A 56,508-nucleotide genomic window follows, 5' to 3' on the forward strand; every position below is an offset into this window, starting at 1 on the left:
AGCCGCACGCAGGCAGTCATCCAGCTCGGCAAGATCAACATGGCGATGGTCGCCTAAAGGCGCTCGATAACAGGATTTTATTCCTCCTTTAGCTTTACTCAGACGGCACGGTCGGTTAATATTCGACCTGGTTTAGGCGCGGCATGACGAGCCGCACGGAATCGGGCGCATATGCTGTCACACGACCAGATCTGGGGAGCGATCGACAAGCTTGCCGAACGGCACGACCTGACGCCCTCCGGTCTTGCGCGCCGCGCCGGGCTCGACCCCACCTCCTTCAACAAGTCGAAACGGCTTTCCGCCGACGGGCGGCTGCGCTGGCCCTCGACGGAATCGATCGCCAAGGTGCTCGGCGCGACCGGCGCGAGCATGGAGCAGTTTCTTGTCTTCCTGCGGCCGGATCCCGGTCTTTCCGGACAGCTGGCCAAGCAGTTGGCCGACCAGCCTGCCGGGGAGCCTGACGACGCCTTTCCGCCGCAGGGAAGCTCGATTCCGCTGCTCGGCTTCGCCCAGGCCGGCGCCGGCGGTTTTTTCGACGATGGCGGTTTTCCGGCCGGCCATGGCTGGGACGTGGTGGAATTTCCGGCGGCTCCGGCACAGAAATCCGGCGTCTATGCGCTGGAGGTACAGGGGGAGAGCATGATGCCGCTCTACCGCGACGGCGACGTGCTGATCGTCGCGCCGGGGGCGCAGGTGCGCCGCAACGACCGCGTCGTGGTGCGCACAAACGAGGGCGAGGTGATGGCCAAAGTGCTGCTGCGCCAGAGCCCGCGGTCGATCGAGTTGATGTCGCTCAATCCCGAACATGCCAACCGCACTCTCGAGCTTTCCGACGTCGATTGGATCGCCCGCATCATCTGGGCCAGCCAGTAGGAAGATATTCCATGCGCCCTGCTGCCATCTTCACAGGTCTCGCGGGAATGGCGGTGGTGGTCGGCCTGCTAATGGCAGGCGAAGCAAGGCTGCGCGGCGGCACGGCCGGGGAAGAGACCGTGTCTGCCGAGGAGACGGCGACAGCGACTACGGTGGATCCGCCCACCGAGGCCGGCGAACCGGCGGCGATTTCGGACGACCGGGCCGAGGTGGTCGCCCGTTCGGCGGAACCGGCCGCGCAACCGCCGGCTCCACCCTCCCCTCTGCCAGCCGACGGCACGGCGCCCAAACCTGCCGATGTCGCGCAACATGCCGACACCGCCGCCGGGCAAGCAGCAGATCCGGCCGCGAAAAAACCGATGGAGCTGGCGCGGCCGGCGGTCGAAAATGCCGGCATGCTGTCGTTCGGCGAGCGCAGGCTTCAGCTTGCCGGCATCGTGCCGACGCCGGCCGACAGGATATGCGGGCCGGCGGGCCGACAATGGCCCTGCGGCATGATGGCGAAGACGGCGCTGCGCCAGCTTTTGCGCAATCGCAGCATTGCCTGCGATATCGATCCGGCCGAATGGAAGCAAATGGTAACGGCCGCCTGCCGGCTCGGCACGCAGGATCTCGGCGCCTGGCTTGCCGAAAACGGCTGGGCTGAAGTCGCCGCCGGTTCGCCGCTTGCATCAGCCGCCGAGACGGCCAGGCAGGCAGGAAAAGGCCTTTACGGCGATGACCCGCGCCGGAGATAACCGGCGGCCATGACAGGACCGATCCCTTGTAATGGCGGCTGCCAATTCCTAATCTCCGCTGATCGAAAAAGGAATCAGAGATGAACAAGCCGCTTTCCGCCCATGATGCCCTGATCTACGTGATGGTGATGGCCTCCGCCGTCGACAGCACGATGAACGACCGGGAGCTGGAAAGGATCGGCCAACTGATCGGATTCCTGCCGGTTTTCCGGGATTTCGACGACGACAAGCTGATTTCGGTGGCACGCGACTGCGCCTCGCTGCTTTCCGGGCCTGAGGGCCTCGACGTCGTTCTCGAAACCGTGCGCGACACCCTGCCCGTCAAGCTCTACGACACCGCCTATGCGCTGGCCGTGGAAGTGGCGTCCGCCGATCTCTCGGTCAAGGCCGAAGAACTGCGGCTGCTCAGCCTGCTGCGCGACCGGCTCAGCCTGGACAAGCTCACCTGCGCGGCGATCGAGCGCAGCGCGATTGCCCGTTTCCGCAAGGGCTGATCCTTACGTCTTTGTTTTTATGCATGTCGTTATCCCAAAACCGCTGCACAGTTTTGGGCGACTGCATGTCAATAGAGCCCGTAGGGAAAATAACGCAGATAGATTTCCTGCAGACGGCCGTTGCGCGACAGCGTGGCGAGCGCGTGGTCGATGGCTGATGTCAGCACGCTGTCCTTCTGCCGCAGCATGATCGTCATGCCCTCGCCGAGGAAATGCTCCGAAAGATAGGGGCCGTCGAACAGCCCGCAGCATTTGGCCGAGGCCGGCGAGGAAACCCAGAAGGAAAGCTGCAGCGCATCGGCGAAGGCGGCATCGACCTTGCGCTCCTTCAACGCAGCAAGCAGGGCGTCCTTGGTGTCGAAGGTTTGGGCCTTGATCGCGGGAAAGAAGGCGGCCAGCATCGCCTCGTGCACCGTGCCTCTAACCACACCGACCGGGTGAGCCGAAAGCGCGGCCGCCGTTTTGCCGTCGAGCGGCACGGCGAGATTGCGCACGAAGCGCGCCGGCAGCATCAGATAGGGCCGGGAGAAGACGAATTGCCGGCGCAGTTCCGGCGTCACCGCAAGACCGGCGATGACGGCATCGCCCTGCGAGGCGGCGAGCGCATCCCTAAGATCGGCGAAAGGGATCGCCTGGATCTGGCACTTGTCGGAGATCTCCAGCTCGCCGCAGATTTCGCGGGCGAGATCGACGTTGAACCCGGAAAGCTTGCCGTTCTGATCGGTGAAATTGAACGGCGGAAAATCCACCGAGGTCAGGAAGCGCAAACGGACCAGCGAGGAGAGATCGGGCCTCGCCAGACGTTCGCGCGCATCGAAAAGCAATGGCAGCGAAGGTGCGGCCTGCTGCGCGGAGGCGGGAAGGCCCGAGAAAAGTACTGCGAACGCGAGAAGAGCCCTCAGAACCGGAAATGCCTGTTTGGATTCGATCATCGTGGTCTCGGAGTTAAGCGCGAAGCGTTGCCGCGAGATGTAACAGAGTCATGCGGGACGGGGAATATCTATGCTTGGAACGGATGACCGTTGCCAATTCATCGGCCTCGCAGCCGCGCGGCACCCACCAACTTCCCTCATCCTGAGGCGTGGAAGCCGAAGGCTGAAGCCTCGAAGGACACGCCGCAACGCCGCTCCTTGCGTCCCTCCAACGCCTGAATGCCCGCCCCCGTCCTTCGAGGCCCCTGCGGGACGCCTCAGGATGAGGCTCTCGACTGCCGGGGCGAGGCGTGGTCTTGGTGCCCTCACCTCTCCGTCCCGCGCTCGCTTTCGCATGGCACGTGCCCTCCTTGTCCCCAAAAATCACCGCGACGCCGCCCTGCCGTTAGCGCGGAATTAAAGAATATCGCCTCTATTTGCGACGACGACACGGACCCGCCGGCCGATTACATGATGCATGCGTCAACCCCGCCATAATCCTGAGCTGCGACACTCGCGGCACTCTGTTTGCAACAATTGATTTCAAAGCACCGGGCGTGCGACGCCCGGTCAACCGGGTGACATTTCCATGTTGAAGCATCTGAAAATCCGCACGAAAATCATATCGGTCGTGGCGCTGTTGGGGCTGATCACGATGGCGGGGCTGATCTATGTCATTGCCGAGTTTCGCCGTGCGGATGCCGCCTACAGCGCCTTCATCGATCATGAAGCGCTGGCCTCGATGCAGAGCGCACGCGCCAGCGCCTCGGTGGTGGCCTCGGTGCTGCAGGTAACCCTGCTCGCCGACATGAAGCCCGATACGCCGGCTTTTGCCACAGCGCTCGCCGCGCCGAGCAGGCTGCCGCAGGCCCGTGACCGGATGAAGGATGCGCTGGCGCTGGTGCCGAGCCGCAAGCCGGCGATCGATGACATTCAGGCCGGAATCGATGAGATCGAAACCCTTGCGAACAAGATCATCGAGCAGAGCAAAGCCAAGGACAGCGCCGGAGCGCTGGCGAATGTTGCCCTGGTCAACGCCAAGCTCAATGCGCTGACGCCGAAAATGATCGCCAACAATGATGCGATGATGGCGATGCTCAACGACGGCGGCGAGGCGCTTTCGGCTTCGGTCAACGGGCGGATCGTCTTCTGCTTCGTTCTGATCGGCATCGCCGTACTCGCCGCCGTCGGCTTCGGCGTTGTCGTCGCGCAGATGGGCATTGCCGGCCCGATGACGCAGTTGCGCCTGCGCATGACGCGGCTTGCCGAGGGCGATACCACAGGCGAGGTCAGCGGCCTCGAGCGCGGCGACGAGGTCGGCCAGATGGCAAAGGCCGTGTCGATCTTCCGCGACAACGCGATCGAACGTGCGCGGATCGAGGCGCGCGCCGAAGCCGACCGCAACCTCAGTGACGGCGAGCGGCGCGAACGCGACGCGCAGAAAACCCGTGAAGCATCCGAACTCGAAGGTGCCGTGACGGCGCTCGGCGACGGCCTGCGCCGTCTTGCCGCCGGCGATCTTGCCTCGCATATCGACCAGCCCTTCGTCGCGCATCTCGATGCGCTGCGCGAAGATTTCAACAACTCGGTCGAGAAGCTCAACGAAACCCTGCATACGGTCGGCGCCAACGCCCGGGCGATCGGCGCCGGCGCCAACGAGATCCGGTCTTCCGCCGACGAGCTTTCCAGGCGGACGGAACAGCAGTCGGCCTCCGTCGAAGAGACGGCAGCGGCGCTGGAGGAGATTACCACGACGGTGCGCGACGCCGCCAAGCGTGCCGAGGAGGCGAGCCAGCTGGTCGCCCGCACCCGCCTCGGCGCCGAAAAATCCGGCGAAGTCGTCCGCAAGGCGGTCTCCGCCATGCAGCAGATCGAAAAATCCTCGGGCGAGATCTCCAACATCATCGGCGTCATCGACGACATCGCCTTTCAGACCAACCTCTTGGCCTTGAATGCCGGCGTCGAAGCCGCCCGCGCCGGCGATGCCGGCAAGGGTTTTGCGGTCGTTGCCCAGGAAGTGCGCGAACTCGCGCAGCGTTCCGCCAAGGCGGCAAAGGAAATCAAGGGCCTGATCACCAACTCCGGCACGCATGTGCAGACCGGCGTTTCGCTGGTCGGCGAAACCGGCAAGGCGCTCGACGCGATCGTCCAGGAGGTGCAGGAAATCAACCAGCACGTCCACGCGATCGCCGAAGCCTCGCGTGAACAGTCGATTGGACTGCAGGAGATCAACACCGCCGTCAACACCATGGACCAGGGCACGCAGCAGAATGCGGCGATGGTCGAGCAGTCGACGGCCGCCAGCCACAGCCTCGCCACGGAAGCGACGGCACTGAACAACCTGCTCGGCCAATTCAGGCTGACGGGCACCGGCGGCTTTGCTGCCGCCGCACCGATTGCCTCGACCCGGCCCTCGGCCGCAGCCCCGCGCGCCGCCGCGCGCCCGGTGGCCAAGGCACCCACGATCCGCGTCGCCCGGGAAGGTGCTGCCCGCCCGGCCGCCTCGCCAGCCCGCGCCCTCGGCCAGTCGCTTGCTAACGCCTTCGGTGCAGGCAGCACGCCGAAAAGCCAGGATGGCGACTGGACGGAATTCTGAGGCGATTGAGGTAAGGACTATCTCACTCCAGGAATTCGCCGCCCCCCCTCATCCGCCTACCGGCACCGACCGGGGTCGAGCCACGGGTCTCGACCCGTCCTTCGGACCCCCGTAAACGGGGCGAAGGGGGTGTGTCGCAACCTCTCCGTTCCCCACTAATGTCTCGCAGGGCACGTCCCCTCTCCCCGTTTTTTACGGGGAGAGGGCTAGGGTGAGGGGCGGCCTTCGGATCCGAACCGGAAGCCGTCCGGCTACTCTAACCCGGCCGCCAGCCGACCTCGACAAGGATATTCCCCGGCGCCGTGCAGTAAAACAGCCAGCCGCCGCGCATGGCGGCCGGCGGACCGGAGAGCGCCGCGCCGGCGGCAGCAAGCCCGGCATGCACCCTATCGACATCCGCCCTTTCGGGGAGGATGAAGCCGAGATGATAGGTCTGGCGCTGCAGTTCGACCTGGTCGGCGGTGCCGAATTTGGCGATCGCGTGGCTGAGGACGATTTCGAGGCCGGCATCGTCGCTGAGGATCGCGAGGCCGTTGCTGCCGCGCATATCCGTCAGTGTCAGGCCGAAATGGCGGATAAAGAAATCCGCCGTCGCAGCGATATCGGGTACGTGAAAATCGAGGTGGTTCAGGCGCATGACAGTCTCCGTTCAAAAAAATCCCGGGACTGCCTTTTGCCGTCTCCGCATGCCGCCGGGATCCCGCATCTGATGCGGATCACGTCGCGGGTTCTCGTGCCATGGGCCACGGAGCAGAGCTTCGCCAGAACGCTCTTGCGTTCCAACGGAAGGAATCGGGCTTACCTCAACCGATCCTGCCTTTTTCGACGCTGCCGATTTAGCAGACCGCCGCGGTTTCGGCAATGGAAGTGCTGACGCGATCACGCCATTCCAAGCGGTGCTTCTCGAAGGATTGAAACTGGCCGTGCCGTTTGCGTGATGCGCCAGCGCCAATAGAGAGTAAGATCGCGTCGTCGGCGGCATCGGAAGGGATGGACATGAAACCCGCACTCATCGGCCTTATCGCCATCCTCGTTCTTGCCGGTTGCAACACCGTTAGCTACAGCGGCCCGGGCCTTGAGCCGATCCCGGGCAGCATCACCTATAACGGCCAGCCACGCAGCAAGCTCACCAAATCACCTGCTGGCTCCGCTTTCCCGCATAATTTCATCGACCAATACGGCCGGCAGGTAGAAGAAACCTACATCATCCAGCCCGACCGGAGCCTGATCATCGCGCATCGGCAGTACAAGCCGATCCGGTTTTTTGGGGATTAGTCGGACATCGCTGGAAAGGCAGCTGGAGCGGGTGAAGGGAATCGAACCCTCGTATTCAGCTTGGGAAGCTGCTGCTCTACCATTGAGCTACACCCGCGATGCGCTGAGATTTCCAACAGATGGGGGCCGCTGTCAAGTCGCGTCGAGTGCTACCTGTCAGATGCGGAAGTGCTTCGAGAGTTTGAGGCCCTGGGCCTGGTAGTTGGAGCCGAGGCCGGAGCCGTAGAGGCTCACCGGTTTTTCCTGCATGTGCTCGTAGACGAGGCGGCCGACGATCTGGCCGTCTTCGAGGATGAAGGGCACTTCGTGGCTGCGCACTTCGAGCACGGCGCGGCTGCCGCGGCCGCCGGCCGGCGCATGGCCGAAGCCCGGGTCGAAGAAGCCGGCATAATGGACGCGGAATTCGCCGACCAGCGGATCGAACGGGGTCATTTCGGCGGCATAATCCGGCGGCACATGCACGGCCTCGCGCGAGACGAGGATATAGAACTCATCCGGATCGAGGATCAGCTCGTTGCGGCCGCGGCTATAGAGCGGTTCCCAGAAATCATAGATGTCGTGCTGGGCTTTCTTGTCGACATCGACGACGGCGGTGTGGTGCTTGCCGCGATAGCCGATCAGGCCGTCTTCATCTCCGGCAAGGTCGATCGACAACGCGATGCCGCTGCCGGACACATTCGGCTGTTTGCTGGCGACCAGCGTCTCGCTTTCATGCAGCTTCAACAGTTCCGGCTCGCTGAGCAAAGCATGGCCGACGCGGAAGCGGATCTGCGACAGGCGCGAGCCGCGGCGTACGACGATCGGGAAGGTGCGCGGGCTGATTTCCAGATAGAGCGGGCCGGAATAACCGGCCGGGATCTTGTCGAATTCCTGGGCGTAGTCGGTGATGACGCGGGTGAAGATATCCAGCCTTCCGGTCGAGCTCTTCGGGTTGGCCGAGGCCGACATGTCGGCCGGCAGCGCCAAGCTCTCCATCAGCGGCACGATATAGACGCAGCCGGTTTCGAGCACCGCGCCTTCGGAAAGGTCGACCACATGCAGGCTCAGACGGTCGAGCTTGTCGGCCACCAGATGCGAGGGGCCGGGCATGAAGCTGGCGCGCACGCGAATTGCTTTGGCGCCCAGGCGCAGGTCGAGGCTTGCCGGCTGGATCTGGTCGCGGTCCAGATCCCGTTCGGAGATCAGACGACCCGTCTCGAACAGCGCTGCGATCGCGCGGTCCGCCAGAATTCCCGTTTCACGAGCCATCATGCCTCATCCATCATTTGCCGCCGACAAAACCAAATACGGGGAATTGACGCAAGCAGCTAACAGCAGTATTGCAGAATTATCCCGTGGTGATTTGGCCGGTCGGCTTGCAGCCACGTTAAACAAGTGGCTAAAAAGACCGGGTTGAAACCGGTCTGCTTTTGCGACCGGTTTTTTTGTTATGTGAAGGTGATGGCATGAGCAAGACCTGGCGCCCGGCAACCCAACTCGTCCACGGCGGAACGTTGCGTTCGCAATATGGCGAGACGTCCGAAGCAATCTATCTCACGCAGGGTTTCGTCTATGAGACCTCGGAGGCGGCCGAAGCCCGCTTCAAGGGCGAGACGGAAGGCTTTATCTACGCCCGTTACGGCAGCCCGACCAACGACATGTTCGAAAAGCGCATGTGCATGCTCGAAGGCGCGGAAGACGCCCGTGCCACGGCCTCCGGCATGGCGGCCGTCACCGCGGCGGTGCTCTGCCAGGTAAAGGCCGGCGACCATATCGTCGCGGCGCGCGCGCTGTTCGGTTCCTGCCGCTGGGTGGTCGAGACTTTGGCGCCGAAATACGGCATCGAGTGCACGCTGGTCGACGGCCGGGATCTCGCCAACTGGGAAAAGGCCATCCGGCCGAACACCAAGGTGTTCTTCCTTGAAAGCCCAACCAACCCGACGCTCGAAGTGGTCGATATCGCAGGCGTTGCCAAGCTCGCCAACCAGGTCGGCGCCAAGGTCATCGTCGACAACGTCTTTGCCACGCCGCTCTTCCAGAAGCCGCTGGATCTCGGCGCCCACATCGTCGTCTATTCCGCCACCAAGCATATCGACGGCCAGGGCCGCTGCCTCGGCGGCGTGGTGCTGGCCGACAAGGACTGGATCGACGAGAACCTGCACGACTATTTCCGTCATACCGGCCCGGCCATGTCGCCGTTCAACGCCTGGACGCTGCTGAAGGGCATCGAGACGCTGCCGCTGCGCGTGAAGCAGCAGACTGAGAATGCGGCAAAGATCGCCGATTTCCTGGCCGAGCAAAGCAAGGTTGCCACGGTGATCTATCCCGGCCGCAAGGACCATCCGCAGGCCGATATCATCGCCAAGCAGATGACCGGCGGCTCGACCCTCGTCGCCTTCGAGCTGAAGGGCGGCAAGGATGCGGCCTTCGCGCTGCAGAACGCGCTCGATATCATCAAGATTTCCAACAATCTCGGCGACAGCAAGAGCCTGATCACCCATCCGGCGACCACCACCCACAAGAACCTGTCGGAAGAGGCGCGCGCCGAACTCGGCATTTCCCCGGGTACGGTCCGCCTTTCGGCCGGCATCGAGGATACCGACGACCTGATCGAGGATTTCGCCAAGGCGCTTGCCAAGGTCTCGGCCTGATCCAAGGATAAAGGAGGGCCGAACTTCAAAGGTTCGGCTCGCCAGACCTCACCAAGCCGAGGGCCGGGCCGGACCTCGACGGCGAGGCCGGGGGAACAAGTTCAGTCGCGCCGGCGTTCGGAAGTGGAATTAACACTGCCAATTAGGCTTAACGATCGAAACACCTTCGATCACGACCGTTTTAGTGACGATCAACGTTCCGTTTCTTGACGGACAGGGCCTCTTATAAGATACGGGTAACATATCTTGACTAAGGTGCAAGGCATGTATCGCGCCCTCACAAAAGATATCGAAGTCGTCGTCGAACCATTCTATCTGGAGGAGCAATCCGATCCGGATGACGACCGCTATGTCTGGGGTTATCGGATTGTCATCAGCAACAATTCCGGCATCGCCGTTCGCCTGGTCAATCGCTACTGGAATATCACCGACCAGAACGGACAGGTGGACGAGGTCACCGGCCCCGGCGTCGTCGGCGAACAGCCGCGGCTCAGCCCCGGCGACACCTACGAATATTCCTCCGGCTGCCCGCTCGACACCCCCTCCGGGCTGATGTTCGGCCATTATCAGATGGAAACGGACGAAGGCGATACCTTCGATGTCGACATCCCCGCCTTCTCGCTGGATTCACCGGGCTTGCTGCGCGTGCTGAACTGACGGGCAAACGCCCGACCCAGGAGATTGCGGAGGCCCGCCCCTCATCCGGCTGCCGCCACCTTCTCCCCGCAGGCGGGGCGAAGGGGATATGCCGCAACGTCTCCGCTCCTCGCCCACCTCTCGCAAGGCACGTCCCCGTTTACGGGGAGAGGGTTAGGGTCATACGCGCTAGGTTAGGCACCCGGACGACCGGGAGCAGCGCTTCAACCTTCGGCCAGGAGTCCAAAATAGCGGGTCAAAACGACATCTTGAGTTTGATTCGCATCCATAGCCTTGGTTGTCTACGCCCTAACCTAGCGCCTATGAGGGTTAGGGTGAGGGGCAGCCATCAATGCGAACTACTCAGCCGGCTGAAGTTCGGCCGGCTCGAAGCGGTAGGTGGTCGAGCAGAATTCGCAGGTGACGGCGATTTCGCCGTCTTCCTGGCTGGCCTCGATCTCCTCGGCAGTGAAGCCTGTCAGCACGCCCTTGATCTTGTCGCGCGAGCAGCTGCAGCGGTCGAAGACCGCGCGCGGTTCGTAGACGCGGACGCCGCGCTCGTGGAACAGGCGGAACAGCAGCCGCTCGGTTCCGACCAGCGGATCGGTGAGTTCATCGGCATCGATGGTCGCGACCAGCGAACGCGCTTCGGTCCAGGAATCGTCCTCGCCGTGCGGGCGGCTGGCGGTGTCGCCGTCGCCGCCGTGGAGATCGGGCTGGCGCATGCGCTCCGGCGCTTCCGGCAGGAACTGGGCGACAACGCCGCCGGCCCGCCAGCGATGGCGCGGCTTGCCGGCATCGTCGCGATCGAGGAGTTCGGCCGCAGCCAGGCGCACGAGCGTGGGGATCTGCTCCGACTGGCGGAAATAGACGCCGGCAATATCTTCCAGCGAGGTGCCGTCGAGCGCGACGATGCCCTGGTAGGGTTGGCCGAACTTGCCCTGGTCGATGGTGAAGGCGAGCATGCCATGGCCGAGCAATTGCTCCGGCTCGGTTTGCCCAGCTTCAATGGCCTTGTCGAGCCGCGCCTGATCGAACCGGGCATAGGCACGGACATTTTCCGGCGTCGAAAAATCGGCGACGAGAAGATCGACCGGGCCATCGCCCTTGGTCTGCACCGTGAACTTGCCGTCGAACTTCAGCGAGGTGCCGAGCAGCACCGTCAGCACGACGACTTCGGCGAGCAGCCGGGCGACAGGGGCCGGATAATGATGACGCTCGAGGATGGCGTCGAGCATCGGGCCGAGCTGGACGGCGCGGCCGCGCACATCCAGCCCGTCCACCTGGAAGGGGACGACATGATCATCGCCGGCGAAATCGAACTGGCCGAGGGCGGCTGCAGCTTCTGCCATGGATTCACTCCTAGTTTGTAGAGCGAGGGGACAGCGTGCCCTTCGCTCGCGCGGCCGCGCGTTTTCACACGCGGCGTCCGATTATGGTTCAGATCGCGCCCAGGCACCAAGCAAGAATCGACTTCTGCGCATGAAGGCGGTTTTCCGCTTCATCGAAGACCACGGATTGCGGACCGTCGATCACGTCGTCCGTCACCTCCTCACCGCGATGAGCGGGCAGGCAATGCATGAACAATGCATCATTGCCGGCCTTCGCCATCAAGGCCGCGTTGACCTGGTAAGGCTGGAAGACATTGTGACCCCGGGCCCGATGTTCCTGATTCATGGAGACCCAGGTATCGGTCACCACGCAATCGACGCCTTCGACCGCACGGTCGGCATCATGGCAAAGCATGATTTCGGCGCCCTCATTGCGGGCCCAGTTCAGATAGTGATCCTTGGGCTCCGAGCCAAGGGGCACGGCCATGTTCATGCGGTAGCCGAAACGGGCAGCGCCTTCGACCAGCGAATGCAGCACATTGTTGCCGTCGCCGGTCCAGGCGATGGTCTTGCCCTTGATCGGGCCGCGATGCTCTTCGAAGGTCATGATATCGGCCATGATCTGGCAGGGATGGGTGTCATCCGTCAGCGCATTGATGACAGGCACGGTCGCATGCTCGGCAAGCTCCACCAGGCGCGAATGCTCGGTGGTGCGGATCATGATCGCGTCGACATAACGCGACAGCACCTTGGCGGTGTCGCCGATCGTCTCGGCGCGGCCGAGCTGCATTTCGGTGCCGGACAGGAACAGCGTTTCACCGCCGAGCTGGCGCATGCCGACGTCGAAGGAAACGCGGGTGCGCGTCGACGGCTTCTCGAAGATCATCGCCAGCATCTTGCCGGCGAGCGGCTTGTCGCCCGTGCCGGCCTTGAAGGCCTGCTTGCGGGCGAGCGCATCGTTCATGATGGTTCTGAGATCGGCTGAGGTGACGGCCGAAAGATCGAGGAAATGTTTAGGAGCCATGTTCTTACCTGTGCTGCGCCCGAAGGCGGCAATCTCTTCAAGCCGTCTTCTTGACCTTCGCGGCGCGAATGCTCTCGGCAGCGCGCTCGATGCGGGCAAGGCCCTCGCGGGCTTCCTCGGCGGTGACCACGAGAGGCGGAAGAAGGCGGATGACGTTGTCGCCGGCGGGGATGCCGAGCAGATGGGCGGCGCGGATCGCCTGCAGCAGCTCGGCTGCGGGAACCGCAGCCTTGATGCCGAGCAGCAGGCCCTCGCCTCTGATATCCTCGATCACGTCGGGATAACGATCCTTCAGCGAGGCGAGGCCCTGGCGGAAGACCAGTGCCACGTCGCGCACCTGCTGGAGGAAGCCATCGGCAAGGATGATGTCGAGCACGGCGCTGCCGACGGCCATGGCGAGCGGATTGCCGCCATAGGTCGAGCCATGCGTGCCGGCCTTCATGCCGGAGGCAGCTTCTGAAGTGGCAAGGCAGGCGCCGAGCGGGAAACCGCCGCCGATGCCCTTAGCGACCGCCATGATGTCGGGTGTGACGCCCGACCATTCATGGGCAAAGAGCTTGCCGGTGCGGCCGACGCCGGTCTGGACCTCGTCGAGGATCAACAGCAGGCCGTTTTCGTCGCAGATCTGGCGAAGCGCCTTCATGAACTCGGGGGTGGCAGGGCGCACACCGCCCTCGCCCTGCACCGGCTCGATGAGGATTGCCGCCGTCGCATCGGTGATGGCGGCGCGGACCGCTTCGATGTCGCCGAAGGCCACCTGGTCGAAGCCCGGCGCCTTGGGGCCGAAGCCTTCGAGATATTTCTCCTGGCCGCCGGCGGCGATCGTCGCCAGCGTCCGGCCATGGAAGGCGCCTTCGAAGGTGATGATATGGAAGCGCTCGGGATGACCGTTGGAAAACTGGTAGCGGCGCGCCGTCTTGATCGCGCATTCGAGCGCTTCGGCACCCGAATTGGTGAAGAACACCTTGTCGGCGAAGGTGGCGTCGGTCAGCCGTTTGGCCAGGCGCTCCTGGCCGGGGATCTCATAGATGTTGGAGAGGTGCCAGACCTTGTCGGCCTGCTCCTTCAGGGCGCCGACCACATGGGGGTTGCCGTGGCCGACCGAGGTGACGGCAACGCCGGCGCCGAAATCGAGATAACGTTCGCCGCTTTCGGTGATCAGCCACACGCCCTCGCCTCGCTCGAACCGCAGCGGGGCACGAGAATAGGTGTCATAAAGCGGCGCGGCTTCAGCCATGGCGCGGTCTCCCGATCAGAGTTATCAAGCAACGGACCCCGGCTAAGAAAACCAGGCCCGAAAAATTAAAAATGCCGCCTTGCGGCGGCCAGCGGTACTATTTCCTTTTCGCGCTGCAATGTCAACAAAACTGCGCCCTTAGCGTATGCAGCAAGCTTGTACAGCGGCATTTTCGACCTTCAACAGGCATTATTGCAGAAATGACACGCAGGGGCAGCAAGTTGGGGAAAACTCCGAATTCGATTCATCCGGATTCATGCGACTCTTGTCACGGAGTCACGCTCACACTAGGTTAAAGATCAATTACTAGACTGCATGCGGCGGAACTAGTCACCAAAATTGATCAAGCGTTTCTTGTTTCGGAGCTTCCGAGGCAACGGTGAGGGATTCTGCCATCACCAACGCAGAAGGTGGAGACAGGGCATGAACTGGACAGACGAGCGGGTCGAGAAACTCACGAAGCTTTGGGCCGAAGGACTGAGCGCCAGCCAGATCGCGGCACAACTTGGCGGCGTCAGCAGAAACGCCGTTATCGGCAAGGTGCATCGGCTGAACCTTCCGGGCCGCGCCAAGGCCGGCGGCACGGCCAACGCGGCGCGAACGCCGAAACGCAATATATCGGCGCCGCGCGCGCCGAACTTCGCCTCTCGGATCACCACCCGCACCGTTACCCGCCAGCAGGGCGCAACGATGCTGAAGGAAGAGATCGAGATCGAAACGGTCGAGGAAACGACATACGTGCCGAGAGGCAACGTGGTCGTGCCGATCTCCCGCCGCCTCGGCCTAACGGAACTGACCGAACGCACCTGCAAGTGGCCGGTCGGCGATCCGCTGAAGGATGACTTCCACTTCTGCGGCTGCGAGTCCCCCGACAACTCGCCCTATTGCGGCTATCACCAGAAACTCGCCTATCAGCCGGTCAACGAACGCCGCCGGGCGGCGGCGCGGGCGAGCTGAGCGCGGGTAAGGTATTTCCGACATGCAAAAACGGGCTGGAAGGCCCGTTTTTTTGTGTGAGTGGGGTTGGGTGTGCCTGCCCCTCATCCGGCTGCCGCCACCTTCTCCCCGTAAACGGGGCGAAGGCGATATGCCGCGACGTCTCCGTCCCTCGCTAGCCCCTAGCGGGCACGTCCCCTCTCCCCGTTTCGCCCCGTTTACGGGGAGAGGGTTAGGGTGAGGGGCCGACGCGGGCACAAAAAATAGGAAACCCTCAGGCTTCCATCGAATAACCGGCGCCGCGGACGGTGCGGATGACGTCCTGCATGTTGGAGAAATTCAATGCCTTGCGCAGGCGGCCGACATGGACGTCGACGGTGCGCTCGTCGACGTAGATATCGTGGCCCCAGACGCCGTCGAGAAGCTGCGAGCGGGAGAAGACCCGGCTTGGCGACGACATCAGGAATTCCAGCAGGCGGAATTCGGTGGGGCCGAGGCGGACTTCGCGGCTTTTGCGATGGACACGATGGGTTTCACGGTCGAGCTCGATATCGCCGCATTTCAGCACCGTCGACAGCACCTCGGGACGGGCGCGGCGCAGCATCGCCTTGACGCGGGCAACGAGCTCGGGGGTCGAGAAAGGTTTGACGACGTAATCGTCGGCCCCGGTCGAAAGCCCGCGGACGCGCTCGCTCTCTTCGCCGCGCGCCGTCAGCATGATGATCGGCAGCCGTTCGGTTTCCGGCCGCATGCGCAGGCGCCGGCAGAGCTCGATGCCGGACACGCCGGGCAGCATCCAATCGAGGATGAGAAGGTCGGGCGTGCGTTCCTGAAGCCTGATTTCGGCTTCGTCGCCACGAAGGATGGTATCGACTTCGAAGCCTTCGGCTTCGAGATTGTAGCGAAGAAGCACGCTCAAGGCTTCCTCGTCTTCAACAACTGCAACTCTCGGGATCATGCCTGTCGGTCTCCTCGCGCATGTTCCTTAAACCGGGGTGATTCAAGAATGCATCCTGCGCAAATTCAGAAAGGTGGCTGCGACCTCTTTGCGCGCCCGAATGGGCGCGCGCGCAATCGGCTGGTATTATGGGCGGTTATTCCGTGACCGCGCCGACGGTGTTGGCGCTGTCGTCCTTCGGACGATCACCTTCCGGCTGTGCGCCGGTCGCCATGTAATAGATCGTCTCGGCGATGTTGGTGGCGTGGTCGCCGATGCGCTCGATGTTCTTGGCGCAGAAGAGCAGATGCGTGCAGCTGGTGATGTTGCGCGGATCTTCCATCATGTAGGTCAGCAGCTCGCGGAACAGCGAGGTGTACATCGCGTCGATCTCGTTGTCGCGTTCACGGATCGCATGGGCCTTGTCGGCGGCGCGCGTCGTGTAGACGTCGAGCACTTCCTTGAGCTGGACGAGCGCCAGTTCGGACAGATGCTCGAGGCCGCGGGCGAGCTTGCGCGGAACGCCGGTGCTCTGCACGGCGATGACGCGCTTGGCGGTGTTCTTGCCGAGGTCGCCGACGCGTTCGAGATCGGCGGCGATGCGGATCGAACCCATGATTTCGCGCAGGTCCGAGGCCATCGGCTGACGGCGGGCGATGGTGACGATCGCCTTGTCGCCGATTTCGCGCTCGGCGTGATCGAGGATCACATCGTCGGAGATGACCTTCTGGGCCAGTGCCGTATCGCCGTTGACCAGCGCCCGGACGGCCTCGGCAACCATCTGCTCGGCCAGGCCGCCCATTTCGGAAATCCGTCGGGACAGGAACTTCAAATCATCATCATAGGCAGAATAAATATGTGTCGATGCCATGGGGCTTTATCCTCGAATAACGGGAAGGCTTGGTGTCGCCAAAATCAACCGAAGCGACCCATGATGTAATCCTGGGTGCGCGGATCGTCGGGATTGGTGAACATCTTGTCGGTGTCGTTCTCCTCGACGAGGTTGCCGAGGTGGAACATGGCGGTGCGCTGCGAGACGCGCGCTGCCTGCTGCATGGAGTGGGTGACGATGACGATCGTGTAGTTCTCGCGCAGCTCGTGGATCAGTTCCTCGACCTTGGCGGTGGCGATCGGGTCGAGCGCCGAGCAGGGCTCGTCCATCAGGATGACTTCAGGGCTGACGGCGACGGCACGGGCAATGCAGAGACGCTGCTGCTGACCGCCGGACAGGCCGGTGCCGGATTCATGCACGCGATCCTTGACCTCGTTCCACAGGCCGGCGCGCTGCAGACTGGTCTCGACGATCTGGTCGAGATCGGCCTTCGACTTGGCCAGGCCATGGATGCGCGGGCCGTAGGAGACGTTTTCATAAATCGTCTTCGGGAACGGGTTCGGCTTCTGGAAGACCATGCCGACGCGGGCGCGAAGTTCGACGACGTCAATATCGGGATCGTAGATATCGTCGGTATCAAGCGTGATCTTGCCGGTGACCCGGCAGCCGTCGATCGTGTCGTTCATGCGGTTGAGGCTCCGCAGGAAGGTCGACTTGCCGCAGCCGGACGGGCCGATCAGCGCGGTTACGGTGTTTTCGCGGATGTTCAGGTTCACATCGAAAAGCGCGCGCTTCTCGCCGTAGTAAACCGAGACATCCTTGCCGATCATCTTATAAGGGACGTTGCTCATCTTCTGATCCAGCGCTTTTTCAACTGCAGCTTCCGTCAACATGTTCATGATCTTGTACTCCGTTTACCAGCGGCGCTCGAAGCGACGACGCAAGAGGATGGCGCCCATGTTCATGACGATCAGGAACAGGAGCAGGACGATGATGGCACCCGAAGTCCGCTCGACGAAGGCACGTTCGGCCTCGTTGGCCCACATATAGACCTGCACGGGCAGAGCCGTCGAGGGATCGAGCGGCGTGGTCGGCGCGTTGGCGACGAAGGCGACCATGCCGATCAGGAGCAGCGGCGCGGTTTCGCCGAGCGCGTGCGCCAGACCGATGATCGTGCCGGTGAGGATGCCGGGCATGGCGAGCGGCAGAACGTGGTGGAACACCATCTGCATCTTCGAAGCGCCGAGGCCGAGGGCTGCGGCGCGGATCGACGGCGGCACAGCGCGGAGCGCCGCACGGGTGGCGATGATGATCGTCGGCAGGGTCATCAGCGTCAGCACCAGGCCGCCGACCAGCGAAGCCGAACGCGGCAGGCCGACGAAGTTGATGAAGACGGAAAGGCCGAGCAGACCGTAGACGATCGAGGGCACGGCGGCGAGGTTGTTGATGTTGACCTCGATCAGATCGGTCAGCTTGTTCTTCGGCGCAAACTCCTCGAGATAGATCGAGGCGGCAACGCCGATCGGCAGCGCCAGCACCAGCACGATCAGCATCAGGTAGAGCGAGCCGATCAGGGCGACGCCAAGGCCTGCGGCTTCCGGGCGGCTGGAATTGCCGTTGACGAAGAGGCCGGTGTTGAACTGCTTGTGGAGAGCGCCGCTCGCCTTTAGCTCGTTCATCCAGCCCACCTGCTTGTCGTTGACCTTGCGGTTCTTCTCATCGACCGAAAGGTCGATCTGGCCTTTGTTGGCGCTGTCGACATTGGCATCCGCGAGCACCGTAACATTGACCGTCTTGCCGATGATCGACGGGTCGGCGACGACCATGTCGCGCAGCTGGACCGGCGCGCCCTTGGAGAGCATGGCGGATGCATCGCGCACATCAGGCTTGCTCGAGGCGTTGACGTTCAGCTGCTTGACGATCGCGTCGCGCAGGAGAACCGGATAGTTGGCGGCGATCAGCACCGAAGGATCGGTCGCACGCTTGTTGCCCGGGTCGATCGTCTTCTCGGAAAATTCGATCGGCAGGGTGATCGCCGTCTGCTGGAAGGCGGTGTAGCCTTTGCCGATCACCGTCCACAGCAGGATGAACAGGAAGACGAGGCCGAAGGAGATGGCGGCGATGCCATAGGCCTGGAACCGGCGTTCGGCGGCGTAGCGGCGCTTGATGCCGATATCGCGGCGCGTGGGCGCCTTAGAAACGGTTATCCCGGCGGGAGAAACAATATCCGTCATTCGTACTGCTCCCGGTATTTGCGCACGATGTAGAGCGCATAGATGTTGAGGCAAAGCGTGATGCAGAACAGCGTGATGCCAAGGGCAAAGGCAACCAGCGTCTGCGGCGAGGTGAACTCGAGGTCGCCGGTGAGCTGATTGACGATCTTGACGGTCACCGTCGTCATCGGCTCGAAGGGGTTGATCTGGATGCGGGCGGCAACACCGGCGGCCAGCACCACGATCATGGTTTCGCCGATGGCGCGCGAGGCAGTCATCAGAAGCGCGCCGACGATGCCCGGAAGGGCGGCCGGCAAGACCACTTTCTTGATGGTTTCGGAGCGGGTGGCGCCAAGACCGAGCGAACCGTCACGCAGCGTCCGCGGCACGGCAGTGATGATATCGTCCGACAGCGAGGAGACGTAGGGGATCAGCATGATGCCCATGACGATGCCGGCGGTCAGAACGCTCTGCGCCTGAATGAAGTTGGTGTAGTTGCCGGAGAGCAGGCCGCTGATCTGAGCGGAGAAATCGCGCAGGAACGGGCCGACGGTGACGAGCGCGAAGAAGCCGTAGACGATCGTCGGAATGCCGGCGAGCACTTCTAGCAGCGGCTTGGCGATCCCGCGCAGCTTCGGCGAGGCGTATTCGGCCATGTAGATCGCGGCAAAAAGGCCGACCGGGACGGCGACCAGCATGGCGACCATGCCGATATAAAGCGTACCGAGCAGCAGCGGGATCAGGCCGAACTGACCGAATGACGAGCTGCCGGCACCGGCAAAACGCGGATCCCAGACGGTGCCGAAGAAGAAGTCGGCGGCAGGAACGGCGGCAAAGAAGCGGGCAGCTTCCGACAGCATGGAGAACACGATTCCGATCGTCGTCAGGATGGCGATCGACGAGGCGAGCAGCAGGCCCCAGAGCATGACGCGCTCGACCCGATTACGGGCGCGGAAGCGCGGCGCGATGGCGCGCAGCGCATAGAAAGCGCCGGCAACGGCGAGAATGAAGACCACCACCGTCATGGCAAGGCGGCTCGTCATGCTCTCGGCGTTGAGCGTCTTGGCGGCATCGAGCATGTAAGGTAGCGGCTGGCCGGCAAGCGGCACACCCTTTTCGAGGAGCTTGGCCTGGAGTGCCGCCGGAGCGCCGGCGACCGCGGCGGTTTCATCGGCAGTCAGCATCGTCAGGCCGCGGGCGACCGTCGCCACCATGGAATAACCCAGATCCTGCTGGACTGCGGCTTGCGCCTTGACATCCTCAGGGAAGCTGCTGCGGACCGAGGACTGGATGATGCCGGGGCTGACCGAGAGCCAGACGCAGAGGACGAGGAGGGCCGGAAGAACCGCCCAGATCGCCGCATAGGCGCCGTAATAGGCCGGCCGTGAATGCAATGCGGAGGACCGGCCCCCGGCAAGTGCTGTGGCCCGGCTGCGCGCGACCAGATAGGCGGCGGCACCGATCACCACAAGGCACAGAAGTATGACGGATGTGCTCATTCGTTACGTCCCCAGGCCATAGCCCCAAAAAGCCCAATCATGCGGAATGAATTCAACCCTGCAGCGGAAATGCTGGCGCGTCAGGGTTCAAGGCAATGCCGGCGCGGGCCTTTCGAGCACCGCGCCGGCAAAGTCGTTACATAGCCTTGCCGGCTTCGACTTCCTTGCGGATCGCGTCGCGCTCGGCATCCGGAGCGGCAACCAAGCCGTATTCGACGAGCGGGCTGTCAGGGCCGATCATCTGGTCGGATACGAAGAAGTTGACGTATTCCTTCAGGCCCGGAACGGCGCCGAGATGTGCCTTCTTGACGTAGAAGAACAGCGGGCGGGAAACCGGGTAGGTGCCGTTGGCGATCGTTTCGGTCGACGGAACGATGCCGTTTACGCTGGCAACCTTGAGCTTGTCGGCGTTGTTTTCATAGAAGGAAAGGCCGAATACGCCGACGCCGGTCTTGTTGGCTGCGATGCGTGCCAGGGTTTCTGGATAGTCGCCGTCGATGTCGACAGCAGCGCCATCCTTGCGGACTGCGACGCAGGCTTTGCCCTGCGCAGCCTTGTCGGCGATTTCCTTGGCGATGACGTCGACAGCACCTGAAGCCTTGCAGCCGGCGGCGAGAACGTTCTGTTCGAAGACTTCGCGGGTGCCGTGCTTTTCGCCCGGGATATAGGCAGCGATATCAACAGCAGGAAGCTTCGGGTTAACTTCCGACCACTTCTTGTAAGGGTTGGCGACGAGCTTGCCGTCGACGACGACCTGGGCTGCGAGGGCCTTGTAGATGTCTGCGGGAACGTAGGCGACATCCGGGTTGGAAGCGTCGGTTGCGAAGACGATGCCGTCATAGCCGATCTTGACTTCCTGAATGTCCGTCACGCCGGCAGCCTTGCAGGCTTCGGCTTCGTTCTTGTTGATCGGACGCGAAGCGTTAGCAACGTCGATGGTGTCTTCGCCAACGCCCTTGCAGAATTCCTTCAGACCAGCGCCCGTGCCGCCGGATTCAACGACCGGCGTCTTGAAGTTGGTGAAGGTTTCGCCGAAGGACTCGGCAACGATCTTTGCGTAAGGCAGGACGGTGGACGAACCAGCAACCTGAATCTGGTCGCGGGCGACGGCAGCGCCAGCGAAAGCGGCGGTTGCAGCGAGCGCGGCAACGGTGAGCTTGAAGGTGTTCATTAGAAATCTCCCGCATTGGGCTTGTGTGAGTGCGGCCTTTAGAGAGGCCCTCGCAGTGCCTTTTTTCATCGGCGAGACTCTCTTAGCGCTGTAAGCACCGTCCTTTTATGTCAAATCGGTGAAACATTTGTGACAGGTTATGTCATTGATATTGAATGTGAATTTAAATCTTCCTCGAAGCGGATGTGTCAGCAAGGATCTGAATTTCGGCCGCACATCCACCTTGCATTGCAAACCTAGGCAGCACACCAATGAGTGAAGGCCCTTTGGATGCTCCTTGCATCTTTCATTGAGATCGTACCGCGTGAGCCCCTCATCCGCGCCGGCACCTTCTCCCCGCTTGCGGGGCGAAGGGGATATGCCGCGACCTCTGCGTCCCTCGCACACATCTCGTCGGGCACGTCCCCTCTCCCCGTTTCACGTCCCCTCTCCCCGTTCTTTACGGGGAGAGGGCTAGGGTGAGGGGCAGTCGCTATTCGCCCGCAGCCGGAAAGAACCGCAAATCCGTCGCCTCGACACGTTCGACCAGCCGTCCCTCGCAGATCGCAACGATCGTCTCCAGCACGGATGACAGCTCTCTCAGAACATCCACATTCCAAAAGCGAGCCACCGACCAGCCATTGCCGGTTATGAAGACATCCCGAACTGCGTCGCGTCGATTGCCTGCGTGTTGGCTGCCGTCGATTTCGATCACCAGCCGCATTTCACGGCAGGCGAAATCCGCAAAATAGGGACCGATCGGCAATTGCCGGACGAATTTATGTCCGTTGAGCCGCCGATCGCGCAGTTCATTCCATAGTTTGCCTTCCGCGTCGTTGTCCGACTGACGCAATGAGCGCGCCCGGGCGGTGGTTTTCGGCTTGCGGCCTCTCATTGACGTTGTTCCGTGTGTGAACGACCGGGTTGATAGTCGACACTTTGGACCGGGATGATACCTGACAGTTTTCATTCTGTCGTGTGTGCTGCTTCGGGCCTCATCGGCCTGGGCGGGCGCGGCGGAGCGAAGCGACGGAAGCGGCCGTCCGGGCCGATGAGGCCGATGTCGCGATTGCAGAAGCGCACGACGTGATCGCCGTTTTCCAGCTCGCTCAGTCCGACGAGTTCGCCGGCAAGGGCTTCGCTGACGAACAGCCGGCCTCCCTTCCATTTGATCTCGCCGCTGTCACGTACACGGCGCACCTGGTGGTCGGCATCATACCAGGGATCGTCGAGACGGTCAGGCATCGCACGCGGCTGGCTGGGCCGATAGAGGTCGGCGGGCGGGCGTTGGCCCAACGCTTCATGCGGGCGCTCCTCGTTGTAGTGCTGGCGGAAGGCATCGAAACGGACCTGCTGCTGGCCGGCATTGTCGGCCGGCGGTTTGGATGTCTGGGCCTTCAGAGTGCGATGCATGCGTTCGTGCCTGCCGTTCTCCTGGGGCGATGCCGGCGCGATGAAGTGCGCCTCGATGCCGAGCTTGATCCACCAGGTCGACAATCGGGTCAGGCCGCCGGCTCCATGGCTGCCGAAGGGCGAACCATTGTCACAGCGGATCGCAAACGGCAGGCCATGGGTGCGGAAGGCCTCTTCGAACACCGGCCGCACGCCCTCGATGGTCTGCGGAGCAATGCGCACATCGATCAGAAACCGGCTGTAGCTGTCGCTGATCGTCAGCGGATCGATGCGCTGCTGGTCGCGGGTGCGGAACCAGCCCTTGAAGTCCACGCTCCATTCATCATTGGCTTGCCTTGCCTCGCTGAACGGGCGACCCTGATCCAGGGCCCTGCGGCGGCGCCTGGAAGTCTCCACAAGACCTGCCTGTTTGAGGATGTCGCCGATCGTCGAGGCCGCCGGCCAAGATGTCTGCGCCGACTGGCGCTGCAACAAAGCCAAAAGCTTGCGCGGCCCCATATGCGGAAACCGCTGACGCAGCGCAATCACCTGATCGACAAGGGCTGCCGGCGTGCGATGCGGGCACGAAACCGTACCGTGCGAGCGGTCGACAAACCAGTCGTCCGCACCGCTCATCTGCCGCTTGCGCCAGGCGTAAAATGTCTCCCGGCTCACACCGTAACGACGGCAAAGATCACTCACACTCCAATGCCCCGAAACATAGTCCGACAGCATCCGAACACGTTCTTCCATGCGACAAGTCTCCACAAATGGCATCGGAAGCCCTCCCTCCGACGCACTATGACTTGTCAACCATCAACCCGGTTCATTCTGTCAGGGATCTGCCCGGGCTGTACCTGTGATTTGCCCCTCACCCTAACCCTCTCCCCGTTTTACGGGGAGAGGGGACAGGCAGCGCATCTGGTCAGAAGCGCACGGTAAAATCGGTGCCCTTGCCGACTTCTGACTTGACGATCAGTCGTGCCCGGTGGCGGGTGAGGATGTGTTTGACGATGGCAAGGCCGAGGCCGGTGCCTTTTTTCGAGCGGCTGTCCTCGATGCTGACGCGATAGAAACGCTCGGTCAGGCGCGGCACATGCTCGGCCGGAATGCCCGGCCCCTTGTCGACGATGCTGACTTCGACCGGCTGGCCAGCGCCCTTCTTCAGCCAGACATCGACGATCTCGCCCTCCTGGCCATATTTGCAGGCGTTTTCCATCAGGTTTTCGAAGACCTGGACGAGCTCGTCGCGGTCTCCCAGCACTTCGACTTTGCCGTCGGGCAGATGCAGGTTGATGTCGACGCCGACATCCCTTGCCAGCGGCACCAGCGCGTCTCTGACATGGCCGAGCAGCGGCACCAGGTCGATCTTCTCATCCGGGGCGATGTGCGATTTCAGCTCCAGGCGAGAGAGCGACAGCAGGTCGTCGACCAGCCGGCTCATGCGTGTCGTCTGATCGAACATGATAGCGAGGAACCGCGCCTGCGCCTTCAGATCATTCTTCGCCGGCCCCTGAATAGTCTCGATGAAGCCGCGCAGCGACGCCAGCGGCGTGCGCAGCTCATGGCTGGCATTGGCGACGAAATCCGACCGCATGCGGTCGATGCGGCGAACCTCAGAAATATCGCGGAAGGAGAGGATGAAATAACGCTCATGCGGCCCACCTTCGGCCGAAAATTCAATGGGGGCGCTGCGGACGATATAGACACGCTCGGAGGGCAGCCGCTCGGCATGTTCTATCTGGTTCGGCGCGTTGGTGGCGATGGTTTCGCGCACCATATCGAGCACGCCGGGCGACCGCATGCGGCCCGATATATGGGCGCCGAGCGCCACCTCGCCGAAGGCCTTTTCGGCAGCCCGGTTCTGGAAGAGCACCGAAGCATCGGCCGACAGCACCATGACCGGGATATCGAGGCCGGCGAGCGTGGCGGACACTTCCGGCAGGCGGCTTGGCAGCACCTCCGGCTTGATCTCGACCGGCTCGACCAGTTCTGCCTTGATATCGGGCGGCCCGTTGAAAAGCGCGGTGATGACCATGACAAGCAGGAGGATGAGCACCAGCCACTTGTTCATTCCGGCGGCAAGGGCGACGAGCGCGCAGAGGATCGTCGCCAGCAGCACCGGCCGTTCGCGCCGGATGCGCGCCGACAGGCTTTTTCTCCACGGAATTTCGTCTTGCAAGTGCCCTCGCGGCGTCGATTCGTTGTTGTTAATATTGAACTCTGCCTGATAGCGGCAATTCATGACAGAATTTTTCGACTGGCCTCTCCAATTCGAAAGCCCGCGGGCGAAACCCACAAAAAATACCGGCCGAACGCGAAAGATTTGATTTTCAACGGTAACTATGCTCGCCTGCAAGAAAGAAACGAACGCTGAGGAGGAGCATATGGCCGAGACCGCCGAAAACAGGGCCGTGGAGCTGGAGATCCGCGGCAAGAAGCGCAGCTTCGATGTCGACGATCCTATCCTGCCGGACTGGGTGGAGGAACACGCATTGGAATCCGGCGACTTTCCCCACAAGAAGAAGTTGAAGGAAGAGGACTATGTGGAGCAGCTGGAAAAGCTGCAGATAGAACTCGTCAAGGTGCAGTTCTGGCTGCAGGCGACCGGCAAGCGGGTGATGGCGCTATTCGAAGGGCGCGATGCGGCCGGCAAGGGCGGCGCGATCTCGGCCTCGTCGGAGAATATGAACCCACGCCTTGCGCGCGTCGTAGCGCTGACCAAGCCGACCGAGCGCGAACAGGGACAATGGTATTTCCAGCGTTATGTCGCGCAGTTTCCAACGGCTGGCGAATTCGTGCTGTTCGACCGCTCTTGGTACAACCGCGCCGGCGTCGAGCCGGTCATGGGTTTCTGTACGCCGCAGCAATATGAGGATTTTCTCAAGCAGGCGCCGCAGCTCGAAAAGATCATTGCCCATGAGGGCATCTTCTTCTTCAAATTCTATCTCGATATCGGCCGCGAAATGCAGCTGAAGCGCTTCCATGACCGCAGGCACGATCCGCTGAAAGTCTGGAAACTGTCGTCGATGGACATCGCGGCGCTGACGAAGTGGGGCGACTACAGCGAAAAGCGCGACCGGATGCTAAAGGAAACCCATACGGATTTCGCGCCCTGGACGGTGATCCGCGCCAATGACAAGCGGCGGACGCGCCTCGAACTGATCCGCCACATGCTGAACAGGATGGATTATGACGGCAAGGACAAAAAGGCGCTCGGCACGGTCGATGAGGAGATCATCGGCTCAGGGTCTGGATTCTTGAAATAGGGCTTTCTCACGGAGGTGGCTGGGGCTACCCGCTTCGCCGAGGCTGGCGCCACCGGCTTCGCCGGGGCTGAGTTATTGCCCCGGCAGGATGCGGATGGCGAAGAGGTTGATGCCGCGCGCCTTGCCGTCGAGATCGCTGTTGATCGTCAGCGTGCCCGGTGCATTCGGCGCCAGCGAGCGGTCGAATTTCACCTGCAGCAGCGCATCCGACTTTTCGCGGGTGACGTTGAAGCGATGGCGGGCGCAATTGCCGAGCGATTGGAAATTGCATTCGACGGTAACCTGCGTCGGCTCGTCGGTGGTGGATTGCAGCGTCAGCGCGATGGTCGAGGATTTGCCGGCAAGCTGCTGCAGCACCGAGGGGGGAACGCTGATCGAGATATTGCCGTCGGCTGCACCGCTCTCGGAAATCAGGCGGATGGCGGGGCCGTCATTCTCGGCAATCTTTTCGGTGCGCGCCCGCGGCCCGCTCTGGATCTTGTCGGCCTCCTCGGGCTTGAACAGCGGGATCCAATCGGCCGAAAAGCTGTTCTGCGGATCGATGGTCACCGGCTCGTCGGTGTGAGGGGCGGCATTGCCGGCGCCACTATCATTGCCGGTGAAATCCTCGGGCTGGGTGCTGGCCGGTGGATTGGCGACGCTGGTGTCGCGCTCGGCCGCCGTCTTAAGCAGGCCAGATGTATGCGCCCACCAGGCGCCGATGCCGATGAAGGCAAGCAGGACGCACCAGACGAGCAGCCTGGAAAAGAACTTGCGCGGCTTGCGGCGGCCCGCCGCCCGCTCCGGGCGGAAATCCATGGTGGTGGCGCGCTGGCCGCGGGCAAGCCGCTCCTCGCCGACGGGGGCGGCCGAGAGATGGTCGGCACTGCCGGCATGCACGTCGTCGAGGCTGAAATCGTCGCCGCGGCTATGAGCCACCTCGGGAGCGCGGGTATCACCCGACACAGCGGGGCTGTCGACGGGACCGTCGATATCGGCCACATCGGTCCGATGAACCGGCGGCGCCGGCATTTCCACCACAGGCGGCACGGGAACCTCCGGCGGCCGCTGGCGCGGGTGAAGGCGGTCGCGCTCCTCGCCCTCGATGGCGTGGATGGTGCTTTCCAGGCGATGGCGGTGATGGGCGACGACCTCGGTGTCGGTGATATCCTGCTTGCGCAGGCCGGCTTCAAGCGCCTGGCGGGCCGACTGATAGATCCTCGCTCGAACCTCCGGATTGTCGCGATCGGAATTTTCGAGTGCTGTTCTAATGGCCGTTTCTAATCCGCTCACATTCAGTCCTTCAGCTTGAACCCGGCATCGGACTGCAATCCCCGCCGTTCTCCATCAAAATTCGGTAGCGGCAAGCGCGGCAAACCGCAAGCCTTGCAGGCTCGGCTGCCGTTGATCGGCGGGATTATTGCCGGGTTTCACCGCTTATGGGCCTTATTTTATAAGCCATCTCAGACGTGTATATTCGGGCTGAAATCGACGAAGACATGGCAGCCGCTCTTTTATCGCGTTTTCTTCTCTGTTAAGAGATTGACGTTTTCGTAAACGTCAATGGAAGCGATGCGCCATGGCCCTGCCCCCGATCCTCAAAGACAAATTGAGACTGCCGGTCATCGGCTCGCCGCTGTTCATCATCTCGCATCCGGCGCTGACGCTGGCGCAATGCAAGGCTGGCGTCATCGGGGCGTTTCCGGCGCTGAATGCCCGGCCGGAAAGTCAGCTCGACGAATGGCTGGCTGAGATCACCGAAGAGCTTGCCCGCCACGACGCCGCCCATCCGGAAAGGCCGGCCGCCCCCTTTGCCGTCAATCAGATCGTCCATATGTCCAACAAGCGGCTGGAGCGCGATCTGTCGCTCTGCGTCAAATACAAGGTGCCGGTCGTCATCTCCTCGCTCGGTGCCGTGCCCGAGGTCAATGCGGCCGTGCATTCCTATGGCGGCATCGTGCTGCATGACATTATCAACAACCGCCACGCCCATTCGGCAATCCGCAAGGGCGCCAACGGGCTGATTGCGGTGGCAGCCGGGGCCGGCGGCCATGCCGGCACGCTGTCGCCCTTTGCGCTGATCCAGGAAATTCGCGAATGGTTCGACGGGCCGCTGCTGCTGGCCGGCGCGATCTCCACCGGCGGCGCCATCCTTGCCGCAGAAGCGATGGGCGCCGACATGGCCTATATCGGCTCGCCCTTCATCGCCAGCCGAGAGGCGCGCGCAGCCGAGGCCTACAAGCAGGCGATCGTCGACGGGGCAGCCAGCGATATCGTCTACTCCAACTATTTCACCGGCGTGCACGGCAACTATCTGAAGCCCTCGATCCTCGCCGCCGGCATGGACCCCGATAACCTGCCGCTTGCCGATGTCTCGAAGATGGATTTCGAGCAGGCGGTCGGCGGCGCCAAGGCCTGGAAGGACATCTGGGGCAGCGGCCAGGGCATCGGCGCCATCAAGGCCGTCGAGCCGGTGGCCAAACTCGTCGACCGGCTGGAGGCCGAATACAAGGCCGCCCGCGCCCGGCTTAGCCTCTGAACCGGCTCTCGCCGCCCCTGCCCTCTTTTTTGCCAAAGCCATGACAGGGTGCTTGAAATCTTCAGACAATGGCTGTATCAGCGCCATGCAAATCGCAGGCCGCATGCTTCGGCCGTGAGATGCCGCTTTAGCTCAGGTGGTAGAGCACATCATTCGTAATGATGGGGTCGCAGGTTCGAGTCCTGCAAGCGGCACCATTTTTCTCAATCGCCTGCAAACGACCTCCATTATAAGCCTCTTTTAATATCCTGCGTCCACCTTTAGCTACGTTTGGCCGCTCGGCGGGCAAGCTTCAACAGATTGTGGGCTTCTTCACTCAAGGCGGTCGGGCTACCCCTTCGGTTCGCATGAGCGACTGATATCGATCGAGCGCGGGCAGGCCCAGCAATTAGGAGGATTCATGCGGATATCGCTTTTGAGTATCTTAGTTTTCACCTTTGCCATGTCCCCGGCACAGGCCGAGGATTTCCCACTGGCCTCATGTGCTGGATGGGACGGAACGCTGGTCAGCAGGACCGGCACCGATTCAAGCGCTGCGGTTATGGAAGGGAACGTCAATCAGGCCAACTTTCAGGAATACTGTGAGCGAGATCCGGGATACGAGACGGTCGCACATGGCGGGAAACTGACTGTTGAGCAGTGCGTGGCGATGTATCTGAAAGAAAGTGGTAAAGACACCTATCGTTCCACCGCCAATTGCCGCAAGGGCACCCTGTCCTTCTTTCCTGCTAGCGGAGAACCGCTGCGCGTGACTTTCCCATTACCAGAGGATGCAGATGTTTCGTGCTCCTCAGGCATGCCGCCGCTGATCGAGCAATTCACGATGCTGTGCCCTCAGGCGGCGCGAAAGTTTAAAATGCTGGATGGTGAATGAAAAGATGACTGTCTATCGCCTCTGGTCGAGTCCATAAAATGCCTCTGCTTGCTGGTATCTGCGGTCAGCTAGCATCTTCGAAAGTCGCCAAAAACCTGCAATTCCAGCAGGAACCTGCCGCTCCCGAACTGGTTCTCCCCTTGAGACAACAAGGATGGAGAAAACCATGTCCTGCAAACTCATCGCGATATCCCTCCTTTCCCTGGGCCTTGCCGGCTCGGCGCTGGCGCAGACGGCTGGCGGTGCGAATTCCAGCGGGCGGCTTTCGGTGGCGCCTGTTATCGGCGGCTCGGGAAGTTCCGGCTCCGGATCGGCCAGCACTGGCTCGGCGGGCACCGGGTCCCTCGGCACCGATCCCGGCACCACCGGCAGCACGAGCGGCAATGGCGGCGTCGAGTTCAATAGCGGCCGCAGCACGATCAATCCCGGCGGCGTCAATCCTGATCTCAAGCCGACGCCGGGTTGCACCGCCGGTTCCGCGAATACCGGTTCGGGCAGCGAGGCCTGCCCGCAATGAGGATGGAGCGGATGTCCGCCTGACCTCCTGACAGAATGAAGGCCCCGGGGCCGAGCCCGCCGGGCCTTCGCTTCGGCCGTAGCGGCTGCGAAATCGCGTGAAAACAACAGCCGCGGGAACGGCTTTACGACTCGCGCTTACGGACGTAAAACTACCCATCACTCCGCACATGGCGCATCGCCCCATCTAGCCAGCCTGCCGATATTTCCGGCATCTGCGGAGCACCCGAAGAGGATCGTCATGTCGAATGCAGCGCAACGCTCGAACCGCGTGCTTATCGTCGCCACCATCATGGTCGCGACCTTCATGGTGGCGATCGAGGCGACGATCGTGGCAACCGCCATGCCGCGCATCGTCGGCGAGCTCGGCGGCTTTTCCTATTACAGCTGGGTGTTTTCGGCCTTCCTGCTGGCGCAGTCGACGACGACTGTTATCTACGGCAAGCTTTCCGACATTTTTGGGCGCAAGCCGGTGCTGATCGGCGGCATCCTGATCTTCCTCGTCGGCTCGGCTCTCTGCGGGCTTGCCTGGTCGATGATGTCGCTGGTGCTCTTCCGGCTGCTGCAGGGGCTCGGCGCCGGCGCCATCCAGCCGGTGACGACGACGATCATCGGCGACCTCTTCAAGCTCGAGGAGCGCGGCCGCGTGCAGGGCTTCATGGCGACCGTCTGGGCGACATCGGCCGTCGTCGGGCCGCTGGCCGGCGGCATCATCGTCGACAATATCTCCTGGGCCTGGATCTTCTGGATCAACCTGCCGATCGGCATCATCTCGATCATCGCCTTCATGATCTTCCTGAAGGAGGACGTGGCGCACAAGCAGGCAAAGATCGACTACCTCGGATCGGTGCTGTTTTCGATCTCGATCGTGGCGCTGCTGGTGATGCTGACCGAAACCGATGCCAGCGCCTGGATCCTGCTGTCGCTTTTTGCCGTCTTCGTGATCTCCGGCATTCTCTTCCTCAGACAGGAGAAGCGGGCGCCGGAGCCGATCATTTCGATCCCGCTCTGGAGCCGAAGGCTGATTGCGACCAGCAATGCGGCAACGCTGCTGGCCGGCATGGCGCTGATCGGGCTTTCGACAATCCTGCCGATCTATGTGCAGGGGGTGCTCGGCCGGTCGCCGATCGTTGCGGGCTTCACGCTGACCATGCTCGTCGTCGGCTGGCCCTTGGCGGTGATGCTCTCCGGCCGTTTCTACAGGGCCTTCGGCATCCGCCGCACCCTGCGCGTCGGCAGCCTGCTGTTTCCGTTCGGCGCCTCTTTCCTGTTGTTCCTGACCCCTGACAGCTCGCCGGTGCTTGCCGGCGCCGGCTCCTTCTTCATGGGCTTCGGCATGGGTCTGATCAGCCTCACCAGCATCGTGCTGGTGCAGGATAGCGTCGAATGGTCGATGCGCGGCAGCGCCACTGCTTCGATCATCTTTTCCCGCAGCCTCGGCAATACGCTCGGCGCCACCGTGCTCGGCGCCATCCTCAATGCCGGCATCAACCATTATGCGGGCGGCGAGGCAGCGGCGGGCCTGCGTGAGGCGCTGAACCAGCCAACCGGGCTTTCAGCGCTCGCCGCCGACCCGGCGATCCGCACCGTCTTCAATGCCGCCCTGCACTGGAGCTTCTGGGGCGTGGTCGTCGTCGCGGTGCTGACCTTCTTCACCACCTGGCTGATCCCGGTCGCGCCGAGCCGCAAGCGCGACGGCGCGGCTGTCGCAAGCGAGGCGGCGTCGCATTAGACGCCGATCGGCCCTGACTTTCGTCTTTCACTGACGGCTGATGGGAGCGATCAATGACAGCGAAATTGTGCGCTTGCATGCAACGACGGAGGATATTCCGAGATGCGGTGTCGTCATCGACGCCACTGCGCCGCTCGCCGTCGTTGTCGACGAGATTCTGAGCCTATCGCGTGCCTGTGATTACCGTTGCCGTTGAGCGAAGGCGAACCTTGCCATCGCTGACGGATTGGAGAGCTAGCTCCAGGACCTCGCGACGGATCTTCTCCCGTGTTGCCGCATCTGCCCTGGATAGTCCAGCGACAACCGGCGCGGCGACTTCCGTCATGAAGTCCCAGTAGCGCGCCGGGCTATCGTGCACCATCATCGCCGACACCTTTTCCTCGGCGACATCGAGAAGGCCCGCCTCTCTGAAGGTCTCGGCCATCATGCCTTCCCCCGCACAGCGGAACAGGCCCGGAGAGCCGGGGGGTGGCGAGGGCATTTCCACGTGGCGGGCGATCGTGCCCATGATCGTGGTCGCCCATGGATTTTCGGCGGGAGTGCTCCAGACTGCGGCGCAGACGCGCGCACCGGGCTTTGCCGCGCGTGCCATCTCCCTGGCGGCGGCAGCGATATCAGGGAAGAACATAAACCCAAACCGGCACAGGACGGCCTCGAAACTGGCATCGGCAAAAGGCAACGCTCCCGCATCGCATAGTTGGGTTTTGAAGTTTTTCAGGCCACGTTTGGCCGCATTTTCGGCGGCTGCAGTCAGCATATTTTCCGAGAGATCGGTTACGACAACATGACCGTCGGGGATTGCCGCCGCCGCCGTCAGGCCGGGTTCGCCCGTGCCGGCGGCTATGTCGAGCACGCTGAAGCCGTTGGAGAGATTTGCGCGTCGGAGCATGGCGTCACCATACGGGGCGAGCCAGCTGAGAACCAGGCTGTCCCATTTCTTCCAGCCGGCGGAAAACTTGTCCCAGGTCTCACGTTGCTGGTTACGGATATCGTCGAGATTTGCTGACATGCACCGGCTCCCCCTTTGTTCAACCGGCAAAGCCGGGAACATCGGCACTATGCGCCGCCAGTTGCGGGATTCAATGGAAATCAGCGCCCTCGGGGCCAATCGCCAGGCATGACCAGACCTGTTGGGACGGAGTGATCGAATTGACCAAACCTATCGGAGCTTTTATACAATAGCTTAGCAAAACTCGGGATCAGCCAAAAATAAACCTTTGAAATCAACTGGCTCTCCTGGATTGTGCCATTTCAAGAATGCGGAACCATCGGATTGCCGAAGCGATGCAGCCCGGCTGTATGCATCAGCCATGGAGAGACAAAATTATAAAGATCATGGTCTTGCTGCACAGCGCCGATGGCATGGCTTGGCAGTCTCCCCCTAAAGGTACCAGCCTGAAGACATTGAGCGAAGCCGAAGAGCAAGGTTTCATCTTGATCCGCGGGGAATTTCAGAAACGGCAATTCCGTCTGACGGAGCTGGGCTCCGACCATGTCGGGCGCGACAAGCGTCGTCTGGAAGCGCGCAGGCTGTGAACCGATACCGCCGGCTAAGCGCCAACTGAGACGCACAAGCCGGGCTGCCCGACAGTGGAAAGGCGAGCCTGACAATGGCCGCTTCTGCGGGGAGCGGTCATCCCCGACCAGCTTACAGCGCATGCTGGGCTTAGGCGGCATCCTGGATATCGAAGCGAATGATCTTGTCGCCTTCCAAGCGAAAGATATGCGTCACGGTCTTGTCCTTCAGGCCGTGGCTTTGCCCCCGCAACGGCCGGCCATCGAGGTCGAATACCGACTGGATGACCTCGACGGCAACGGAGCCGTCTTCTGTTTCTTGAAATGCGACCGGCTCGACATGCGGACTGATAACGGCCCATTGGCGTGTCCAATAGTCGCGTACGGCCTCGCGACCGTTGACGTAGCCGCCATCCATGCCGTTGGCCCAGGCGACGTCATCGGAAAGCACGGCAAGAACAGCGTCGATGTCTCTGGCGTTGAAGCTGGCATAGACGCGCTTGATCATTTCGACGTCATTTCTAGACATGTCGTTTCCTCAATCGAGATTGAAACATTTGCTGTGCGCATCGAAACGGCATTGTCGAATGCCGCTGATGAAGATACATACGTACATATATATCTTGTAGTCAAGCGCTGGAGAAAAGGGAAGCGGAATGGACGAAGACGTGCTTTCGACGCCGGGGCATCTTATCAGTCTTGCGGCGCGGGGCTTTGCCCGGCTCAGCGAGTCACGCCTGAAACCGCTTGGTTTCGGTGTCGGCCAGTTGCCTGTGCTGGTGGCGCTGCAGAATGGCAAGGCAAGCACGCAGCGCGATCTCGCCCGCTTTGCCAAAGTGGAGCAACCGCCGATGGCGCAGATGCTTGCTCGCATGGAGCGGGACGGCCTGATCGAGCGGACACGCGACCCGGCTGACGGGCGCAGCAGCCGCGTCGTGCTGACCAAGGCTGCGCGGCAAAGCATGCCGGAGGCCGTTGCGGCCTTGTTCCAGGGGAATAGCGAGGCCTTGGCGGGCTTTACGGATGCGGAAGCAGCACAGCTTGTCGATCTGCTCAAGCGGCTGATCGACAATCTGGATCAGATTGCGGACGCGGAGGTTCTGCTGCGCGACTGATGAATTCCGCCACCAAGCAGACGTCAGTTTCCATTCCGCGGTTGCGCCGGCTTATTCTCGGCGGCGCTGCCCTTCGGCGGCGAACGGCGGTTCTCCAACACGCGTGACAGCAAATTCCGTTTTCTCTTGCGCTTGATCAGATCGATATCGCTGACGAGCTTTGCGCCGCCCTCGCGCCGCTCCAAGGTGATCTTGCGGCTATGAAAGACTTCGAGCTCAGCCCGATGCGCGACGCTGACAATGGTCACCTCGGGCAATTCATCGATCACCATCTGCATCATCTTGTCCTGGCTCTTCTCATCGAGTGCCGAGGTTGCTTCATCCAGCACGATGATATCGGGCGTGTGCAGCAGGAGACGCGCAAAGGCGAGGCGCTGCTTTTCGCCGCCCGACAAGGTCTGGTCCCATGGCGCGTCTTCCTCGATCTTGTCGTTCAGATAATCCAGCCCCACCTTGGCGAGAGCCTCCTTGATCCTATCCAGCGTCCAGCTATCGGCGGCGCCGGGATAGGCCACCGCGCGGCGAAGCGTGCCCGACGGGATGTAGGGCCGTTGCGGCAGCATGAACAAGCGTCGGTCGGCGTGGAAATTGACGCTGCCGTCGCCCCAGGGCCAAAGACCGGCGATCGCCCGCACCAGCGTGCTCTTGCCCGACCCGGATTCTCCGGATACGAGCACCCGCTCGCCGGGTTCGATCGCCACCTGGGTTTCCGTAACCACGGCGGTGCCGTCGTCAAGCGACACGGAGAGATCGTTCAGGCTGAGCATCGCCTCGCCCTCCGTTTCGCCACGCTTGATGCGCCCGAGCGCGTCGCTCTTTTCGGCCCGCTCCAGCCCGTCGAGCGACATCATCAGCGAAGCGATACGCCGGGCACAGGCGTTCCAATCGGCAAGACGGGGATAGTTGTCGACCAGCCATCCGAACGCGCCCTGGACGATGGCGAAAGCAGAGGCTGCCTGCATGACCTGGCCCAGCGTCATGCTGCCTTCGAGAAACTTCGGAGCGCACAGCAACACCGGCACGACCGGAGCAATCAGCATTGATCCATGCGACACCAGCGTTGTGCGCATGTGCTGGCGGGCAAGCAGCGCCCATTGTCCGAGCACATTGGCGAAGGTCTTGTCGAGGTCGTTGCGCTCCTCCTCTTCGCCGCCGAGCAATGCAATGCTCTCGCCGTTTTCGCGCACATGCGTCAGCGTGTAGCGAAATTCGGCTTCGGTTTGATTTTTAGCCTCGGAGATCTGGACAAAATGGCGGCCGATGACCGCCATCGAACTGGAGGTGATCGCGGCATAGAGAACCGCAGTGACGACGAGAAAGCCGGGAATGGTGACGGTGAATCCGGCGATCGGCAGCGTCAATGCCCCGCCGATCGTCCAGAGCACGACGATGAAGGTGGAGGCCGCCAGGAATGCGGAAATGACCCCGGCGATGAAATCGACAGGGGCTTCGGTGGCAATCCGCAAATCTTCCGAAATGCGCGCTTCGGGGTTTTTGTGGTCACCGCCGATCAGGTTCAACTGATAATAACGGCCGTTTGCCAGCCAGCGCCCGATGACTGCGGTCGTCAGCCAGGAACGCCAGCGGCGCTGGATCATCATGCGCAGGGCGACTTGTGTGGTGACAACGGCGACGGTGCCGAGCACCAGCGGCACGAAGACGGCGCTGAGAAAATAGACGGTGGCGGCATCATGTTGCTCTATGGCGTCGAAAATCCCGCGGTTCCAAAGATTGATTCCATATTGGAAACCGACATTGATGCCGATCAGGGCCAACAGTCCGAGGGTGCACGGCCAGGCGAGCTTATCGCCACCGCTGCCCCAGTAGTGGCGCGCGCTGATCCAGAAACGCTTGAGCAGATACTTCTTGCGCGCCTGCTCGGCCTCCTCGGGCGTCAGCTCCGGACCGGGTTCGATGGGATCTGGCGGCGGCACAACCTCGACAGTCGATGCCTTCTCGTCGAGCGACGTCTCGGAACCCTGCGGTTCGCTGCCGTCGACCGATATCGGATTACGTTTAGCGCCGGTCATAAGCCGATAACGGCTTATGGATCAGAAGGTTTCATGATGCGGATGGGGAGGCGGTGTTTGGCGTTGTGCCGTGCAGCCCCCTCATCCGACCCTCCGGGCCACCGACCGGGGTTGAGCCACGGGTCTCAACCCGTCCTTCGGACCCCCGCTGGGGAGAAGAGGGGAGAATGCCGTTTCGGCATCGACCCTATTGAACGAAGTGCCTTTAAACAGGCGGTGCGTTCGAGCAATGTCGGTGCGCCTCGCTCCCTCTTCTCCCCTCGGGGAGAAGAGGGAGCGAAGGGTCGGATGAGGGGGCCACACGGTACGCCCTTTCGTCATCCTTCGCTTACGCTCAACCGCTCTCGGTCGCCAACTGCGGCAGGGATTGCAGCAGGGTCTGGCGGGCGGAGCGCAGGTGGACGCGGCAGGCGGTTTCGATCGCCGCCTGGTCGCCGGATTCGAGCGCCGCGATATAATCCAGATGTTCGTGGATGGCGCGCTCGTTGCGCTCGCGGGCGGCGGTCTTGTTCCACTGATAGTGATAGTGAAAGACGATGGCGATGGCGTCGTAGAAATCGGCGATGAAGCGGTTTTTCGAAGCGCGGTGGATCACCAGGTGGAAGCGCTCGTCGAGAACGGAGAAATCCTTGTAGCGCTGGTTGATGTCGGCAAGCATGGCGTGATGTTCGTCGCGGATGGCGGCGAGATCGGCCCAGCCCTGGCTATCCCTGGGGAGCCGGCCGAATTCGGCGGCGGAATGCAGCTCGAACATCTCGCGCACATCGGCAAGTTCGAGGGCGAATTCGCGGGTAAAGCCTTTCAGCGTCCAATGGCTGTTCGGCCGCTTCTCGATGAGGCCGAAGCGAGAGAAGCGGATCAGGAATTCGCGCACGCTTGTTGTGCCGGTGCCGATCTCGCGGGCAAGCTCCAGCTCGTTGATCTGCATGCCGGGGGCTGCATCATCGGCGAGGATGCGCTGCATGAAGCTGCGCTCGATGATATCATGCAGGGAGTCAGTTTCCTCAGAGGGAAAGAGGTCGCGGTCAGTCGGCTGGCGCAGCACGGTCTTCTGGCGTTTGTTCCAGCGGATGATGCCTTCTTCGCTGAGGCGGGTCAGGATGGCGCGCGCCGTCGAGCGGCTGACGCCGAGCTGGGCGGCAATCTCCGGTTCCGAGGGCAGTGCCGTATCCGTGCGAAGGGCCACGGCATACCTATTATAGGCTTCCTTGAAGACCGTATTCTGCCTTGCCACCAGACCCCGCTTTCCGCCCTCGTGCCCGCGCCTCTGCAAAGCAGGGCAAACAGACCGGGGCTTGTTCAAACGACCTTCTAGCTTATTTCCGGTCGCCTGCGGCTCATTGCCTCCCTCGTCCACAGGATCAATATTCCCGTTGACTTGAAAATGTTTATTGTAGATAAAAAACAAAATCAATGCGCATTCGCCGATGCAGCGAGCGTTTCCTAAATTCGATAGTTGGAGCATGATGTCGTCCGAAAACCGCTCAGACTTTTCGGCATCATGCTCTGGGGAGAAGAGACTTGGACAAACTGCCTTGGATCATTCTGTCGGCCGGTGACAATGTCGCGGTCGCAACGGCGGCCATCGCGCCGGGTTCTACGGTTGCCGGCATTGAAACCCGTGAAAAAATCGACCCCGGCCACAAGGTGGCGATTTCAGATATTCCGCTCGGCGCCGCCGTGGTGAAATACGGACAGGCGATCGGCCGCACGACGGCCGAGGTCAAGGCCGGCGACCATGTGCACAGCCACAACCTGCATTTCGAAAACGACCGGTTGGCGGCGACCGCCAATTCGGCGCCGGAGATGGCGACGAGTGAGGACAGGGCGCGTACCTTCATGGGCTATCGCCGCGCCGATGGGCGGGCGGCGACGCGCAACTATATCGGCATCATCGCCAGCGTGAACTGTTCCACCACGGTCTGCCGGGCGATCGCCGACGAGGCCAACCGGACGATCCTGCCGCATTACGAAGGCATCGACGGTTTCGTGCCGATCGTGCACGACCAGGGCTGCGGCATGAGCTCGACCGGCGACGGCATGAACGTTCTGCACCGGACGCTTGCCGGCTATACCAGACATGTCAATTTTGGCGGCGTGCTGATGATCGGCCTCGGCTGCGAGGTCAATCAGCTGACGCTCTATGGCCAGAGCGGCGCCGGCGCCTCGAAGCGGCATTTCAACATTCAGGATGCCGGCGGTTCACGCCGCGCGGTCGAGCGGGCCATGGGGATGTTGCGTGAAATCGCCGCCGATGTCGGCAAGGAAAAGCGCGTGCCGATGTCGATCGGCGAGATCATCATCGGCCTGCAATGCGGCGGCTCGGACGGGTTTTCCGGGATCACCGCCAATCCGGCGCTGGGTATTGCGGCCGATCTGCTGGCGGCTGCCGGCGGCACGGCAATCCTCTCCGAGACCTCGGAAATCTATGGCGCCGAACACCTGCTGCGCAGCCGCGCCGTCAGCGACGAGGTGGCCAACAAGCTCGACGAGAAGATCGCCTGGTGGGAAGATTATGTCGCCCTGCACGGCGCCTCGCTCGACAACAACCCCTCGCCCGGCAACAAGCGCGGCGGTCTCACCACCATTCTGGAAAAGTCGCTCGGCGCGGTTGCCAAGGGTGGGCGCTCGCCGCTGACGGCAGTCTACGGTTATGCCGAGCGGGTCACCGCCCCCGGCCTCGTCTTCATGGACACACCCGGCTACGACCCGGTCTCGGCGACCGGCCAGGTGGCGGGCGGGGCAAACATGATCGCCTTTACCACGGGCCGCGGCAGCTGCTTCGGCTGCCGGCCGGCGCCATCGCTGAAGCTTTCCAGCAATTCGGCGCTCTATGCCTCGATGGAAGAGGATATGGACATCGATTGCGGCACGATCGCCACCGGCGATGCGACGATCAGCGGCAAGGGCCGCGAGATCTTCGAGCTGATCGTCGACACGGCCTCGGGCAAGAAGACCAAGAGCGAACTCTTCGGCTACGGCGACAATGAATTCGTGCCATGGCATCTGGGTGCGACGCTCTAACTCTTTGTTTTACGCAATTCCGGACGGAAAACCGCTTCACACTTTTCCTGGAATTGCTCTGAATCCCAAGACTTGGCGAGGAGGCATGATGAAGACGAGACGGATCGGCAAGACCAAGCTCGAGGTGACCGAAATCAGTTTCGGCGCTGCGGCGCTCGGCGGTCTTTACCGCGCCTGCCCGCGCGAGGTAGCGATGGACACGCTGCAGGCGGCCTGGGACAGCGGCATCCGCTATTTCGACGTGGCGCCCTGGTATGGGCTCGGCCTTGCCGAACGCCGGGTCGGCGATTTCCTGCGCGACCAGGCGGATGGCAGTTACGTGCTGTCCACCAAGGTCGGCCGGCTGCTCAGGCCGGTGCCGACCGGCACCGTGCCCGATTACAGCTATGTCGATCCGCTCTCCTTCGATGCCGATTACGACTATTCCTATGACGGCATCATGCGCTCGGTCGAGTTCAGCTATGCCCGCCTCGGCCTCAACCGCATCGATATTCTCTATGTGCACGATCTCGGCGGTTACACACATGGCGCGGCGAAGAACGCCGTCTACCAGAAGCAGTTTCTCGATTCCGGCGTGAAGGCGCTGGAGGAGCTTCGCTCATCAGGCGCGATCTCGGCCTTCGGCCTCGGCGTCAACGAAGTGCCAGTCTGCCTCGACGTCATGCGCCATGCCGATCTCGACTGCATCCTGATGGCCGGCCGCTACACGCTGCTCGACCGTTCGGCGGTCGCCGAACTCTTGCCGCTCTGCCTGAAGAAGGGCACGTCGCTGGTCGTCGGCGGCGTCTTCAATTCCGGCATTCTCGCCACGGGTCCGGTGCCGGGTGCGCATTTCGACTATATGCCGGCCGATGACGACGTGCTTGCCAAGGTCGGCGCCATGGAGGCGATCGCCAAGCGCCACGGCGTGCCGCTGGCTGCGCCTGCCCTGCAGTTTGCGCTGCGCGAACCGATTGTCGCATCGGTGCTGATGGGCACCGCCAAGCCGTCGAGCCTGATCCGCAACATGGAAATCCTCGAACCGCGGCTTGCCGATGAGATCTATGCCGAATTCGAACCCTATACGCTGGTCGCGCCGCCGCTCGGCGCCGAAGCTGTCCGCGTCTGAGGAGACACTATGCTCAAGGGTATTCATCCGCTGCTCGGCCCCGACCTGCTTCACGCGCTGAAGACGATGGGACATGGCGACGACATCGTCATATCCGACGCCAATTTCCCCTCGGGCTCGATGGGCCCGCCGGTCATTCGCGCCGACGGCGTCAGCGCCACTGCTATGGCCGATGCGATCCTCGCCCACATGCCGCTCGACACCTTCGTGCCGGAAGCGGCGTGGCGGATGGAGGTGGTCGGCGACCCGCACGCCGTGCCGGAGGTCTGCGCCGAGTTCCAACAGATCGTTGCTAGGCGCGCCGGCGATTTTCCGATCGTGCCGGTCGAGCGTTTCGCTTTCTACGCGATGGCCCGCAAGGCCACCTATATCGTCGCGACGACGGAATTCCGGCTGTACGGCAACCTGATTTTGAAAAAGGGCGTCGTGCATCCGCATGAGGTCGATCTGGGCTGATACCTATTTTAGGTTATCGTGGTATTGGAATAAAATCAGTTGCTTGAGAGGAATTTGCCAAAGCAAAAAAGCCGGTTTGACGCTCTTGCAATTTGATTGCGCCTCGGCTAGCTTCTCCCTGCAAATGTTTTTTATCGATAAAAATCGTCCGCCTGCGTTCAGCGGCCGATTTACTCGGAGGAGAACGCATCTTGAGAGGAGAACCCTTATGACTATCGTGAAATCCCTTCTGTCCCGTCGCGCCTTTACGGCGCTTGCCGGCGCTGCCGTTATCGCCACTGCGATGCCGGTTACGTCCTTTGCCGCCGACGTGACGATCCCGATCATCGTCAAGGACACGACGTCCTTCTACTGGCAGATCGTTCTGGCCGGCGCCCGCAAGGCAGGCCAGGATCTCGGCGTCAAGGTACCGGAACTCGGCGCCCAGGCTGAGTCCGACGTCAACGGCCAGATCAGCATTCTTGAGAACGCCGTTGCCGGCAAGCCGGCCGCCGTCGTGATCTCGCCGACCGAATTCAAGGCGCTCGGCAAGCCGATCGATGAAGCCGCCAAGTCTGTTCCGATCATCGGTATCGACTCAGGCGCCGACTCCAAGGCGTTCAAGTCGTTCCTGACGACCGACAACGTCCAGGGCGGCCGCATCGCCGCCGATGGCCTGGCTGCCGCCGTCAAGGAAATGACGGGCAAGGAAGAGGGCGAAATCGTCATCCTCACCAATCTTCCCGGCGTCGGCTCGCTGGAACAGCGCCGCGAAGGCTTCCTGGATCAGATCAAGACCAAGCATCCCGGCCTGAAGGTCATTGCCGACAAGTACGGCGACGGCCAGGCAACGACCGGCCTCAACATGATGACCGACCTGATTACGGCCAACCCGAAGCTCGTCGGCGTCTTCGCCTCGAACCTGATCCTGGCGCAGGGTGTCGGCCAGGCGATCGCCGAAAACAAGCTCGGCGACAAGATCAAGGTCATCGGCTTCGACAGCGACGACAAGACGGTCGGCTTCCTCAAGGAGGGCTCCATTGCCGGCCTCGTCGTTCAGGACCCTTACCGCATGGGTTATGACGGCATCAAGACCGCGCTTGCCGTCTCCAAGGGCGAGAAGGTCGAAGCCAATGTCGACACCGGCGCCAACCTCGTCACCAAGGCGAACATGGCCGATCCGAAGATCGACGCGCTGCTGAACCCGAAGATCAAGTAACAAAGACTGACGGGCCGCGCCGGCTTCAAAAACCGGCGCGGCTTTTTCCATCCATGTTATGGTTACCAGGGACCATGTTATGGTTACCAGGGGCCATACTATGCTTACCAGGGGATGGATAGAGCAGACGCGACACAAGGAGGAGAGGTCCATGATCGGACTGGAAGAGGTCAGTCATCGCCACGATGACAGCGCCACGCTGAAAGAAGCCAATCGCATTCCCGCCGGATCGCCTATCCTCGAACTCAAGGGCCTGCAGAAGAATTACGGTCATGTACAGGCGCTGAAGCCGGCGACGCTGACCTTTCTCGCCGGTGAGATCCACGCCATCGTCGGCGAAAACGGCGCCGGCAAATCCACCCTGATCAAATTGCTGACCGGCGTCATTACCCGCACCGCCGGCGAAGTGCTGTGGTGCGGCCAGCCAGTGGGGCTGTCGACGCCGAACGAGGCGATCGCCCGCGGCATCAACGCCGTCCACCAGGAAGTCGTGCTCTGCCGGCATCTGACGGTCGCCGCCAACCTTTTCCTCGGTGACGAAGTCAACCGCTACGGCCTGATGCGCAAGAAGCAGATGCAAAAGTTGGCGCAGGCCGTGCTCGACGATCTCGGCTTCGGCCTTCCGGCCGGCGCGCTGCTCAGCTCGCTGACCATCGGCCAGCAGCAGCTGGTGGCGACGGCGCGCGCCGCCATGCGCGGCACCCAGTTCCTGATCTTCGACGAACCCACGGCCTATCTGACGCGCCAGGAATCGGCGCAGCTGTTCAAGCTGATCCGCCGCCTGCAGGGCGAAGGCGTCACCATCGTCTATATCAGCCATCGCATGGAGGAAGTCTTCGAGCTTGCCGACCGTGTCTCGGTGCTGCGCGACGGCACCCATGTCGGCACGCGGCTGATCGGCGAGACCAATGATGCCGAACTGATCGCGCTGATGATCAACCGCACGATCGAACAGATCTATCACAAGGAAGAGATCGCCATCGGCGAGACCATCCTTGCCGTCAACGGCCTTTCCGGGCCGGGCTTCGAAGACGTGTCGCTCAGCGTCAAGGCCGGGCAGATCGTCGGGCTTTACGGCCTGATCGGCGCCGGGCGCAGCGAATTCGCGCTCGGCCTCTATGGCCGCCAACCGACAACCGCGGGTGACATCCAGTGGATGGGCAAGCGGGTGGACATCCGCAACGAACGCACGGCGATGGAGCTCGGCATTGCGCTGGCGCCGGAAAGCCGGCGCGACCAGGGGCTTTGCCTCAACCTGCCGATCGGCCTCAACATTAACCTGCCGGTGTTCGGACGGCTCAGCCATGGACCCGTCATCAACCACGCGCGGGAATCGGCCAATGCCGACAGGCAGATCCGCGATCTCAGCATCAAGACGCCGAGCCGGCGTGTGCCGGCCTCCAGCATGTCGGGCGGCAACCAGCAGAAGATCGTCATCGGCAAGTGGCTGAGCCACGGTGCCCGGCTGTTCATCTTCGACGAGCCGACCGTCGGCGTCGACGTCGGCACCAAGGCGGAAATCTATAGGCTGTTCGCCAAGCTTCTGAAGGAGGGCGCGGGCATCATCCTGATCTCCTCCTACCTGCCGGAAGTTTACGAACTGGCCGACCGGCTGCACGTCTTCCGCGGCGGCAAAATCGTCGCGAGCCATGATTACCACGCGGCGACGCATGAAGAAGTGCTCAGCGAAGCGATCGGCGTCTGAGCACAGGCAATTCCAGCAAAACTGCGGTGCGGTTTTGCATCCGGAAATTGCGTAAGAACAAAGAGATAGAGCAGTCCCGTGGTTTGAAGAAAACGGAAATGCTCTAAGAGGGAAAAAATTCATGACTGCCACCCCTACCGAAATCGTCGCCCCGCCGCCGCGCCGGAAAATGAACATCCTGTTCGGCCTGACGCTGATCGGGCTTCTGATCTTCCTCTGGATCGTGCTCGGCGTTGTTACCCCGAGCTTCTGGACGCCGCTCAACATTTCGAACCTGCTGCGTCAGGGGGCGATGACGGCGATCCTCGCACTCGGCCAGACCTTCGTCATCATCACCGCCGGCATCGACCTTTCGGTCGGCGCCATCGTCGGTTTCTGTACCGTCATCATCGCCTGGCTGCTGCAGGCGGGCGTGCCGATCTGGGGTGCGATCGTGCTGACGCTGCTGATCGGCGTGGCGATCGGCGCCTTCCATGGCTTCGGCATCGTCCATATGGGGCTGCCGCCGTTCATCATCACGCTGGCGACGCTGACGTCGCTGCGCGGCATTGGCCTGTTGATCACCAACGGCTCGACGATCAACATTACCAATGAGAATTTCAGCAATTTCGCCCGCGCCGATCTGCTCAGCATTCCGAGCCTGTTCTGGATGGTCATCCTGGTGGCGGTGCCCTCCTTCATCTTCTTGCATCTGAGCCGCTGGGGCCGCTATCTCTTCGCGGTCGGCTCGAATGCCGAAGCGGCCCGCCTTTCCGGCGTCAACGTCAAGGGCATGATCTACCTCGCCTATATCCTCTCGGCCGGCTTCGCCGCCTTCGTCGGCGTGCTGCTCGCCTCGCGCATTGCCATCGGCAATGCGACGCAGGCCGACGGCTGGGAACTGCAGGCGATCGCCTCCTCGGTCATCGGCGGCACCAGCCTGTTCGGCGCGGTCGGTTCGGTGCACGGCCCGCTGATCGGCGCCTTCATTCTCGCCACCATCAACAACGGCGCCAACCTTCTGAACGTCAACTCCTTCTGGCAGCGCATCATCACCGGTCTGCTGATCATCGTGATCGTGTTCTTCGACCAGCTGCGCCGCCGCCGGAGCAATTGAGAGGCGAGCAGGAGATCGCCGCCCGGGGAGATCGCCGCCTGCCCCTCATCCGCCTGCCGCCACCTTCTCCCCGTTTTGACGGGGAGAAGGGGATATGCCGCAAACCTCTCCGTCCCTCGCCAGCATCCCGTTTGGCACGTCCCCTCTCCCCGTTTTTTACGGGGAGAGGGTTAGGGTGAGGGGCAGATGTTTTCGATACGGCGCCACATCGGCGCGAGCCGGCCAGACAAACCGGCTTCCTCCTTCCGAAGAATGCGAGACCCGTCATGAAAGCAGTTCTTTGCCGGGAGCCCGGCGTGCTCGATATCGTCGAGCGTCCTTCGCCAGCGGCTCCCGCCGCCGGCTGGGTGCGGCTTGCCGTCAGCCATGTCGGCATCTGCGGCACCGACTACCATATCTTCGAGGGCAAACATCCCTTCCTCGAATATCCCCGGGTGATGGGGCACGAGATCTCGGCAACGGTGCTGGAAGCCGGCGACGGCGTCGCCATGGCGGTGGGAACACCCGTCATCGTCAATCCCTATCTTTCCTGCGGCCAATGTGTCGCCTGCATCAAGGGCAAGGCGAATTGCTGCACCAATATCAAGGTGCTCGGCGTCCATACGGACGGCGCCTTCTGCGAGGAGATTTTGGTTCCGGCCGGCAACCTCTATGCCGCCGAGGGCTTAAGCCTCGAGGCAGCGGCGACCGTCGAGTTCCTGGCGATCGGCGCCCATGCCGTGCGCCGCTCGATGACCGGCACCGGCGCCAAGGCGCTCGTCATCGGCGCCGGCCCGATCGGGCTCGGGACAGCGATCTTCTCGCGCATCGCCGGCCATCAGGTGACGCTGCTCGACACCAGTGCTGAGCGGCTGCAGATGGCCTCTGAGCGCTTCGGCTTCACCTCCGGCATCGTCGCCAACGAGCAAACGGCGGATGCCGTGCGGGAAACAACCGCTGGCGACGGTTTCGACGTGGTCTTCGACGCCACGGGCTACGGCCCTTCGATGGAAAAGGCCTTCTCCTTCGTTGCCCATGGCGGCGCACTGGTGCTGGTCAGCGTCGTCAAGGACGATATCCGCTTCTCCGACCCGGAATTCCACAAGCGCGAAATGATGGTGATCGGCAGCCGCAACGCCACCCGCGCCGATTTCGAACATGTGGCCGCTTCGATCGCCAAAGGCCTCGTGCCGGTGGACAAACTCATCACCCACCGCACGACACTCGCCGATGCGCCGCGCGATCTCGGGCGCTGGGCGCATGAGAAGGATGGGCTGATCAAGGCGGTGATCAGGGTTGGTGGTTAGGGCGATTGCGGTAAAGCGTGAGATCATTTCCGCCCGCTTCGCGCCAGTGGCTGCCCCTCACCCTAGCTCTCTCCCCGTAAACGGGGCGAGTTGCGAGAGCGAGGTGAGAGCGGAGAGAGATCACGGCATGGTCCCTTCTCCCCGCGAGCGGGGAGAAGGTGGCGGCAGCCGGATGAGGGGCAAGCCGCGTCGCTAAACTCCCGCCTCAATCGCCCTTCGCATCTGCCTCACAACCGCGACATCCGTCTTGTTCGTACTCTTCGCCTCGAAACCGAACGCGACCGCACGCGGATCGGCGCTTTCGACCGGCGAACTGCAGGAACCATGGACCTCGCGAGCACCGGTCGCCTGCAAGATGGCGCCGACATTGCCGGGGCGGATGCCGCTGCCAGGCATGATGGATATGCGGCTGGCGGCCCTTGCCGAGAGGCGCTTCAGGGTTTCGAGACCGTCGGCCGCCTTCAGCGCGCAGCCGGAGGTGAGGATACGTTCGCAGCCGAGCTCGACCGCTTGTTCCAGCGCGTAGTCGGCATCCGGCACCAGATCGAAAGCGCGATGCAGCGTCGAGCCGAGGCCTGAGGCATGCGTCTTCAGACGGTGGATCAGCGGCATATCGAGCGTGCCGTCCGGGTGATTGGCGCCGATGACGACGCCGGCAAGGCCTGCGGCGCGCACGGCATCGATATCGAGCATCATCGCTTCCTCATCCTTCCTGTCGAAGATGAAGGGACCGGCGTGCGGGCGGATCATTGCATAAACGGGAATGCGCGTCCTGGCGGCGATCCGCATCAGGCTCGGCAGCGGCGTCAGACCGCCGAGCTCCAGCGCCGAACAAAGCTCGATGCGGCCGGCGCCGCCCTCGATGGCGGCGGCGAGGCCGGCGGCGCTATCCACACACACTTCGAGCAGGACGGTCACGCGGCACTCTCCCTGGCTTTGTCGCGCGCCATGGTCGGCGCGACGGTTTCCGACGTAATTCTCGCCGCCGCCTCGATGATGACGGCGCAGGCATCGGCGGCGGCTTTGCGATGGTTGAAGGCGACGTGATAGGACATCGGCAGATGTTCGTCGAGATCGACGATGCGCACCTTGTCGGCGATCGGCATGGCGCTGACCCGGCCGAGGAAGGAGACGTAGCCATGATTGGCGACGAGGTCGACGATCACAGGCAGCGAATCCGCCGCGGTGATATCCCGGCTGCGCAAACGCCGGTTCGGCGCGCGCTCGTCGCTGAAGGCCATGGCCGCGTGGCCGAGACCGGTGCGCGGGCTCGGCATGCAGATCGGGTGGCCGGCGACGAGATCGGCGACGGTGGTTTCGGTACTGAACGGCGGCGCGATCACCACCATGTCGGTCTGCAGCAATTCCCGATGGCGGAAGCTTTCAAGGCCGAAGACCGAATCGAGGATCGCCACATCGATGCGGCCGCTCTTCAGCGCCTCGCGCAGATCGTCGGCGGTCATCGAAACCAGCGAGATTGCATTGTTGTTGCGGCGCGCATTCCATTCGGAGATCAGCGAGCCCAGGCAGCGAGCCACCCAACTTTCCGATCCGGTGGGAATGATCGAGCCGATGCGCAGCGACCGGGCGGCGCGCCGATACCGCTCGTCGGCCGATGATTTCAGATCGTTCCAAGCCTGGCTGATCGTCGTGAAGATCTGATAGGCGCGTCTGCCCTCCTCCGTCAGCACCGACCCCTGCGCCTGCCGCTCGAACAGGCGGTGACCTAGAAATTTCTCAAGATTGGCAAGCTGAAGCGAAAGCTGCGGCTGCCCCAAGCGAAGGCGGCGGGCGGCCCGATTGATGCTGCCCTGGTCGGCCACCTCCAGAAAACGCTCGATGGTGACGACCTTGACGGGGATGCGTGACGCCCAGGCATCGCAAGCATCGGCGGCCTCGATGGCGTCCGTGGTCGTACCGTCATGGCCGGTGAATTGGCCAAGCTCGCCGATCGCGGCGGTGAGCGGCGCCAGGCCTTCCAGCACCCTGCCGCTGGCGATGAGCATGACCAGCTCGCCGGAGGCGCGTTCCGTCAGCTTCATCGCCAGCTCGGTTTCGAGATGATGGATGGCCGCAGACACGGTCGAGGGCGACAGCTGAAAGCGCCGCCCCGTCTCGCGCACCGAACCGGAGGTCAGAACATGGTGGGCGGTAAACAGGGCACCAAGATGCAAACGAGCCGCCTCCGGAAAGCGCTGGAAAAACGGGACGATATGATGTGTTCATGAAAAAAGATATCCCTGCTTTCGCAGAGGGCGGCTATCGTTTCCCTATAGAAAAATCCGGGCGGCGGAAATCCGCAACAGAGCCGGGGAATATCGCGGAAACACGCAAGGGGACAAAAACAAATCGCGCCGGCCCTGGAAAAGGGAATGCGTTTCCGCGCGCGGCGGGGCATTCGCCGCCATAATCGTGGCGCGGCTGCAAATACTAAAGGGGGCTTGCATCGATTTTTCAGGCGTGCACGCTATTTCCATCACGCACGCAATACCGGCATGATGCGATCTCATCGCGCTGGCCGACAGGCTTCTTGTGCGCAAACCTCCCGCCCGAGGCTTGCGCACCTGCATAATGCAGCAATTCAAAGTGCTAACGGTGTCAACCAAGGGGATATTCCATGCTGAAGAAACTCGCACTCGCCGTCACGCTCTCCGCCTTTGCGGCGGGTGCGGCTCACGCTGCAGATGTCGTCGTCTCGTCGAAAATCGACACCGAAGGCACGCTGCTCGGCAACGTCATTGCGCTCGCTCTCGAAGCGAACGGCATCAAGACGCAGGACCGCATCGCGCTTGGCGCCACACCCGTCGTGCGCAAGGCGATCACCGCCGGCGAAATCGACATCTACCCTGAATATACCGGCAATGCCGGCTTCTTCTTCAACAAGGCCGATGACGCCGCCTGGAAGAATATCGACCAGGGTTATGAGCTGGCAAAGAAGCTCGATTACGACGCCAACAAGATCGTCTGGCTAACGCCGTCGCCTGCCAATAACACCTGGGCGCTCGCCGTGCGCAGCGATGTTGCCCAACCGAACAAGCTGAAGAGCCTGACGGACTTCGGAAAATGGGTTGCCGGCGGCGGTGCCGCCAAGCTTGCGGCCTCCGCCGAATTCGTCAATTCGGCAGGCGCGCTTCCTGCCTTTCAGACGACCTACGGTTTCCAGCTGAAGCCCGACCAGATGGTGGTTCTGTCCGGCGGCGACACGGCGGCGACGATCAAGGCGGCGGCCGACCAGACGAACGGCGTCAACACCGCCATGGTCTACGGCACGGATGGCGCGATCGAAGCGGCGGAACTCACCGTTCTCGAAGACGACAAGAACGTGCAGCAGGTCTATGCGCCCACCCCGATCATCCGCGAGGAGGTTCTGAAGGCCAATCCGAAGATCGAGGAAGTGCTGTCGCCGATCTTCAAGAGCCTGACCGCCGACGAATTGCGCAAGCTCAATGCCAAGATCCAGGTCGACGGCGAGCCGGCAAAGTCCGTCGCAGAAGCCTATCTGAAGGAAAAAGGCTTCCTGAAGTAATCATCACTCGCTCCGCCCGATTGCGGGCGGAGCCTCTCTTTAATGGTAGGTTTGGCCGGACGGGATTGCTCAGACAGGGTTGATTTGATGGAAGAAACCTCAGCGGTCCGCAGGCTGGACCGGCTCGGCGTGGTTCTGGTGGCCGGCGGCATCGCGGCGACGGCACTGATGCCTTTCATCTACGTCAAGGCGAACCGGATCGCCGCCGGCAAGCCGATGCTGCTGACGCAGCTTCTTCCCCAGCCCTCCGTCATTATCCTCACCATCCTGCTCGTTCTCACCGCTTTCGCCACGCTGTTGCTGCGCAACGCCCTTGCCCGGCTTGCCATCGCCACACTCTGCCTTGCGGCGCTGATCGTTGCGATCGGCCTCACCTCGACGGCAGCGACGCCACCGGGCAGCACGGTGGCGCGGATGACGCCCGGCGGTGGTTTCTGGGCGCTGTTTGCGGTGATCGGGCTCGTCATCTCCGATGCACTGGTGAAAATCCGGCTGGCGCCGTGGATGCGGGTCGCAGCCCTTGCGGCCTATGCGGCGCTGCTTTTCCTCTCGCTTTCCTCCGGCCTGCTCGACAGCCTGTCGATCATGAAGGAGTTCTCGACGCGGGCGCCGCAGTTCGAGACGGAAGCGATCTCGCATCTGCTGCTAGCCTTCGGCTCGCTGGCCATCGCCATCATTCTCGGCCTGCCGCTCGGCATCCTCTGCTTCTGGGTGCCAAAGCTGCGGGCTATCGTGCTGCAGGGGCTCAGCCTCGTCCAGACGATCCCGAGCCTGGCGCTCTTCGGCCTGCTGATGCTGCCGCTCGGCTATCTCGCCACCCATGTGCCGTTCGCCGCCGCGATCGGCATTCGCAGCATCGGCACGGCGCCGGCGTTGATCGCACTGGTGCTCTATTCGCTGCTGCCGATCGTCGCCAACACCGTCGTCGGCCTTGAGGGCGTCGACCCCTCGGTGCGGGATGCCGCGGCCGGCATGGGGCTGACGCGCCGGCAGATCCTCACCGGCATCGACATGCCGCTTGCCTTTCCCGTCATCCTCACCGGCATCCGCATCGTGCTGGTGCAGGCAATCGGCATGGTGACGATCGCGGCGCTGATCGGCGGCGGCGGCTTCGGCATCTTCATCTTCCAGGGGCTCGGCCAGACGGCCATGGACCTGGTCCTGCTCGGCGCCGTGCCGACCGTGTTCTTCGCCTTCTCATCGGCCGTCATCCTCGATGCGGTCATCGACAGCATCCGGGGATCCGCCGCATGAGCATGATCGAGATCAGGAACGTCACCAAACGCTACGGTGCTGCCACCGTCGTCGACAATGTCTCGATGCGCGTCGAGAAAGGCGAGATCACCGTCATCGTCGGCACGTCGGGTTCCGGCAAATCGACACTGATGCGGATGATCAACCGGCTGGTGCCGATCACCGAAGGCGAGATTTTCGTCGGCGGGCAGAATGTCATCGACGTCGAGGTGACCGAGCTTCGCCGCAAGATCGGCTATGCCATCCAGGGGCACGGCCTGTTTCCGCACCGGACCGTGGCGCAGAATATCGCCACTGTACCACAGCTTCTCGATTGGGATTCGGCCCGTATCGCCCGCCGGGTGGAGGAATTGCTCGGGCTTTTCAACCTCGATCCGGCCACTTTCGCCGACAAATATCCGCATCAGCTCTCCGGCGGCCAGCAGCAGCGCGTCGGTGTTGCCCGGGCGCTGGCGGCCGAACCCGAACTGCTGCTGATGGACGAACCCTTCGGGGCGCTCGATCCGGTCATCCGCGGCAAGGCGCAGGACGATCTCCTGGCGATCCAGAAGCAGTTCGGCACCACAGTCATTCTCGTCACCCACGACATGGACGAGGCCTTCCATCTCGGCAACCAGATCGCGGTGATGAGCGAGGGCAGGCTGCTGCAATGCTCGACGCCGGAAAAGATCCTCACCGAACCCGCCGATCCCTTCGTCCAGCAATTGACCGGCACCTCCGATCGGGCGCTGAAGCTGATGTCGCTGCTGCCGCTGAGGGAGAGCATGGAACCGGCCAAGAGCGGCCTCGCCTATGCCTTGCCGCAGTCGCTCAGTCTGCGCGATGCGCTGGCCGAAATGATCTGGCAGGGCGTCGACGAGGCGACAGTGCAGGACGGTGAGAAGGCGCCGGTGGGATCGATCTCGATGACGCGGCTTCTCGAACTGGGCCGCAAGGCATGAAACTCGTCGTCGCCAATCTTTTCCGCCTGGCGGCGCTGGTCTTGCTGCTGATCCTGCTGTTCAGGACCGAGTGGCTTTCCTTCCTGCTCGTGCCGCTGACCAGCAACAATGCGCCTGCCGTCTATACGCAGAACAGTCTCGCCTCGCTGGCCGCCGGGCATCTGCAACTCGTCATTGGATCGATCGCCTGCAGCGCCGTGCTCGCCGTTGTCGGCGGCATCTTCGTGACGCGGGAAAGCGGCGCCGACTTCCTGCCGCTGTCGCGCGCTATCGCCAATGCCGGGCAGACCTTTCCGCCGGTCGCGGTGCTGGCGCTCGCCGTTCCCGCCACCGGCTTCGGCGCCATGCCGACGCTGATCGCACTGTTTCTCTACGGCCTGCTGCCGATCTTCGAAAACACCGTCGCCGGCCTGAAGCAGGTGTCGCCGCAGGTTCTCGATGCCGCCGACGGCATGGGCATGAACGGCACCCAGCGGCTGTTCCGCGTCGAGCTGCCGCTGGCCCTGCCGCTGATCCTCGAAGGGCTGAAGGTCGCGACCGTGATCAATATCGGCACGGCGACGATCGGCTCGACGGTGGCGGCAAAGGGCCTCGGCGAGGTGATCATCGCCGGGCTGATATCGGACAATACCGCCTTCATCCTGCAGGGCGGGCTGATCGTCGGCCTGATGGCGGTGCTGATCTATGACGCCATGGGCATGGTCGAAGCGGCGATCACCCGAAGAATCGGCTTGCGCACGGCGTAAGGGAACGGGTACCAAGACTGCCGTAATTCAAAGTGCTACAGCGTCCTTTGCTCGTCTAAAAAGACGTGCGGCGCTGTCGTGCAATGGGAGGCAGACTTGGCGAAGATGATCCACTCGATGATCCGTGTTCTCGACGAGGCGCGCTCGGTCGAATTCTATGGCAAGGCGTTCGGCCTTTCGGTCGCCGACCGCGTCGATTTCGACACCTTCACGCTGATCTATCTAAGCAATACCGAGACCGGCTTCGAGCTGGAACTGACGGTCAACAAGGGCCGGACCGCGCCCTACGATCTGGGCAATGGCTATGGCCATCTCGCGGTTTCGGTCGACGAAGTCGCCATCGAGCGCCAGCGCCTGTCGAAACTGGGGCTCAATCCCGGCGAGCTGGTGGAGCTCAACCGCGACGGCAGGCTGTTCGGCCTGTTCTTCTTCATCAGCGATCCCGACGGCTACAAGATCGAAGTGCTGCAGCGCCACGGCCGGTTTCTCTGACAGATCTGACGCCGCGCCCGATCGCGGCGGCACCCTTCCCAGAACACCTCATCCCACAGTTTCGAGCGGCATAAATCAGGAGCCATCCATGATCGAGAAGACCACGCTCACTTCCGGCTGGACGCTCTCCTGCAACGATACAGCAAGGCCTGGCCTGCCTGATGCCATCCCCGCAACGGTGCCGGGCTGCGTGCATCTCGACCTTCTCGCCAACCGGCTGATCGCCGATCCCTACATCGACGTCAACGAGATCACCAATGACTGGATCGGCAAGGTCGACTGGACCTATCGCTGCACCTTCGAAGCGACCCCTGACGATGGCAGGGTGCAGGAGCTGGTCTTCGACGGGCTCGATACGATCGCGTTGATCGCGCTCAACGGCGAAGAGATCGGCCGTACATTCAATATGCACCGCAGCTATCGTTTCGATGTTTCGAGACTGCTGAAAGCCGGCCAGAATGAGCTCACCGTTACCTTCCGTTCCGCCTATGCCTATGGCGCCGAGATGGAGAGACATTACGGCTACCGTCCCAACAATTATCCGGGACCGGGCAATCTGATGCGCAAGATGGCCTGCAATTTCGGCTGGGACTGGGGGCCGACGCTGGTGACGGCGGGCCTCTGGAAACCGGTCAGATTGGAAAGCTGGGATCGGGCGCGGCTTGCCGAGACACGGGTGTCGGCCACGCTTGCCGGCGGCGACGGGCTGGTGAAGATCCATGCCAGATTGGCGCGCCATAACGACGGGGCGGCTTGCCGGCTTGTCGCGACGATCGGCGGCGCCACGACGACGGTAGCGATCGGCGCTGGCGAAGACGAGGTTTCCTTCGAGCTTATCCTACCGTCGCCAAAACTCTGGTGGCCGCATCATCTCGGCGCGCAGCCGCTCTATCCCCTGACGCTTGAGCTCGTCGACGGTGCCAGCGGCGATCTGCTTGATAGCTACCAGCGGGAACTCGGCTTCCGCTCTTTGCGGCTCGACACCTCGGCCGACGTGCATGGTTCGGCCTTTACCTTCGTCATCAACGACGTGCCGCTGTTCGTCGCGGGCGCGAACTGGATACCCGACGATTGTTTCCCCTCGCGGGTGACGGCCGAGCGTTATGCCGCGCGCATCGACGAGGCAAAGGCCGCCAACATTCATATGCTGCGCGTCTGGGGCGGCGGCATCTTCGAGACCGATGAATTCTACGAAGCCTGCGACCGCATGGGCATGCTGGTCTGGCAGGATTTCCTGTTTGCCTGCGCCGCCTATCCTGAGGAGGAGCCGCTGAGGAGCGAGGTCGAGGCTGAAGTGCGCGACAATGTCGTGCGGCTGATGCCGCATGCCAGCCTGATCCTCTGGAACGGCAACAACGAGAACATCTGGGGCTTCGACGAATGGGGTTGGCGGCCGATCATCAAGGCTGATGAAAGCTGGGGGCTCGGCTATTATCTCGACCTGCTGCCGAGACTCTGCGCTGAACTCGATCCCGACCGGCCCTATTATCCCGGCAGCCCCTATTCCGGCTCGATGGAGATCGAACCCAATGCCGACGGCCATGGCTGCAAACATATCTGGGACGTCTGGAACGATGTCGGCTACGAAGTCTATCGCAACTATATCCCGCGCTTCTGCTCCGAATTCGGCTGGCAGGCGCCGGCCGCCTGGGCCACGATCGAAGAGAGCGTGCACGACGCGCCGCTGACGCCGCAATCGAACGGCGTCTTCCACCATCAGAAGGCCACCCAAGGCAACGACAAGCTGATCCGCGGCCTTGCCGGCCATCTGCCGGAGCCGAAGACGATGGACGACTGGCACTTCGCCACCCAGCTCAACCAGGCCCGCGCCATCCGCTTCGGCATCGAGCACATGCGTTCTCACCGCGATATCTGCAAGGGCGCAGTGGTCTGGCAGTTCAACGACTGCTGGCCGGTGACCTCATGGGCGGCACTCGATTCAGCCGGGCGCCGCAAGCCGCTCTGGTATGCGCTGAAGGCCGCCTATGATCCACGCCTGCTGACCATCCAGCCGCGCGGCGACAGTCTTTCGGCAGTGGCGGTCAATGAACGCACATTGTTCTGGCGGGCAAAGATCGCCGGCAGACGCCTGAGGCTCGACGGCACCGTGCTTGCCGAATTCGAATTCTGGCGGCTGCTCTGCGACCGTTTCGAGGCCAAGGAATTTCCGCTGCCCGAAGATATCGTCAGGCCAGACTTACCGAAGGACGAGGTCATCGTCGTCGAGATGCTCGACAGGCGGGCCCTTCATTATTTCGTCGAGGATATCGAGCTTGCCCTGCCGGCGCCGCGTCTGAGCGTCGATGTCACAGCGATCGATGGCGGGTTTGCGGTTGCGGTAACTGCTGAGAGTTTCCTGAAGGATCTCTGCCTGATGGCGGATCGGCTGGACCCGGATGCCGTTGTCGATTCGATGCTGGTGACGCTGCTGCCGGGCGAGAGCCATGTGTTTGCGGTCAGGACGATCAAGGTGATATCCGCCGATGACATTGTCGTCGGCACGGTTTTGCGGTCGGCCAATGATCTTGTGGCAGGGTCGCGGTAGGGGTTGCCCCTCACCCTAACCCTCTCCCCGTAAACGGGGCGAAACGGGGAGAGGGGACGTGCCCTGCGAGAGGTTGGCGGGGGACGGAGAGTTCGCGGCTATCCCCCTTCGCCCCGTTTACGGGGAGAAGGTGCCGGCAGGCGGATGAGGGGCTGACCCGCGGTAAACCGCCACACCAAAAGGCCCCGCACTCGCGGAGCCCTTCCAGTTCGGCCGATCGAACGAGATTACATCCAGTAGGGCGGCACGCCGTAGTAGTCATAGACCCGGCGGCCATTGTCGTTGTACCAGCTGTCGTCATCGTCCGCGTAGCTCGGTGCGCCTTCGATCTGTTCCTTGGTCAGGTCGATGCGATAGCCATCCAGCTGGGTGTCGTAGTTCAGCTTTTCCCAGGGAAGCGGATAGTGATCGTGGCCGATGCCGAGGAAGCCGCCGAAGCTCAGTACGGCATAGGCGACGCGGCCGTCGAGTTTACCGATGATCAGACGTTCGATCGAGCCGATATGCTTGCCATCGGCGCCATAGACACGGGTGCCTTCGACACGGTCGCTGGCGATCAGCGAATGCGTGCTCTTCGCGTTCGGGTCACGGCGGTTGGCGTCAGTTTCCTGATTGAGCATTGTGCATCTCCTTTGGTTCCTCACGGGGTACCTAGACAACGTGGCGCTATACTCAAAGTTCCGCTGCTCGAACGGGCCATTATTGACGTTTACGTCAAGGTTAGTATAGCTTCAATTCGGCTTGAACCATTCGAGCAATGGCATAAGCTGCCGGACTGGAAGATGGAGGATCTTTCCGGTCGATCTGCCGACCGATCGTCGGCGCGGCGGCCGCAGGGGAGAGAGACACGATGAACAGC

General features: G+C 62.4%; 54 protein-coding genes, 2 tRNA genes, 1 pseudogene and 1 riboswitch (2 of these 58 running past the window's edge). Of the genes and pseudogenes, 32 read left to right on the plus strand and 25 right to left on the minus strand.

All coding sequences use genetic code 11. The annotated features are described in order from the left end of the window. The 4 genes from RCCGE510_RS21705 to RCCGE510_RS21720 all read left to right on the plus strand — a co-directional run. Positions 1–57, plus strand: partial view of a response regulator transcription factor gene (locus tag RCCGE510_RS21705; protein ID WP_007633547.1) — the final stretch only. It extends 591 nt beyond the left edge of the window; 57 of the gene's 648 nt are visible here — the last part of the coding sequence; its start codon lies off the left edge, out of view; it ends in the stop codon at positions 55–57. A 114-nt stretch (positions 58–171) separates the two neighbouring features. Further along, positions 172–873 carry a helix-turn-helix transcriptional regulator gene (locus RCCGE510_RS21710; RefSeq protein WP_007633548.1) on the plus strand — a complete coding sequence of 234 codons (702 nt, stop codon included), beginning with the start codon at positions 172–174 and terminating at the stop codon, positions 871–873. An 11-nt stretch (positions 874–884) separates the two neighbouring features. After that, positions 885–1,610, plus strand: a complete 726-nt coding sequence (locus RCCGE510_RS21715) for a thermonuclease family protein (protein WP_007633549.1) — start codon at positions 885–887, stop codon at positions 1,608–1,610. 80 nt (positions 1,611–1,690) lie between these two features. Continuing rightward, positions 1,691–2,104 (plus strand): tellurite resistance TerB family protein, encoded by a 414-nt coding sequence (locus RCCGE510_RS21720; RefSeq protein WP_007633550.1) that lies wholly within the window; start codon positions 1,691–1,693, stop codon positions 2,102–2,104. A gap of 68 nt (positions 2,105–2,172) precedes the next feature. Here RCCGE510_RS21720 and RCCGE510_RS21725 read toward each other — a convergent pair whose 3' ends face one another. Continuing rightward, positions 2,173–3,036, minus strand: a complete 864-nt coding sequence (locus RCCGE510_RS21725; RefSeq protein ID WP_007633551.1) for a transporter substrate-binding domain-containing protein — start codon at positions 3,034–3,036, stop codon at positions 2,173–2,175. A gap of 568 nt (positions 3,037–3,604) precedes the next feature. Here RCCGE510_RS21725 and RCCGE510_RS21730 point away from each other — a divergent pair. Beyond that, entirely contained in the window at positions 3,605–5,611 is a 2,007-nt protein-coding gene (locus RCCGE510_RS21730; RefSeq protein ID WP_007633552.1) for a methyl-accepting chemotaxis protein, read from the plus strand. Positions 5,612–5,867: 256 nt separating this feature from the next. Here RCCGE510_RS21730 and RCCGE510_RS21735 read toward each other — a convergent pair whose 3' ends face one another. Then, positions 5,868–6,248 (minus strand): VOC family protein, encoded by a 381-nt coding sequence (locus tag RCCGE510_RS21735; RefSeq protein WP_007633553.1) that lies wholly within the window; start codon positions 6,246–6,248, stop codon positions 5,868–5,870. Between the two features lie 199 nt (positions 6,249–6,447). Then, positions 6,448–6,609, minus strand: a complete 162-nt coding sequence (locus RCCGE510_RS35250; RefSeq protein WP_192815337.1) for a hypothetical protein — start codon at positions 6,607–6,609, stop codon at positions 6,448–6,450. Between RCCGE510_RS35250 and RCCGE510_RS21740 the strand changes: the two genes are divergently transcribed. Then, a complete protein-coding gene (locus RCCGE510_RS21740) occupies positions 6,608–6,886 on the plus strand; it encodes a hypothetical protein (RefSeq protein ID WP_007633561.1) in 279 nt (92 codons plus the stop codon). The two genes, RCCGE510_RS35250 and RCCGE510_RS21740, sit on opposite strands and share 2 nt — an antisense overlap. A gap of 23 nt (positions 6,887–6,909) precedes the next feature. Here the strand turns inward: RCCGE510_RS21740 and RCCGE510_RS21745 are convergent. After that, a tRNA-Gly gene (locus RCCGE510_RS21745) sits at positions 6,910–6,983 on the minus strand. Between the two features lie 59 nt (positions 6,984–7,042). Continuing rightward, on the minus strand, positions 7,043–8,137 hold the full coding sequence (locus tag RCCGE510_RS21750) for a 2'-deoxycytidine 5'-triphosphate deaminase (RefSeq protein ID WP_037079403.1): 1,095 nt from the start codon (positions 8,135–8,137) through the stop codon (positions 7,043–7,045). Positions 8,138–8,210: 73 nt separating this feature from the next. Further along, positions 8,211–8,289, plus strand: a riboswitch (SAM riboswitch). A 42-nt stretch (positions 8,290–8,331) separates the two neighbouring features. Here RCCGE510_RS21750 and RCCGE510_RS21755 point away from each other — a divergent pair. Further along, positions 8,332–9,516, plus strand: a complete 1,185-nt coding sequence (locus RCCGE510_RS21755; RefSeq protein WP_007633564.1) for an O-succinylhomoserine sulfhydrylase — start codon at positions 8,332–8,334, stop codon at positions 9,514–9,516. Positions 9,517–9,780: 264 nt separating this feature from the next. Then, positions 9,781–10,173, plus strand: a complete 393-nt coding sequence (gene apaG, locus RCCGE510_RS21760; protein WP_007633565.1) for a Co2+/Mg2+ efflux protein ApaG — start codon at positions 9,781–9,783, stop codon at positions 10,171–10,173. Positions 10,174–10,511: 338 nt separating this feature from the next. Here apaG and RCCGE510_RS21765 read toward each other — a convergent pair whose 3' ends face one another. The 3 genes from RCCGE510_RS21765 to RCCGE510_RS21775 all read right to left on the minus strand — a co-directional run bounded on the left by RCCGE510_RS21765 (position 10,512) and on the right by RCCGE510_RS21775 (position 13,744). Then, the gene (locus RCCGE510_RS21765) at positions 10,512–11,504 is read right to left on the minus strand and encodes an Hsp33 family molecular chaperone (RefSeq protein ID WP_007633566.1); all 993 of its coding nucleotides are present in this window, start codon (positions 11,502–11,504) and stop codon (positions 10,512–10,514) included. 88 nt (positions 11,505–11,592) lie between these two features. After that, positions 11,593–12,507, minus strand: coding sequence for an ornithine carbamoyltransferase (gene argF, locus RCCGE510_RS21770; protein WP_007633567.1), 915 nt, complete (start codon positions 12,505–12,507; stop codon positions 11,593–11,595). 37 nt (positions 12,508–12,544) lie between these two features. Beyond that, positions 12,545–13,744, minus strand: a complete 1,200-nt coding sequence (locus RCCGE510_RS21775) for an aspartate aminotransferase family protein (RefSeq protein WP_007633568.1) — start codon at positions 13,742–13,744, stop codon at positions 12,545–12,547. A 423-nt stretch (positions 13,745–14,167) separates the two neighbouring features. Here RCCGE510_RS21775 and RCCGE510_RS21780 point away from each other — a divergent pair, with 423 nt between their 5' ends. Next, complete coding sequence (locus RCCGE510_RS21780; protein WP_007633569.1) at positions 14,168–14,701, plus strand: GcrA family cell cycle regulator; 534 nt, start codon at positions 14,168–14,170, stop codon at positions 14,699–14,701. 253 nt (positions 14,702–14,954) lie between these two features. On the opposite strand, the gene phoB is transcribed toward RCCGE510_RS21780, so the two are convergent. The 9 genes from phoB to phoR form a co-directional block, all read right to left on the minus strand. Further along, a complete protein-coding gene (phoB, locus tag RCCGE510_RS21785; RefSeq protein WP_007633570.1) occupies positions 14,955–15,638 on the minus strand; it encodes a phosphate regulon transcriptional regulator PhoB in 684 nt (227 codons plus the stop codon). Positions 15,639–15,774: 136 nt separating this feature from the next. Then, positions 15,775–16,488, minus strand: coding sequence for a phosphate signaling complex protein PhoU (phoU, locus tag RCCGE510_RS21790; protein WP_007633574.1), 714 nt, complete (start codon positions 16,486–16,488; stop codon positions 15,775–15,777). 44 nt (positions 16,489–16,532) lie between these two features. Beyond that, the gene (gene pstB, locus RCCGE510_RS21795) at positions 16,533–17,348 is read right to left on the minus strand and encodes a phosphate ABC transporter ATP-binding protein PstB (RefSeq protein ID WP_007633576.1); all 816 of its coding nucleotides are present in this window, start codon (positions 17,346–17,348) and stop codon (positions 16,533–16,535) included. Positions 17,349–17,363: 15 nt separating this feature from the next. Then, positions 17,364–18,683: a phosphate ABC transporter permease PstA gene (gene pstA / locus RCCGE510_RS21800; protein ID WP_007633577.1), complete on the minus strand. Its 1,320-nt coding sequence runs from the start codon at positions 18,681–18,683 to the stop codon at positions 17,364–17,366. Then, entirely contained in the window at positions 18,680–20,161 is a 1,482-nt protein-coding gene (gene pstC / locus RCCGE510_RS21805) for a phosphate ABC transporter permease subunit PstC (protein ID WP_007633578.1), read from the minus strand. Before pstC ends, pstA begins: the two co-directional genes overlap by 4 nt. A gap of 136 nt (positions 20,162–20,297) precedes the next feature. Further along, positions 20,298–21,332: a substrate-binding domain-containing protein gene (locus RCCGE510_RS21810; RefSeq protein ID WP_007633579.1), complete on the minus strand. Its 1,035-nt coding sequence runs from the start codon at positions 21,330–21,332 to the stop codon at positions 20,298–20,300. Positions 21,333–21,804: 472 nt separating this feature from the next. Continuing rightward, positions 21,805–22,206, minus strand: coding sequence for an endonuclease domain-containing protein (locus tag RCCGE510_RS21815; RefSeq protein ID WP_007632860.1), 402 nt, complete (start codon positions 22,204–22,206; stop codon positions 21,805–21,807). Between the two features lie 71 nt (positions 22,207–22,277). After that, positions 22,278–23,456, minus strand: coding sequence for an integrase core domain-containing protein (locus RCCGE510_RS21820; protein WP_240539671.1), 1,179 nt, complete (start codon positions 23,454–23,456; stop codon positions 22,278–22,280). 172 nt (positions 23,457–23,628) lie between these two features. After that, positions 23,629–24,885: a phosphate regulon sensor histidine kinase PhoR gene (gene phoR, locus RCCGE510_RS21825; protein ID WP_240539677.1), complete on the minus strand. Its 1,257-nt coding sequence runs from the start codon at positions 24,883–24,885 to the stop codon at positions 23,629–23,631. 205 nt (positions 24,886–25,090) lie between these two features. Between phoR and ppk2 the strand changes: the two genes are divergently transcribed. Further along, a complete protein-coding gene (gene ppk2 / locus RCCGE510_RS21830; protein WP_007633581.1) occupies positions 25,091–25,972 on the plus strand; it encodes a polyphosphate kinase 2 in 882 nt (293 codons plus the stop codon). Positions 25,973–26,044: 72 nt separating this feature from the next. On the opposite strand, the gene RCCGE510_RS21835 is transcribed toward ppk2, so the two are convergent. After that, positions 26,045–27,244, minus strand: coding sequence for a hypothetical protein (locus tag RCCGE510_RS21835; RefSeq protein ID WP_007633582.1), 1,200 nt, complete (start codon positions 27,242–27,244; stop codon positions 26,045–26,047). A gap of 286 nt (positions 27,245–27,530) precedes the next feature. Here RCCGE510_RS21835 and RCCGE510_RS21840 point away from each other — a divergent pair, with 286 nt between their 5' ends. The 5 genes from RCCGE510_RS21840 to RCCGE510_RS21860 all read left to right on the plus strand — a co-directional run bounded on the left by RCCGE510_RS21840 (position 27,531) and on the right by RCCGE510_RS21860 (position 31,612). After that, positions 27,531–28,490: a nitronate monooxygenase family protein gene (locus tag RCCGE510_RS21840; RefSeq protein WP_007633583.1), complete on the plus strand. Its 960-nt coding sequence runs from the start codon at positions 27,531–27,533 to the stop codon at positions 28,488–28,490. Between the two features lie 121 nt (positions 28,491–28,611). Further along, positions 28,612–28,687 (plus strand) — tRNA-Thr (locus RCCGE510_RS21845). A gap of 203 nt (positions 28,688–28,890) precedes the next feature. Next, positions 28,891–29,364 (plus strand): hypothetical protein, encoded by a 474-nt coding sequence (locus RCCGE510_RS21850; RefSeq protein ID WP_007633584.1) that lies wholly within the window; start codon positions 28,891–28,893, stop codon positions 29,362–29,364. A 166-nt stretch (positions 29,365–29,530) separates the two neighbouring features. After that, positions 29,531–29,881: a hypothetical protein gene (locus RCCGE510_RS21855; RefSeq protein ID WP_007633585.1), complete on the plus strand. Its 351-nt coding sequence runs from the start codon at positions 29,531–29,533 to the stop codon at positions 29,879–29,881. Between the two features lie 240 nt (positions 29,882–30,121). Next, positions 30,122–31,612: an MDR family MFS transporter gene (locus RCCGE510_RS21860; protein ID WP_007633586.1), complete on the plus strand. Its 1,491-nt coding sequence runs from the start codon at positions 30,122–30,124 to the stop codon at positions 31,610–31,612. 163 nt (positions 31,613–31,775) lie between these two features. On the opposite strand, the gene RCCGE510_RS21865 is transcribed toward RCCGE510_RS21860, so the two are convergent. Then, positions 31,776–32,621: a methyltransferase domain-containing protein gene (locus RCCGE510_RS21865; protein WP_007633587.1), complete on the minus strand. Its 846-nt coding sequence runs from the start codon at positions 32,619–32,621 to the stop codon at positions 31,776–31,778. Between the two features lie 326 nt (positions 32,622–32,947). Between RCCGE510_RS21865 and RCCGE510_RS21870 the strand changes: the two genes are divergently transcribed. Beyond that, positions 32,948–33,148 carry a hypothetical protein gene (locus tag RCCGE510_RS21870; protein WP_037079546.1) on the plus strand — a complete coding sequence of 67 codons (201 nt, stop codon included), beginning with the start codon at positions 32,948–32,950 and terminating at the stop codon, positions 33,146–33,148. A gap of 130 nt (positions 33,149–33,278) precedes the next feature. On the opposite strand, the gene RCCGE510_RS21875 is transcribed toward RCCGE510_RS21870, so the two are convergent. Next, the gene (locus RCCGE510_RS21875) at positions 33,279–33,656 is read right to left on the minus strand and encodes a nuclear transport factor 2 family protein (protein ID WP_037079406.1); all 378 of its coding nucleotides are present in this window, start codon (positions 33,654–33,656) and stop codon (positions 33,279–33,281) included. 127 nt (positions 33,657–33,783) lie between these two features. Between RCCGE510_RS21875 and RCCGE510_RS21880 the strand changes: the two genes are divergently transcribed. After that, positions 33,784–34,242 (plus strand): MarR family transcriptional regulator, encoded by a 459-nt coding sequence (locus tag RCCGE510_RS21880; protein WP_007633591.1) that lies wholly within the window; start codon positions 33,784–33,786, stop codon positions 34,240–34,242. Between the two features lie 23 nt (positions 34,243–34,265). On the opposite strand, the gene RCCGE510_RS21885 is transcribed toward RCCGE510_RS21880, so the two are convergent. After that, on the minus strand, positions 34,266–36,272 hold the full coding sequence (locus RCCGE510_RS21885; protein ID WP_007633592.1) for an ABC transporter ATP-binding protein/permease: 2,007 nt from the start codon (positions 36,270–36,272) through the stop codon (positions 34,266–34,268). 334 nt (positions 36,273–36,606) lie between these two features. Beyond that, positions 36,607–37,506 (minus strand): GntR family transcriptional regulator, encoded by a 900-nt coding sequence (locus RCCGE510_RS21890; protein WP_007633593.1) that lies wholly within the window; start codon positions 37,504–37,506, stop codon positions 36,607–36,609. Positions 37,507–37,793: 287 nt separating this feature from the next. Here RCCGE510_RS21890 and RCCGE510_RS21895 point away from each other — a divergent pair, with 287 nt between their 5' ends. From RCCGE510_RS21895 to RCCGE510_RS21925, 7 genes are all read left to right on the plus strand, one after another. Further along, complete coding sequence (locus RCCGE510_RS21895; protein ID WP_007633594.1) at positions 37,794–39,296, plus strand: altronate dehydratase family protein; 1,503 nt, start codon at positions 37,794–37,796, stop codon at positions 39,294–39,296. 88 nt (positions 39,297–39,384) lie between these two features. Then, positions 39,385–40,404: an aldo/keto reductase gene (locus RCCGE510_RS21900; RefSeq protein ID WP_007633596.1), complete on the plus strand. Its 1,020-nt coding sequence runs from the start codon at positions 39,385–39,387 to the stop codon at positions 40,402–40,404. Positions 40,405–40,413: 9 nt separating this feature from the next. Beyond that, on the plus strand, positions 40,414–40,860 hold the full coding sequence (locus RCCGE510_RS21905) for an RbsD/FucU domain-containing protein (RefSeq protein ID WP_007633597.1): 447 nt from the start codon (positions 40,414–40,416) through the stop codon (positions 40,858–40,860). Between the two features lie 208 nt (positions 40,861–41,068). After that, positions 41,069–42,058, plus strand: coding sequence for an ABC transporter substrate-binding protein (locus tag RCCGE510_RS21910; protein WP_007633598.1), 990 nt, complete (start codon positions 41,069–41,071; stop codon positions 42,056–42,058). Between the two features lie 151 nt (positions 42,059–42,209). Beyond that, positions 42,210–43,763, plus strand: coding sequence for a sugar ABC transporter ATP-binding protein (locus tag RCCGE510_RS21915; protein ID WP_007633599.1), 1,554 nt, complete (start codon positions 42,210–42,212; stop codon positions 43,761–43,763). 121 nt (positions 43,764–43,884) lie between these two features. Beyond that, positions 43,885–44,859 (plus strand): ABC transporter permease, encoded by a 975-nt coding sequence (locus RCCGE510_RS21920; RefSeq protein ID WP_007633601.1) that lies wholly within the window; start codon positions 43,885–43,887, stop codon positions 44,857–44,859. Between the two features lie 266 nt (positions 44,860–45,125). Continuing rightward, complete coding sequence (locus RCCGE510_RS21925; protein WP_007633603.1) at positions 45,126–46,145, plus strand: zinc-binding alcohol dehydrogenase family protein; 1,020 nt, start codon at positions 45,126–45,128, stop codon at positions 46,143–46,145. A gap of 192 nt (positions 46,146–46,337) precedes the next feature. Here RCCGE510_RS21925 and RCCGE510_RS21930 read toward each other — a convergent pair whose 3' ends face one another. Together RCCGE510_RS21930 and RCCGE510_RS21935 are read right to left on the minus strand one after the other, a co-directional pair. Next, positions 46,338–47,063, minus strand: coding sequence for a copper homeostasis protein CutC (locus RCCGE510_RS21930; RefSeq protein ID WP_007633605.1), 726 nt, complete (start codon positions 47,061–47,063; stop codon positions 46,338–46,340). Continuing rightward, the gene (locus RCCGE510_RS21935; protein ID WP_007633608.1) at positions 47,060–48,319 is read right to left on the minus strand and encodes a LysR family transcriptional regulator; all 1,260 of its coding nucleotides are present in this window, start codon (positions 48,317–48,319) and stop codon (positions 47,060–47,062) included. The genes RCCGE510_RS21930 and RCCGE510_RS21935 overlap by 4 nt, the downstream gene beginning before the upstream one ends. 50 nt (positions 48,320–48,369) lie before the next feature. On the opposite strand from RCCGE510_RS21935, the gene RCCGE510_RS33645 reads away from it, so the two are divergent. From RCCGE510_RS33645 to RCCGE510_RS21965, 7 genes and pseudogenes are all read left to right on the plus strand, one after another. After that, positions 48,370–48,555, plus strand: coding sequence for an acetyltransferase (locus RCCGE510_RS33645; RefSeq protein WP_240539678.1), 186 nt, complete (start codon positions 48,370–48,372; stop codon positions 48,553–48,555). A gap of 270 nt (positions 48,556–48,825) precedes the next feature. Beyond that, positions 48,826–49,671, plus strand: a pseudogene (locus RCCGE510_RS21940) (ABC transporter substrate-binding protein); the annotation flags it as partial. A gap of 87 nt (positions 49,672–49,758) precedes the next feature. Continuing rightward, positions 49,759–50,925, plus strand: coding sequence for an ABC transporter permease (locus RCCGE510_RS21945; RefSeq protein ID WP_007633610.1), 1,167 nt, complete (start codon positions 49,759–49,761; stop codon positions 50,923–50,925). Then, positions 50,922–51,866, plus strand: a complete 945-nt coding sequence (locus RCCGE510_RS21950; protein WP_007633612.1) for an ABC transporter ATP-binding protein — start codon at positions 50,922–50,924, stop codon at positions 51,864–51,866. Before RCCGE510_RS21945 ends, RCCGE510_RS21950 begins: the two co-directional genes overlap by 4 nt. Beyond that, the gene (locus RCCGE510_RS21955) at positions 51,863–52,612 is read left to right on the plus strand and encodes an ABC transporter permease (RefSeq protein WP_007633615.1); all 750 of its coding nucleotides are present in this window, start codon (positions 51,863–51,865) and stop codon (positions 52,610–52,612) included. Before RCCGE510_RS21950 ends, RCCGE510_RS21955 begins: the two co-directional genes overlap by 4 nt. A 96-nt stretch (positions 52,613–52,708) precedes the next feature. After that, positions 52,709–53,104: a VOC family protein gene (locus tag RCCGE510_RS21960; RefSeq protein ID WP_007633617.1), complete on the plus strand. Its 396-nt coding sequence runs from the start codon at positions 52,709–52,711 to the stop codon at positions 53,102–53,104. Between the two features lie 88 nt (positions 53,105–53,192). Next, on the plus strand, positions 53,193–55,649 hold the full coding sequence (locus RCCGE510_RS21965; RefSeq protein ID WP_007633619.1) for a glycoside hydrolase family 2 protein: 2,457 nt from the start codon (positions 53,193–53,195) through the stop codon (positions 55,647–55,649). Positions 55,650–55,876: 227 nt separating this feature from the next. Here RCCGE510_RS21965 and RCCGE510_RS21970 read toward each other — a convergent pair whose 3' ends face one another. Next, positions 55,877–56,269, minus strand: coding sequence for a PRC-barrel domain-containing protein (locus RCCGE510_RS21970; protein ID WP_007633624.1), 393 nt, complete (start codon positions 56,267–56,269; stop codon positions 55,877–55,879). Between the two features lie 230 nt (positions 56,270–56,499). On the opposite strand from RCCGE510_RS21970, the gene RCCGE510_RS21975 reads away from it, so the two are divergent. Continuing rightward, positions 56,500–56,508, plus strand: the start of a protein-coding gene (locus RCCGE510_RS21975; protein WP_007633626.1) for a long-chain fatty acid--CoA ligase. 1,692 nt of this gene lie beyond the right edge of the window; 9 of the gene's 1,701 nt are visible here — the first part of the coding sequence; the start codon lies at positions 56,500–56,502; its stop codon lies beyond the right edge, outside the window.

Source organism: Rhizobium sp. CCGE 510, from assembly GCF_000292525.1.
Classification (GTDB): domain Bacteria; phylum Pseudomonadota; class Alphaproteobacteria; order Rhizobiales; family Rhizobiaceae; genus Rhizobium.

Bases quoted from the DNA above. Each gene is read 5' to 3' on its own strand.
- RCCGE510_RS21710 (WP_007633548.1), top strand. From the start codon at position 172: ATGCTGTCACACGACCAGATCTGGGGAGCGATCGACAAGCTTGCCGAA.
- RCCGE510_RS21715 (WP_007633549.1), top strand. From the start codon at position 885: ATGCGCCCTGCTGCCATCTTCACAGGTCTCGCGGGAATGGCGGTGGTG.
- RCCGE510_RS21720 (WP_007633550.1), top strand. From the start codon at position 1,691: ATGAACAAGCCGCTTTCCGCCCATGATGCCCTGATCTACGTGATGGTG.
- RCCGE510_RS21725 (WP_007633551.1), bottom strand. From the start codon at position 3,036: ATGATCGAATCCAAACAGGCATTTCCGGTTCTGAGGGCTCTTCTCGCG.
- RCCGE510_RS21730 (WP_007633552.1), top strand. From the start codon at position 3,605: ATGTTGAAGCATCTGAAAATCCGCACGAAAATCATATCGGTCGTGGCG.
- RCCGE510_RS21735 (WP_007633553.1), bottom strand. From the start codon at position 6,248: ATGCGCCTGAACCACCTCGATTTTCACGTACCCGATATCGCTGCGACG.
- RCCGE510_RS21740 (WP_007633561.1), top strand. From the start codon at position 6,608: ATGAAACCCGCACTCATCGGCCTTATCGCCATCCTCGTTCTTGCCGGT.
- RCCGE510_RS35250 (WP_192815337.1), bottom strand. From the start codon at position 6,609: ATGTCCATCCCTTCCGATGCCGCCGACGACGCGATCTTACTCTCTATT.
- RCCGE510_RS21750 (WP_037079403.1), bottom strand. From the start codon at position 8,137: ATGATGGCTCGTGAAACGGGAATTCTGGCGGACCGCGCGATCGCAGCG.
- RCCGE510_RS21755 (WP_007633564.1), top strand. From the start codon at position 8,332: ATGAGCAAGACCTGGCGCCCGGCAACCCAACTCGTCCACGGCGGAACG.
- apaG (WP_007633565.1), top strand. From the start codon at position 9,781: ATGTATCGCGCCCTCACAAAAGATATCGAAGTCGTCGTCGAACCATTC.
- RCCGE510_RS21765 (WP_007633566.1), bottom strand. From the start codon at position 11,504: ATGGCAGAAGCTGCAGCCGCCCTCGGCCAGTTCGATTTCGCCGGCGAT.
- argF (WP_007633567.1), bottom strand. From the start codon at position 12,507: ATGGCTCCTAAACATTTCCTCGATCTTTCGGCCGTCACCTCAGCCGAT.
- RCCGE510_RS21775 (WP_007633568.1), bottom strand. From the start codon at position 13,744: ATGGCTGAAGCCGCGCCGCTTTATGACACCTATTCTCGTGCCCCGCTG.
- RCCGE510_RS21780 (WP_007633569.1), top strand. From the start codon at position 14,168: ATGAACTGGACAGACGAGCGGGTCGAGAAACTCACGAAGCTTTGGGCC.
- phoB (WP_007633570.1), bottom strand. From the start codon at position 15,638: ATGATCCCGAGAGTTGCAGTTGTTGAAGACGAGGAAGCCTTGAGCGTG.
- phoU (WP_007633574.1), bottom strand. From the start codon at position 16,488: ATGGCATCGACACATATTTATTCTGCCTATGATGATGATTTGAAGTTC.
- pstB (WP_007633576.1), bottom strand. From the start codon at position 17,348: ATGAACATGTTGACGGAAGCTGCAGTTGAAAAAGCGCTGGATCAGAAG.
- pstA (WP_007633577.1), bottom strand. From the start codon at position 18,683: ATGACGGATATTGTTTCTCCCGCCGGGATAACCGTTTCTAAGGCGCCC.
- pstC (WP_007633578.1), bottom strand. From the start codon at position 20,161: ATGAGCACATCCGTCATACTTCTGTGCCTTGTGGTGATCGGTGCCGCC.
- RCCGE510_RS21810 (WP_007633579.1), bottom strand. From the start codon at position 21,332: ATGAACACCTTCAAGCTCACCGTTGCCGCGCTCGCTGCAACCGCCGCT.
- RCCGE510_RS21815 (WP_007632860.1), bottom strand. From the start codon at position 22,206: ATGAGAGGCCGCAAGCCGAAAACCACCGCCCGGGCGCGCTCATTGCGT.
- RCCGE510_RS21820 (WP_240539671.1), bottom strand. From the start codon at position 23,456: ATGGAAGAACGTGTTCGGATGCTGTCGGACTATGTTTCGGGGCATTGG.
- ppk2 (WP_007633581.1), top strand. From the start codon at position 25,091: ATGGCCGAGACCGCCGAAAACAGGGCCGTGGAGCTGGAGATCCGCGGC.
- RCCGE510_RS21840 (WP_007633583.1), top strand. From the start codon at position 27,531: ATGGCCCTGCCCCCGATCCTCAAAGACAAATTGAGACTGCCGGTCATC.
- RCCGE510_RS21850 (WP_007633584.1), top strand. From the start codon at position 28,891: ATGCGGATATCGCTTTTGAGTATCTTAGTTTTCACCTTTGCCATGTCC.
- RCCGE510_RS21855 (WP_007633585.1), top strand. From the start codon at position 29,531: ATGTCCTGCAAACTCATCGCGATATCCCTCCTTTCCCTGGGCCTTGCC.
- RCCGE510_RS21860 (WP_007633586.1), top strand. From the start codon at position 30,122: ATGTCGAATGCAGCGCAACGCTCGAACCGCGTGCTTATCGTCGCCACC.
- RCCGE510_RS21865 (WP_007633587.1), bottom strand. From the start codon at position 32,621: ATGTCAGCAAATCTCGACGATATCCGTAACCAGCAACGTGAGACCTGG.
- RCCGE510_RS21870 (WP_037079546.1), top strand. From the start codon at position 32,948: ATGGTCTTGCTGCACAGCGCCGATGGCATGGCTTGGCAGTCTCCCCCT.
- RCCGE510_RS21875 (WP_037079406.1), bottom strand. From the start codon at position 33,656: ATGTCTAGAAATGACGTCGAAATGATCAAGCGCGTCTATGCCAGCTTC.
- RCCGE510_RS21880 (WP_007633591.1), top strand. From the start codon at position 33,784: ATGGACGAAGACGTGCTTTCGACGCCGGGGCATCTTATCAGTCTTGCG.
- RCCGE510_RS21885 (WP_007633592.1), bottom strand. From the start codon at position 36,272: ATGACCGGCGCTAAACGTAATCCGATATCGGTCGACGGCAGCGAACCG.
- RCCGE510_RS21900 (WP_007633596.1), top strand. From the start codon at position 39,385: ATGAAGACGAGACGGATCGGCAAGACCAAGCTCGAGGTGACCGAAATC.
- RCCGE510_RS21905 (WP_007633597.1), top strand. From the start codon at position 40,414: ATGCTCAAGGGTATTCATCCGCTGCTCGGCCCCGACCTGCTTCACGCG.
- RCCGE510_RS21910 (WP_007633598.1), top strand. From the start codon at position 41,069: ATGACTATCGTGAAATCCCTTCTGTCCCGTCGCGCCTTTACGGCGCTT.
- RCCGE510_RS21915 (WP_007633599.1), top strand. From the start codon at position 42,210: ATGATCGGACTGGAAGAGGTCAGTCATCGCCACGATGACAGCGCCACG.
- RCCGE510_RS21920 (WP_007633601.1), top strand. From the start codon at position 43,885: ATGACTGCCACCCCTACCGAAATCGTCGCCCCGCCGCCGCGCCGGAAA.
- RCCGE510_RS21925 (WP_007633603.1), top strand. From the start codon at position 45,126: ATGAAAGCAGTTCTTTGCCGGGAGCCCGGCGTGCTCGATATCGTCGAG.
- RCCGE510_RS33645 (WP_240539678.1), top strand. From the start codon at position 48,370: ATGAAAAAAGATATCCCTGCTTTCGCAGAGGGCGGCTATCGTTTCCCT.
- RCCGE510_RS21945 (WP_007633610.1), top strand. From the start codon at position 49,759: ATGGAAGAAACCTCAGCGGTCCGCAGGCTGGACCGGCTCGGCGTGGTT.
- RCCGE510_RS21950 (WP_007633612.1), top strand. From the start codon at position 50,922: ATGAGCATGATCGAGATCAGGAACGTCACCAAACGCTACGGTGCTGCC.
- RCCGE510_RS21955 (WP_007633615.1), top strand. From the start codon at position 51,863: ATGAAACTCGTCGTCGCCAATCTTTTCCGCCTGGCGGCGCTGGTCTTG.
- RCCGE510_RS21965 (WP_007633619.1), top strand. From the start codon at position 53,193: ATGATCGAGAAGACCACGCTCACTTCCGGCTGGACGCTCTCCTGCAAC.
- RCCGE510_RS21970 (WP_007633624.1), bottom strand. From the start codon at position 56,269: ATGCTCAATCAGGAAACTGACGCCAACCGCCGTGACCCGAACGCGAAG.